At 61.9% G+C, this 55444-nt stretch carries 55 protein-coding genes (1 of these 55 running past the window's edge); 35 read left to right on the top strand and 20 right to left on the bottom strand.

Annotated features, from left to right (window positions below; all coding sequences use genetic code 11):
• Positions 1-299 precede the first annotated feature (299 nt).
• Positions 300-1775, bottom strand: coding sequence for an inorganic phosphate transporter (locus ACTJK7_RS09430; protein WP_011332813.1), 1476 nt, complete (start codon positions 1773-1775; stop codon positions 300-302).
• Positions 1776-2150: 375 nt separating this feature from the next.
• Complete coding sequence (locus tag ACTJK7_RS09425) at positions 2151-2351, bottom strand: hypothetical protein (RefSeq protein ID WP_007957826.1); 201 nt, start codon at positions 2349-2351, stop codon at positions 2151-2153.
• A gap of 210 nt (positions 2352-2561) precedes the next feature.
• Here ACTJK7_RS09425 and ACTJK7_RS09420 point away from each other — a divergent pair, with 210 nt between their 5' ends.
• The 12 genes from ACTJK7_RS09420 to pcaC all read left to right on the top strand — a co-directional run bounded on the left by ACTJK7_RS09420 (position 2562) and on the right by pcaC (position 14045).
• Positions 2562-2717, top strand: a complete 156-nt coding sequence (locus tag ACTJK7_RS09420) for a hypothetical protein (RefSeq protein WP_170929005.1) — start codon at positions 2562-2564, stop codon at positions 2715-2717.
• A 274-nt stretch (positions 2718-2991) separates the two neighbouring features.
• Entirely contained in the window at positions 2992-3834 is an 843-nt protein-coding gene (pcaR, locus tag ACTJK7_RS09415) for a pca regulon transcriptional regulator PcaR (protein WP_007917109.1), read from the top strand.
• A gap of 295 nt (positions 3835-4129) precedes the next feature.
• Entirely contained in the window at positions 4130-5476 is a 1347-nt protein-coding gene (locus tag ACTJK7_RS09410) for an MFS transporter (protein WP_323150784.1), read from the top strand.
• Positions 5477-5780: 304 nt separating this feature from the next.
• On the top strand, positions 5781-6638 hold the full coding sequence (locus tag ACTJK7_RS09405; RefSeq protein WP_003222404.1) for a CoA transferase subunit A: 858 nt from the start codon (positions 5781-5783) through the stop codon (positions 6636-6638).
• A complete protein-coding gene (locus ACTJK7_RS09400; RefSeq protein WP_236196120.1) occupies positions 6638-7417 on the top strand; it encodes a CoA-transferase subunit beta in 780 nt (259 codons plus the stop codon). The genes ACTJK7_RS09405 and ACTJK7_RS09400 overlap by 1 nt, the downstream gene beginning before the upstream one ends.
• The gene (gene pcaF, locus ACTJK7_RS09395; protein WP_323150785.1) at positions 7414-8619 is read left to right on the top strand and encodes a 3-oxoadipyl-CoA thiolase; all 1206 of its coding nucleotides are present in this window, start codon (positions 7414-7416) and stop codon (positions 8617-8619) included. The genes ACTJK7_RS09400 and pcaF overlap by 4 nt, the downstream gene beginning before the upstream one ends.
• A gap of 36 nt (positions 8620-8655) precedes the next feature.
• Positions 8656-9360, top strand: coding sequence for a protocatechuate 3,4-dioxygenase subunit beta (gene pcaH / locus ACTJK7_RS09390; RefSeq protein ID WP_011332820.1), 705 nt, complete (start codon positions 8656-8658; stop codon positions 9358-9360).
• Position 9361: 1 nt separating this feature from the next.
• Entirely contained in the window at positions 9362-9928 is a 567-nt protein-coding gene (pcaG, locus tag ACTJK7_RS09385) for a protocatechuate 3,4-dioxygenase subunit alpha (RefSeq protein WP_011332821.1), read from the top strand.
• Between the two features lie 204 nt (positions 9929-10132).
• Complete coding sequence (locus ACTJK7_RS09380; RefSeq protein WP_064382958.1) at positions 10133-11428, top strand: MFS family transporter; 1296 nt, start codon at positions 10133-10135, stop codon at positions 11426-11428.
• A 45-nt stretch (positions 11429-11473) separates the two neighbouring features.
• Positions 11474-12838: a 3-carboxy-cis,cis-muconate cycloisomerase gene (locus tag ACTJK7_RS09375; RefSeq protein ID WP_323150786.1), complete on the top strand. Its 1365-nt coding sequence runs from the start codon at positions 11474-11476 to the stop codon at positions 12836-12838.
• Between the two features lie 12 nt (positions 12839-12850).
• Positions 12851-13642, top strand: coding sequence for a 3-oxoadipate enol-lactonase (gene pcaD, locus ACTJK7_RS09370; protein ID WP_323150787.1), 792 nt, complete (start codon positions 12851-12853; stop codon positions 13640-13642).
• Between the two features lie 10 nt (positions 13643-13652).
• Positions 13653-14045 carry a 4-carboxymuconolactone decarboxylase gene (gene pcaC, locus ACTJK7_RS09365; protein ID WP_236196116.1) on the top strand — a complete coding sequence of 131 codons (393 nt, stop codon included), beginning with the start codon at positions 13653-13655 and terminating at the stop codon, positions 14043-14045.
• Positions 14046-14096: 51 nt separating this feature from the next.
• Here the strand turns inward: pcaC and ACTJK7_RS09360 are convergent, their stop codons facing one another.
• The 7 genes from ACTJK7_RS09360 to emhA all read right to left on the bottom strand — a co-directional run bounded on the left by ACTJK7_RS09360 (position 14097) and on the right by emhA (position 24026).
• Positions 14097-14915, bottom strand: a complete 819-nt coding sequence (locus ACTJK7_RS09360; RefSeq protein WP_323150788.1) for a methyltransferase domain-containing protein — start codon at positions 14913-14915, stop codon at positions 14097-14099.
• Positions 14916-14936: 21 nt separating this feature from the next.
• Positions 14937-15293 carry a DUF1641 domain-containing protein gene (locus tag ACTJK7_RS09355; RefSeq protein ID WP_064382962.1) on the bottom strand — a complete coding sequence of 119 codons (357 nt, stop codon included), beginning with the start codon at positions 15291-15293 and terminating at the stop codon, positions 14937-14939.
• 26 nt (positions 15294-15319) lie between these two features.
• Positions 15320-16510: an NAD(P)/FAD-dependent oxidoreductase gene (locus tag ACTJK7_RS09350; RefSeq protein ID WP_440780747.1), complete on the bottom strand. Its 1191-nt coding sequence runs from the start codon at positions 16508-16510 to the stop codon at positions 15320-15322.
• A gap of 184 nt (positions 16511-16694) precedes the next feature.
• A complete protein-coding gene (locus ACTJK7_RS09345) occupies positions 16695-17954 on the bottom strand; it encodes an OprD family porin (protein WP_108559947.1) in 1260 nt (419 codons plus the stop codon).
• Positions 17955-18243: 289 nt separating this feature from the next.
• The gene (gene emhC / locus ACTJK7_RS09340; RefSeq protein WP_064382967.1) at positions 18244-19704 is read right to left on the bottom strand and encodes an efflux RND transporter outer membrane subunit EmhC; all 1461 of its coding nucleotides are present in this window, start codon (positions 19702-19704) and stop codon (positions 18244-18246) included.
• On the bottom strand, positions 19701-22865 hold the full coding sequence (gene emhB, locus ACTJK7_RS09335; protein ID WP_085748206.1) for an efflux RND transporter permease subunit EmhB: 3165 nt from the start codon (positions 22863-22865) through the stop codon (positions 19701-19703). Before emhB ends, emhC begins: the two co-directional genes overlap by 4 nt.
• Before the next feature lie 3 nt (positions 22866-22868).
• On the bottom strand, positions 22869-24026 hold the full coding sequence (gene emhA / locus ACTJK7_RS09330) for an efflux RND transporter periplasmic adaptor subunit EmhA (RefSeq protein WP_108559949.1): 1158 nt from the start codon (positions 24024-24026) through the stop codon (positions 22869-22871).
• Positions 24027-24292: 266 nt separating this feature from the next.
• Between emhA and ACTJK7_RS09325 the strand changes: the two genes are divergently transcribed.
• Positions 24293-24925 (top strand): TetR family transcriptional regulator, encoded by a 633-nt coding sequence (locus tag ACTJK7_RS09325; protein WP_064382974.1) that lies wholly within the window; start codon positions 24293-24295, stop codon positions 24923-24925.
• Between the two features lie 249 nt (positions 24926-25174).
• Here ACTJK7_RS09325 and ACTJK7_RS09320 read toward each other — a convergent pair whose 3' ends face one another.
• From ACTJK7_RS09320 to ACTJK7_RS09310, 3 genes are read right to left on the bottom strand one after another with little or no spacing between them, the layout of a single operon-like run.
• On the bottom strand, positions 25175-26224 hold the full coding sequence (locus ACTJK7_RS09320; protein ID WP_011332832.1) for an alkene reductase: 1050 nt from the start codon (positions 26222-26224) through the stop codon (positions 25175-25177).
• A 32-nt stretch (positions 26225-26256) separates the two neighbouring features.
• On the bottom strand, positions 26257-27420 hold the full coding sequence (locus ACTJK7_RS09315) for an MFS transporter (RefSeq protein WP_011332833.1): 1164 nt from the start codon (positions 27418-27420) through the stop codon (positions 26257-26259).
• 33 nt (positions 27421-27453) lie between these two features.
• The gene (locus ACTJK7_RS09310; protein ID WP_007957866.1) at positions 27454-27756 is read right to left on the bottom strand and encodes an ArsR/SmtB family transcription factor; all 303 of its coding nucleotides are present in this window, start codon (positions 27754-27756) and stop codon (positions 27454-27456) included.
• 171 nt (positions 27757-27927) lie between these two features.
• On the opposite strand from ACTJK7_RS09310, the gene ACTJK7_RS09305 reads away from it, so the two are divergent.
• Complete coding sequence (locus ACTJK7_RS09305) at positions 27928-28500, top strand: ACP phosphodiesterase (protein ID WP_064382979.1); 573 nt, start codon at positions 27928-27930, stop codon at positions 28498-28500.
• Positions 28501-28514: 14 nt separating this feature from the next.
• On the opposite strand, the gene ACTJK7_RS09300 is transcribed toward ACTJK7_RS09305, so the two are convergent.
• Both ACTJK7_RS09300 and olsB read right to left on the bottom strand, forming a co-directional pair.
• Complete coding sequence (locus tag ACTJK7_RS09300) at positions 28515-29309, bottom strand: lysophospholipid acyltransferase family protein (RefSeq protein WP_108559951.1); 795 nt, start codon at positions 29307-29309, stop codon at positions 28515-28517.
• Complete coding sequence (olsB, locus tag ACTJK7_RS09295) at positions 29309-30064, bottom strand: L-ornithine N(alpha)-acyltransferase (protein WP_007957877.1); 756 nt, start codon at positions 30062-30064, stop codon at positions 29309-29311. Before olsB ends, ACTJK7_RS09300 begins: the two co-directional genes overlap by 1 nt.
• A gap of 153 nt (positions 30065-30217) precedes the next feature.
• On the opposite strand from olsB, the gene ACTJK7_RS09290 reads away from it, so the two are divergent.
• The 9 genes from ACTJK7_RS09290 (at position 30218) to ACTJK7_RS09250 (ending at position 39615) form a co-directional block, all read left to right on the top strand.
• Positions 30218-31096, top strand: a complete 879-nt coding sequence (locus tag ACTJK7_RS09290; protein WP_440780748.1) for an acyl-CoA dehydrogenase — start codon at positions 30218-30220, stop codon at positions 31094-31096.
• Between the two features lie 179 nt (positions 31097-31275).
• Positions 31276-32355: a serine hydrolase domain-containing protein gene (locus ACTJK7_RS09285; protein ID WP_440780642.1), complete on the top strand. Its 1080-nt coding sequence runs from the start codon at positions 31276-31278 to the stop codon at positions 32353-32355.
• A complete protein-coding gene (locus ACTJK7_RS09280; protein ID WP_064382984.1) occupies positions 32352-32654 on the top strand; it encodes a hypothetical protein in 303 nt (100 codons plus the stop codon). Before ACTJK7_RS09285 ends, ACTJK7_RS09280 begins: the two co-directional genes overlap by 4 nt.
• A 280-nt stretch (positions 32655-32934) precedes the next feature.
• On the top strand, positions 32935-34110 hold the full coding sequence (locus tag ACTJK7_RS09275) for a M20 aminoacylase family protein (protein ID WP_108559956.1): 1176 nt from the start codon (positions 32935-32937) through the stop codon (positions 34108-34110).
• Positions 34111-34189: 79 nt separating this feature from the next.
• On the top strand, positions 34190-35500 hold the full coding sequence (locus tag ACTJK7_RS09270) for a citrate-proton symporter (RefSeq protein WP_064382988.1): 1311 nt from the start codon (positions 34190-34192) through the stop codon (positions 35498-35500).
• Positions 35497-36954 (top strand): amidase, encoded by a 1458-nt coding sequence (locus tag ACTJK7_RS09265; RefSeq protein ID WP_108559958.1) that lies wholly within the window; start codon positions 35497-35499, stop codon positions 36952-36954. Before ACTJK7_RS09270 ends, ACTJK7_RS09265 begins: the two co-directional genes overlap by 4 nt.
• 59 nt (positions 36955-37013) lie before the next feature.
• A complete protein-coding gene (locus tag ACTJK7_RS09260; RefSeq protein WP_108559960.1) occupies positions 37014-37784 on the top strand; it encodes an IclR family transcriptional regulator in 771 nt (256 codons plus the stop codon).
• A gap of 81 nt (positions 37785-37865) precedes the next feature.
• On the top strand, positions 37866-38456 hold the full coding sequence (locus tag ACTJK7_RS09255) for a YceI family protein (protein ID WP_108559961.1): 591 nt from the start codon (positions 37866-37868) through the stop codon (positions 38454-38456).
• A gap of 1 nt (position 38457) precedes the next feature.
• Complete coding sequence (locus ACTJK7_RS09250; RefSeq protein WP_323150793.1) at positions 38458-39615, top strand: phospholipase D-like domain-containing protein; 1158 nt, start codon at positions 38458-38460, stop codon at positions 39613-39615.
• A gap of 151 nt (positions 39616-39766) precedes the next feature.
• On the opposite strand, the gene bglX is transcribed toward ACTJK7_RS09250, so the two are convergent.
• Positions 39767-42058, bottom strand: a complete 2292-nt coding sequence (gene bglX, locus ACTJK7_RS09245; protein WP_108559965.1) for a beta-glucosidase BglX — start codon at positions 42056-42058, stop codon at positions 39767-39769.
• Here bglX and ACTJK7_RS09240 point away from each other — a divergent pair.
• From ACTJK7_RS09240 to ACTJK7_RS09220, 5 genes are all read left to right on the top strand, one after another.
• Positions 42057-42293, top strand: a complete 237-nt coding sequence (locus ACTJK7_RS09240; protein ID WP_139831639.1) for a hypothetical protein — start codon at positions 42057-42059, stop codon at positions 42291-42293. The two genes, bglX and ACTJK7_RS09240, sit on opposite strands and share 2 nt — an antisense overlap.
• Before the next feature lie 24 nt (positions 42294-42317).
• Positions 42318-42926: a LemA family protein gene (locus ACTJK7_RS09235; RefSeq protein ID WP_007957897.1), complete on the top strand. Its 609-nt coding sequence runs from the start codon at positions 42318-42320 to the stop codon at positions 42924-42926.
• Between the two features lie 13 nt (positions 42927-42939).
• On the top strand, positions 42940-43695 hold the full coding sequence (locus tag ACTJK7_RS09230; RefSeq protein WP_108559967.1) for a TPM domain-containing protein: 756 nt from the start codon (positions 42940-42942) through the stop codon (positions 43693-43695).
• 28 nt (positions 43696-43723) lie between these two features.
• Entirely contained in the window at positions 43724-44341 is a 618-nt protein-coding gene (locus ACTJK7_RS09225; RefSeq protein WP_064383003.1) for a TPM domain-containing protein, read from the top strand.
• 90 nt (positions 44342-44431) lie between these two features.
• Positions 44432-45664, top strand: a complete 1233-nt coding sequence (locus ACTJK7_RS09220; protein ID WP_440780641.1) for a class I SAM-dependent methyltransferase — start codon at positions 44432-44434, stop codon at positions 45662-45664.
• On the opposite strand, the gene ACTJK7_RS09215 is transcribed toward ACTJK7_RS09220, so the two are convergent.
• Entirely contained in the window at positions 45654-46568 is a 915-nt protein-coding gene (locus tag ACTJK7_RS09215) for a DMT family transporter (protein ID WP_064383007.1), read from the bottom strand. The two genes, ACTJK7_RS09220 and ACTJK7_RS09215, sit on opposite strands and share 11 nt — an antisense overlap.
• Positions 46569-46736: 168 nt before the next feature.
• On the opposite strand from ACTJK7_RS09215, the gene ACTJK7_RS09210 reads away from it, so the two are divergent.
• From ACTJK7_RS09210 to ACTJK7_RS09195, 4 genes are all read left to right on the top strand, one after another.
• Positions 46737-47318, top strand: coding sequence for a DJ-1/PfpI family protein (locus ACTJK7_RS09210; protein ID WP_007957909.1), 582 nt, complete (start codon positions 46737-46739; stop codon positions 47316-47318).
• A 22-nt stretch (positions 47319-47340) separates the two neighbouring features.
• Positions 47341-47685 carry a YegP family protein gene (locus ACTJK7_RS09205; protein ID WP_064383011.1) on the top strand — a complete coding sequence of 115 codons (345 nt, stop codon included), beginning with the start codon at positions 47341-47343 and terminating at the stop codon, positions 47683-47685.
• A gap of 155 nt (positions 47686-47840) precedes the next feature.
• Positions 47841-48485 carry a hypothetical protein gene (locus tag ACTJK7_RS09200; protein ID WP_064383013.1) on the top strand — a complete coding sequence of 215 codons (645 nt, stop codon included), beginning with the start codon at positions 47841-47843 and terminating at the stop codon, positions 48483-48485.
• On the top strand, positions 48485-49009 hold the full coding sequence (locus ACTJK7_RS09195; protein ID WP_064383015.1) for a hypothetical protein: 525 nt from the start codon (positions 48485-48487) through the stop codon (positions 49007-49009). Before ACTJK7_RS09200 ends, ACTJK7_RS09195 begins: the two co-directional genes overlap by 1 nt.
• A gap of 54 nt (positions 49010-49063) precedes the next feature.
• On the opposite strand, the gene ACTJK7_RS09190 is transcribed toward ACTJK7_RS09195, so the two are convergent.
• Complete coding sequence (locus tag ACTJK7_RS09190; RefSeq protein ID WP_108559973.1) at positions 49064-49945, bottom strand: dihydrodipicolinate synthase family protein; 882 nt, start codon at positions 49943-49945, stop codon at positions 49064-49066.
• Between the two features lie 26 nt (positions 49946-49971).
• Entirely contained in the window at positions 49972-50754 is a 783-nt protein-coding gene (locus ACTJK7_RS09185) for an aldolase (RefSeq protein ID WP_064594034.1), read from the bottom strand.
• 108 nt (positions 50755-50862) lie between these two features.
• Here ACTJK7_RS09185 and ACTJK7_RS09180 point away from each other — a divergent pair, with 108 nt between their 5' ends.
• Complete coding sequence (locus ACTJK7_RS09180; RefSeq protein WP_085747256.1) at positions 50863-51405, top strand: helix-turn-helix domain-containing protein; 543 nt, start codon at positions 50863-50865, stop codon at positions 51403-51405.
• On the opposite strand, the gene ACTJK7_RS09175 is transcribed toward ACTJK7_RS09180, so the two are convergent.
• Complete coding sequence (locus ACTJK7_RS09175; protein ID WP_108559975.1) at positions 51406-52425, bottom strand: DUF4917 family protein; 1020 nt, start codon at positions 52423-52425, stop codon at positions 51406-51408.
• A 155-nt stretch (positions 52426-52580) separates the two neighbouring features.
• On the opposite strand from ACTJK7_RS09175, the gene yiaY reads away from it, so the two are divergent.
• On the top strand, positions 52581-53729 hold the full coding sequence (gene yiaY / locus ACTJK7_RS09170) for an L-threonine dehydrogenase (RefSeq protein WP_236196753.1): 1149 nt from the start codon (positions 52581-52583) through the stop codon (positions 53727-53729).
• On the opposite strand, the gene ACTJK7_RS09165 is transcribed toward yiaY, so the two are convergent.
• Positions 53726-54892 carry an MFS transporter gene (locus ACTJK7_RS09165; RefSeq protein ID WP_440780640.1) on the bottom strand — a complete coding sequence of 389 codons (1167 nt, stop codon included), beginning with the start codon at positions 54890-54892 and terminating at the stop codon, positions 53726-53728. The two genes, yiaY and ACTJK7_RS09165, sit on opposite strands and share 4 nt — an antisense overlap.
• A 216-nt stretch (positions 54893-55108) precedes the next feature.
• Here ACTJK7_RS09165 and ACTJK7_RS09160 point away from each other — a divergent pair, with 216 nt between their 5' ends.
• Positions 55109-55444, top strand: partial view of a LysR family transcriptional regulator gene (locus tag ACTJK7_RS09160; protein WP_064383023.1) — the 5' end (the start) only. The gene runs 573 nt beyond the window's last position; only the first 336 of its 909 coding nucleotides appear in the window; its start codon is at positions 55109-55111; its stop codon lies off the right edge, out of view.

Here is a 55444-nt window from a genome sequence, read left to right as displayed (position 1 = left end):
GCTTCGCTGCACCTCCTCTCGATGTGTTTGGCTCCGCCAAACGGTCGCTGCGCTCCCACCCCCGGATCAATCCCTCCACTCAGCCTTCCGATGGGGCCGGCACGTCAAAAGCGGTACTCGAGCTAACGCTCATCGTGTTGAGTGGTGAGGAGCGGAAAGCGGAAAGCGACTGCTTTTGCTTTTGATCGTTCCCACGCTCCGCGTGGGAATGCAGCCCGGGACGCTCTGCGTCCCATTTCTGAAGGCAACAAAAAAGGCGTGATCCTTTCGAATCACGCCTTCTTCATTACAGCGGTCTATCAGCTCCCCAGCGCCTTCGACGCCAGCCAGAACAGGCCGGCCGACAGGGCCACGGTGGCCGGCAGGGTCAGGACCCAGGCCAGCAGGATGGTTTTCACCGTGCCGCCTTGCAGGCCGCTTTTGTTGGCGACCATGGTGCCGGCCACGCCCGAGGAGAGGACGTGGGTGGTGGACACCGGCAGGCTGAAGATGTTGGCCATGCCGATCAGGCTGGCGGTGGTGATCTGGGCCGACATGCCTTGGGAATAGGTCATGCCTTGCTTGCCGATCTTCTCACCGATGGTCAGTACCACGCGTTTCCAACCGACCATGGTGCCCAGGCCCAGGGCCAGCGCTACCGCCAGAATCACCCAGAACGGGGCGTATTCGGTGGTGGTGGTCAGGTCTTTGCGCAGTTTGTCCAGGTCGGCTTTTTCACGAGCGGCGAGGCCTGGCAGTTTGCTGACTTTCTTCGCGGTGTCGTCCAGGCAGAGCAGGTAGCGACGCACTTCGATGCGGCTTTCAGCGGACAGCGAGTGGTAGTCAGCTACACCTTTGAGCGTGTCGAGCAGGGCGGCGATGGTCGGTTCGGTCTGTTGCGGGTTGCAACGGAATTTCTCCGGCAGGTCGCCTTCCACGCTTTTGCCCAGGGCCAGGAATTCGCCCAGGGTATCGGCGTTGCGCTTGTAGAACTGGCTCAGGTGCAGGGTCGCGTCGCGAGTGCGTTCGATCTGGTAGGTAGTGCTGTTCAGGTCGAGTACGAACTGCGCAGGCACGATACCGATCAGTACCAGCATGATCAGGCCGATACCTTTCTGGCCGTCGTTGGAGCCGTGCACGAAGCTCACGGCCATGGCCGAGATCACCAGGACCAGACGGTTCCAGAACGGTGGGTGCTTCTTGTCGTCGATCTTGCGGCGCTGTTCCGGCGTCTTGTGCATCTTCGACAGCGGGCGCCACCATTTCAGGCCGATCAGCACCAGTGCGGCGATCAGGAAGCCGGCCATCGGCGAGAACACCAGCGAGGCGCCAATGTCGATCGCTTTCTGCCAGTTGACCCCGTCGGCCAATGGGATTTCGTTGATCAGGGCGTTGGCCAGGCCGACACCGAGGATCGAGCCGATCAGTGTGTGCGAACTGGAGGCCGGGATACCGAAGTACCAGGTGCCCAGGTTCCAGGCGATCGCGGCGGCGAGCAGCGAGAACACCATTGCCAGACCATGGCCGGTGTTCACGTTGATCAACAGTTCTACCGGCAGCAGGTGCACGATGGCATACGCCACGCCAACGCCGCCCAGCAATACGCCGAGGAAGTTGAACACGCCCGAGAAGAACACCGCCAGGTGAGGCGGCATCGCTTTGGTGTAGATAACAGTGGCTACCGCGTTAGCGGTGTCATGAAATCCATTGATGAACTCGAAGGCGAGGACAAATGTCAGGGCGAGCAGGAGGCTCACAAGCACCCAGGCATCCAGTCCGCTGAATAAATCGATCATGAAGGTTTTCTGACCCGGTCATAAGGGGGCGCGATTATGCCAGAAAAGACTGGAAATCGATCCCCTACCTGCTCATCGGTAACATTCTTCAACGAATTAATTTGTATCAGAGGGCATTACCCCAGCTTTTTACGCGGTTTTGCAAGTCATTGATTAAGTTAAGAAAAACGTGAAGAGCCGGTGGGTTGGCCGGTTGTCGGGAGGGGCCAGAAGCTTGTATGAAATATCTTGGAAACACGTCTGACATGCTCCAAACCTGTGCAATACAGGGGAGTTGGCCGCTGCCCGCGGGTAGCGGGCGCGCAAGGCATCGTCAGTCCACCGTGCTCGTAACCCGGTGAGTACGCTTACCCTCGAAAGATGGAAGGGACGGCTTCAAGGCTCTTCGGCTTTGAGTTCCTCTTCCATTTTTTTCAGTTCTTGCTGGAAGACCTGATCCTGAACGGTAGGGCGTTTACGCCAGGCTTTGCGTTCTGGTTCGGGCTGGGCGGCGTAGGTGGTGACTTCCCCGCCGTAAACTTCCTTGTAACGTTGTTCCTGGCGCTCAAGTTCCGCGCGCAGTTCGTCTTTCGTCACAGTGCTACCTGTATGAGTTGAGATAAATGTCTGGTGAACGCACTGCAACGGATCATTTAACCGGTTCGCCAACAAGCGCTTGCCTGTGCAGGCAGCGCTATTGTCGGGAAGCGGTCAGGACTTCCATGTTGCAGGCGGCTACGGCACCAGATTAAAACTGACGCAGCATCAGTTTCCTGTTTCAGCGAGCGCGCTGGCGGTGCATGAGTAATGAGCATCAGGCGCTGGCCGGGGCTGGCGGCGATGGACATCGCGCCAGCGAGCGACACCGTCTGCAAAAAAAGCGCGGTGTCGCTGAGGTGCATTATAGCGGCCGAATCGGGATTGACTATCTTTGCCAAACTAAAAACGGTTCCGGATGTGTGATTGTTTTGTGACGTACAACTTTCATCGATAGTTGCATCGTTGTTGCGCAGTGTTTGGTTTCTGGCGCCATTTAGTCGAACAACTAAGGCGCTTAAATTCCGCAGGCTTCCCTAGTTCAAATCCGCTCTGCACAGCCCCAGCCAAAGAGGAGAGGATGATTGCGATTATCGGTCGACGGTTCGATAATCGCCCGGTGTTGGCGGTCTGTCGCTTGTGTAACCGCCGGCGAGCCGTTTGTATAGCCGTTGATCCGAACAAGAAAAAAGGACCCGACATGAACGATCAAATGCGCAATTCCTTCACCTCGGTAGCGCCGCCGATCGTCGCTTCGCCGGCCAAGCGTATCCAGGCCCTGACCGGTGATCCGGATTTCATGACCTCCCTGGCCCGTGGCCTGGCGGTAGTACAGGCGTTCCAGGAGCGCAAGCGCCACCTGACCATCGCCCAGATCAGCCACCGTACGGAAATTCCCCGCGCCGCCGTGCGCCGTTGCCTGCACACACTGATCAAGCTCGGCTACGCCACCACCGACGGGCGTACGTATTCGCTTCTGCCGAAAGTGCTGACCCTCGGCCACGCCTATCTGTCTTCGACGCCGTTGGCGGTCTCTGCCCAGCCGTACCTCGACCGCATGAGCGAGCAACTGCATGAGGCCTGCAATATGGCCACGCTGGAAGGCGACGACATTCTCTACATCGCCCGTTCGGCCACCACTCAGCGTCTGATTTCGGTTGACCTCTCGGTGGGCGGGCGCTTGCCGGCGTATTGCACGTCCATGGGGCGGATTCTGCTGGCGGCGCTCGACGACACCTCGCTGCGCGAATATCTCGACCACGCCGAACTGGTGGCCAAGACCAGCCGCACGATTCACACCCCTGACGCCCTGCTCGAATGTCTGCAGGAAGTCCGGCAGCAAGGCTGGTGCATTGTCGATCAGGAACTGGAGCAGGGCCTGCGTTCGATCGCCGTGCCGGTGTACGACGCTTCCGGCCAGGTGGTGGCCGCGCTCAACGTCAGCACCCACGCCGGTCGCGTCAGCCGCACCGAGCTGGAGCAGCGCTTTCTGCCCGGCCTGTTGAGCGCCAGCCGCGACCTCAGTGCGCAGTTGTTCGCCTGATGAAGCTGTTCGATAAACGCACAGAGTTGCGTTTATCGAATTGACGCTAAAACCCCCGGATCATTAATGTCGCGGCAGCGTCATCCGGCGCGAATGTGAATGAGCCCGCCGGATTGTCGACTCCCATAATAATGACAAGAGGCAACTTCCCATGCGCACGTTCCCCGACTGTCGCCGCTCCCGTTCCTGTTGCCGGTATTAGCGCAACGCCTGATTTCTTCCTTATATAGTTGTGACCGTGCCGCTCTCTGGCCGGCCGCCGTTCGACTGCGTTTTCTTGCGTGGAATAAAAATAATGAACCAGCCTCAGTCCGCTGTAGGTCACTGCCTCGACGTGCAGTCCTTCATCAATGCCCAACCGATCTCGCGCTATCAATGGCGCGTGGTGATTCTGTGTTTCCTGATTGTGTTCCTCGATGGCCTCGACACCGCGGCCATGGGTTTTATCGCGCCGGCCCTGTCCCAGGACTGGGGCATCGACCGCGCCAGCCTCGGCCCGGTGATGAGTGCCGCGCTGATCGGCATGGTCTTCGGCGCGCTGGGCTCCGGTCCGCTGGCTGACCGCTTCGGGCGAAAAGTCGTACTGGTCGGCGCGGTATTTCTGTTCGGCGCCTTCAGCCTGGCTTCGGCCTACGCCACCAACGTCGATCAACTGCTGGTACTGCGTTTCCTCACCGGTCTGGGACTGGGCGCGGGGATGCCGAACGCCACCACGCTGTTGTCGGAATACACCCCGGAGCGCAAGAAGTCATTGCTGGTGACCAGCATGTTCTGCGGCTTCAACCTGGGCATGGCCGGCGGTGGATTCATCTCGGCCAAGCTGATTCCTGCGTTTGGCTGGCACAGTCTGTTGCTGATCGGCGGGATCCTGCCGCTGATCCTCACCGTGGTGCTGCTGCTCTGGCTGCCGGAATCGGCACGTTATCTGGTGGTGCGCAATCGCGGCACCGACAAAGTGCGCCAGACCCTCGCCCCCATTGACCCGGCCATAGTCGCTCAGGCTGCGAGTTTCAGTGTGCCGGAACAGAAAACCGTCAAAGCGCGCAATGTGTTCGCGGTGATTTTCTCCGGTACCTACAGCGTCGGCACGTTGCTGCTGTGGCTGACCTACTTCATGGGCCTGGTGATTGTTTACCTGCTGACCAGCTGGCTGCCGACCCTGATGCGCGACAGCGGCGCGAGCATGGAGCAGGCCGCTTTCATCGGCGCGTTGTTCCAGTTCGGCGGGGTGTTGAGTGCGGTCGGCGTAGGCTGGGCGATGGACCGCTTCAATCCGCACAAGGTCATCGGCATTTTCTACCTGCTGGCCGGGGTGTTCGCCTACGCCGTGGGGCAGAGCCTGGGCAATATCACGCTGCTGGCGACGCTGGTGCTGGTGGCGGGCATGTGCGTCAACGGTGCTCAATCAGCGATGCCGTCGCTGGCGGCGCGGTTTTATCCGACTCAGGGCCGGGCGACGGGTGTGTCGTGGATGCTCGGGATCGGCCGTTTCGGCGCGATTCTTGGGGCGTGGATGGGCGCGACCCTGCTGGGTTTGGGCTGGAATTTCGAACAGGTGCTGACGGCGCTGGTGATTCCGGCGGGCCTGGCCACGGCAGCAGTGGTGATCAAGGGTCTGGTCAGTCACGCGGACGCGACCTGAGTTTCATTGCAGGATCGTTCCCGCGTCGAACTGGCCGCAGAGGTTGCTCCGCGTTCGGTTTCGGAAGGGACGCGGAGCGTCCCGGGCTGCATTCCCACGCAGAGCGTGGGAACGATCAGCGGCTCTCCCGCACGCGGTGCGGGAGTGATCATTAGGCAGATAACAATCTGTTCGATAAACGAACACTCAGTCGATTATCGGATTGTTTGGCGAAAATCAGCGGCTTAATCTTCAGTGACTCCGGCGCAGAACCTCGCGCCTTTTTATTCACTGGCGATTCATTACAAAAACGGGAGCCCGCTCCATGGCTGAGATCCTTTCGCTGCACGACGCGGTGAAGCAATTCGTCAACGACGGCGATACCGTCGCGCTCGAAGGCTTCACTCACCTGATCCCTACGGCGGCGGGTCATGAAATCATTCGTCAGGGCAAGAAAGATCTGACCCTGGTGCGGATGACGCCTGACCTGATCTACGACCAACTGATCGGCGCCGGCTGTGCACGCAAGCTGATCTTCTCCTGGGGCGGCAACCCTGGCGTGGGTTCGCTGCACCGTCTGCGCGACGCGGTCGAGAAGCAATGGCCGCACGCGCTGGAAATCGAAGAACACAGCCACGCCGACCTGGCCAACGCCTACGTCGCCGGCGCTTCCGGCCTGCCATTCGCGGTGCTTCGAGCCTACGCCGGTTCCGACCTGCCGAAGGTCAACCCGCTGATCAAGTCCGTGACTTGCCCGTTCACCGGTGAAGTGCTGGCGGCGGTGCCGTCGGTGCGCCCGGACGTGACCGTGATCCACGCCCAGAAAGCCGACCGTCAGGGCAACGTGCTGCTGTGGGGCATTCTCGGTGTGCAGAAAGAAGCCGCACTGGCCGCCAAACGCTGCATCGTCACCGTCGAAGAAATCGTCGACAACCTCAACGCGCCGATGAACGCCTGCGTGCTGCCGACCTGGGCATTGAGCGCGGTCTGCCATGTACCCGGTGGCGCGCATCCGTCGTACGCCCACGGTTACACCGAACGTGACAACCGCTTCTATCAGGCGTGGGATCCGATCGCCCGCGACCGTGAGACGTTTACCGCGTGGATCAACGAATACATCCATGGCTGCGCTGACTTCAGCGAGTTCCAGGCCAAGTTGGCCGCTGCTTCGGAGGCCAAGTAATGACTTACACCACCAATGAAATGATGACCGTTGCCGCGGCCCGTCGCCTGCAGAACGGCTCGGTGTGCTTCGTCGGCATCGGCCTGCCGTCGAAAGCCGCCAACCTGGCGCGCCTGACCTCGTCGCCGGACGTAGTGCTGATCTACGAATCCGGCCCGATCGGCGCCAAACCCAGCGTATTGCCACTGTCGATCGGTGACGGTGAACTGGCAGAAACCGCGGACACTGTTGTGCCGACCGGTGAGATTTTTCGCTACTGGCTGCAGGGCGGGCGCATCGACGTCGGTTTCCTCGGCGCAGCCCAGGTCGACCGTTTTGGCAACATCAACACCACTGTGGTCGGCGACTATCACCAGCCGAAAGTACGCCTGCCGGGTGCCGGTGGCGCGCCGGAAATTGCCGGCTCCGCCAAAAGCGTGCTGATCATCCTTAAACAGTCGGCGCGTTCGTTTGTCGACAAACTCGATTTCATTACCTCGGTCGGCCATGGCGAGGGCGGCGATTCGCGCAAACGTCTGGGCCTGCCGGGTGCCGGCCCGGTCGGGATCATTACCGACCTGTGCATCATGGAGCCGGAAGAGGGCACCCACGAGTTCGTGGTCACCGCACTGCACCCGGGCGTGACTCGCGAGCAAGTGGTCGCCGCCACCGGTTGGGCGATCCGTTTTGCCGACAGCGTTGCAACCACCGCTGAACCGACAGAAGTCGAACTGACTGCGCTGCGCGATCTCGAAGCGCGCACGGCCGCTGCCCACGGCCAGGCACCGGGAGAAGCATGATGCGTGACGTTTATATCTGCGATGCGATTCGTACCCCCATCGGTCGTTTCGGTGGCGGTCTGGCGGCGGTTCGCGCCGACGACCTGGCCGCCGTGCCGATCAAGGCCCTGATGGAACGCAATCCGTCGGTGGACTGGAGCGCCATCGACGAGGTATTCCTCGGCTGCGCCAACCAGGCTGGCGAAGACAACCGTAACGTGGCGCGCATGGCGTTGCTGCTGGCCGGTCTGCCGGAGAGCGTGCCGGGCGTCACTCTCAATCGCCTCTGCGCGTCGGGCATGGATGCCATCGGCACCGCGTTCCGCGCCATCGCCAGCGGTGAAATGGAGCTGGCGATTGCCGGCGGCGTCGAGTCGATGTCCCGCGCACCGTTCGTGATGGGCAAGGCTGATGCGGCGTTCTCGCGCAACATGAAGCTGGAAGACACCACCATCGGCTGGCGTTTCATCAACCCGTTGATGAAGGCGCAGTACGGCGTCGATGCGATGCCGCAGACCGCTGACAATGTTGCCGACGATTACGAAATTTCCCGCGAGGATCAGGACGCTTTCGCCCTGCGCAGTCAGCAACGTACGGCCGCTGCCCAGGCTGCCGGCTACTTCGCCGAGGAAATCGTCGAAGTGCGGATCGCCCACAAGAAGGGTGAAACCGTGGTCAGCCAGGACGAACACCCACGCGCCGACACCACGCTTGAAGCGCTGAGCAGACTGAAACCGGTCAACGGCCCGGACAAGACCGTCACCGCAGGCAACGCGTCGGGCGTGAATGACGGTGCCGCCGCGCTGATTCTGGCCTCGGCGGAAGCGGTGAAAAAACACGGCCTGACCGCTCGCGCCAAAGTGCTCGGCATGGCCAGCGCCGGGGTCGCGCCACGGGTGATGGGCATCGGCCCGGTGCCGGCGGTGCGCAAACTCACCGAACGCCTCGGCGTTGCGGTCAGCGATTTCGATGTGATCGAACTCAACGAAGCGTTTGCCAGCCAGGGTCTGGCGGTATTACGCGAGTTGGGGCTGGCGGACGACGCGGCCCAGGTCAACCCGAACGGTGGCGCGATTGCCTTGGGCCACCCGTTGGGCATGAGCGGTGCGCGACTGGTGCTGACCGCGCTGCATCAGCTGGAAAAATCCGGTGGCAAGAAAGGTCTGGCGACCATGTGCGTCGGTGTCGGCCAGGGTCTGGCCCTGGCCATCGAACGCGTCTGACGCAAGCCGTGACGAAAAAGAACAGAGGAAAGCGAAATGACTGACAAGCCTGGTTACCGCCGCCCGCAGGAAGGCACCCAGCCGCCGTACCTGCATCCGACCTATCAATCCACCAATCTGCGCTCGCCGTCCAAGCCGCTGGTGTTTCTGCCGCATTCGCTGTCGGAAATCACCGGCCCGACCATCGGCGCCGAGCGTGTGGCCGACACCGATAACGATCTGACTGCCCAGCATCAGGGCGAACCGCTCGGCGAGCGGATCATCATTCACGGGCGTGTGCTCGACGAAGACGGTCTGCCGGTGCCGGGGATTCTGGTGGAGATCTGGCAGGCCAACGCCGCCGGTCGCTATAACCATGCCCGTGACCTGCACGATGCACCGCTGGATCCGAATTTCACCGGCACCGGTCGCACCGTGACCGACGCCGACGGCTGGTATCAGTTCCAGACCATCAAGCCCGGCGCCTATCCGTGGGGCAACCACCACAACGCCTGGCGCCCGGCGCATGTGCATTTCTCGCTGTTCGGGCCGAGCATCCTGACCCGTCTGGTCACGCAAATGTATTTCCCGGGCGACCCGCTGCTGGCCTACGACCCGATCTACAACTGCGTGCCGGACACCTCGGCCAAGGAACGCCTGATCGCCGCTTTCGATCTGGAAAAAACCATTCCGTCCTACGCCCTCGCTTATCGCTGGGACATCGTGCTGCGCGGCCGCGAAGCCACGCCGATGGAGAAATGAGATGACCCTGACTGCGACCACGTCCCACACCGTCGGGCCGTATTACCACATCGGCCTGACCTGGCTGAACCGTGAAAACCTGGCCAACGAACTGACCCTCGGTCAGCGCGTGGCGATCACCGGCCAAGTGGTGGACGGCAACGGCGACGTCGTCAACGACGCCATGCTCGAAGTCTGGCAGGCCAACGCCGCCGGCAAATACGATCACCCGGAAGACGAGCAGGCCAAACCGCTCGACCCGAATTTCGAAGGCTTCGGCCGGGTGCCGGTAGATGCCGATGGGCGCTTCCGTTTCACCACCATCAAGCCGGGCACGGTCGAAGGCCTGAAAGGCACGACCCAGGCGCCGCATCTGGTGGTGCTGGTGTTTGCGCGCGGGCTGGTGAAGCACTTGCTGACACGGATTTATTTCGAGGGCGATCCGGCGAACGTCAATGATCCGCTGCTCGAATGCGTACCGGCCGAGCGCCGCGATACGTTGCTGGCGAAGCCGGATGCGGCGGGTGTCTATCAGTGGAATGTGATCCTGCAGGGCACTGATGCCGAGACCGTGTTCTTCGATTATTGAACCGGATACTGATCGTTCCCACGCTCTGCGTGGGAATGCATACCGTGACGCTCCGCGTCACAGTGGACGCAGAGCGTCCATGGCGGCATTCCCACGCGGAGCGTGGGAACGATCAGAGATCGGGTCTGGTTGGTGATCCAATGTGGAACGGGACTGTTGCGAAGTGTGTCTAGACTCTCACTGTCCCTATCGAGTGAAAAAACAATGACAACCACCACCTCCCATTACACCGGCGAAGAGCGCAGCAAGCGCATCTTTGCCATTGTCGGTGCCTCGTCCGGCAACCTCGTCGAATGGTTCGACTTCTACGTCTACGCTTTCTGCGCGATCTACTTCGCCCCGGCGTTTTTCCCCTCCGACAACCCGACGGTGCAACTGGTCAACACGGCAGGCGTGTTCGCCGCCGGGTTCCTGATGCGACCGATCGGCGGCTGGATTTTCGGCCGGGTCGCGGACAAGCACGGGCGCAAGAACTCGATGCTGATCTCGATCCTGATGATGTGCTTCGGCTCGTTGCTGATTGCCTGCCTGCCGACCTACAAGGACATCGGCGTCTGGGCGCCGCTGTTGCTGTTGTTCGCGCGTCTGCTGCAAGGCCTGTCGGTGGGCGGTGAGTACGGCACCACCGCGACCTACATGAGCGAAGTCGCGCTCAAGGGCCAGCGCGGGTTCTTCGCCTCGTTCCAGTACGTGACCCTGATCGGCGGGCAACTGCTGGCGGTGCTGCTGGTGGTGATCCTGCAACAGTTCCTTTCTGAAGAAGAATTGCGTGCCTACGGCTGGCGGATTCCGTTCGTGGTCGGGGCGGTAGCGGCGCTGATTTCGCTGTTCCTGCGCCGTTCGCTGAAAGAAACCACCAACAAGGAAACGCGTGAGCACAAGGACGCCGGCAGCATCAGTGCGCTGTTCCGCGACCACAAGGCTGCGTTCATCACCGTGCTCGGCTACACCGCTGGTGGCTCGCTGATTTTCTACACCTTCACCACGTATATGCAGAAATACCTGGTGAACACCGCCGGCATGCACGCCAAGACCGCCAGCTACATCATGACCGGCGCGCTGTTCCTGTACATGTGCATGCAGCCGCTGTTCGGCATGCTCGCCGACAAGATCGGCCGGCGTAACTCGATGCTCTGGTTCGGCGGCCTCGGCACGTTGTTCACGGTGCCGATCCTGCTCAGCCTGAAAAGTGTCGGCAGCCCGTTCCTGGCTTTCGTGCTGATCACCCTGGCGCTGGCGATCGTCAGTTTCTACACCTCGATCAGCGGTCTGGTGAAAGCCGAGATGTTCCCGCCGGAAGTCCGCGCCCTCGGCGTCGGCCTGGCGTATGCGGTGGCCAACGCGATCTTCGGCGGTTCGGCAGAATACGTGGCCCTGAGCCTCAAGGCTGGTGGAATGGAAAACGCGTTCTACTGGTATGTCACGATCATGATGGCCGTGGCGTTCCTGTTCAGCCTGCGCCTGCCCAAAGAAGCGAAGTATTTGCACCACGACCTTTAAACCATGCGCGCGGGCCACACCGGCCCGCGCCGGCAAGGACTGTTTATGACTCAGCGACCGGGCAATCAATTGTTCGATGCCTACTTTACTGCCCGCAATATGCGCGACGTGTTCTGCGATCAGGGCCGGGTGCAGGCGATGCTCGACTTCGAAGCGGCACTGGCCCGGGCCGAAGCGCGGGTCGGGTTGATTCCGGCGGGTGCTGTCGCGTCGATTGAAAACGCCTGCCGCGCCGGGCTGTTTGATTTCGCCGCACTGGGCGAGGCGATTGCCACGGCCGGCAATTCGGCGATTCCGCTGGTCAAGGCCTTGGGCAAACAGATCGCCGCGACCGATGCCGAAGCCGAGCGCTACGTGCATCTGGGCGCCACCAGCCAGGACGTGATGGATTCCGGGCTGGTGCTGCAATTGCGTCAGGCGCTGGAGTTGATTGAAGAGGAGTTGGCGCAACTCGCCGATTCCCTCGCCATTCAGGCGCAGCGCCACGCCGCGACGCCGCTGGCCGGACGTACCTGGCTGCAACATGCGACGCCGGTGACCCTCGGCATGAAGATCGCCGGTTGGCTCGGTGCGATCACGCGCAGCCGTCAGCGTCTGCGCGAGCTCAAACCGCGACTGCTGGTGCTGCAATTCGGCGGCGCGTCCGGCACCCTCGCGGCGCTCGGCGAACAGGCGTTGCCGATCGCCCAGGCGCTGGCCGAAGAACTGAATCTGACCCTGCCGGAACAACCGTGGCACACCCAGCGTGATCGCATCGTCGAGTTCGGCGCGGTACTTGGTCTGATCGCCGGCAGCCTTGGCAAATTCGGCCGCGACATCAGCCTGTTGATGCAGACCGAAGCGGCGGAAGTGTTCGAACCGTCGGCGCCGGGCAAGGGCGGTTCCTCGACCATGCCGCACAAGCGCAACCCGGTGGGCGCGGCGGTACTGATCGGTGCGGCGACCCGCGTGCCGGGGCTGGTCTCGACACTGTTCAGCGCCATGCCTCAGGAACATGAACGCAGCCTCGGTTTGTGGCACGCCGAATGGGAAACCCTGCCGGAGATCTGCTGCCTGGTGTCGGGCGCGCTGCAACAGGCGCGGCTGCTGGCCGATGGTCTGGAAGTCGATGGCGCGCGCATGGCCCGCAACCTGGAACTGACCCAAGGCCTGGTGCTGGCCGAAGCAGTGAGCATCGTGCTGGCGCAACGGGTCGGTCGTGATACCGCGCATCATCTGCTCGAGCAATGCTGCAAACGAGCGGTGGCCGAACAGCGTCATCTGCGAGCGGTCCTCGGTGACGAGCCGCAGGTGACCGCCGAACTGAGCGCAACCGAACTGGATCATCTGCTCGATCCCGCCCATTACCTCGGTCAGGCACAGGTCTGGGTCGAGCGGGCAGTGGCCGAACACAACGCATTGTCTGACTGAAAGGAGAGGGCTGTGGCTTTCGTTCAACTCGCCGATGGCGAACTGCATTACACATTGGAAGGCCCGGCCGATGCGCCGGTGCTGGTGCTGTCCAACTCGCTGGGCACCGACCTGCACATGTGGGACGTGCAGATGCCGGCCTTCACCGAACATTTTCGCGTGCTGCGTTTTGATACGCGCGGGCACGGCCAGTCGCTGGTGACGCCGGGCCCTTACAGCATCGAGCAACTGGGCCGCGACGTGCTGGCGCTGCTGGATGCGCTGCACATCGAACGCGCGCATTTCTGCGGGCTGTCGATGGGCGGCCTGATCGGCCAGTGGCTGGGAATCAACGCCGGCCAGCGTCTGAACAAACTGATCGTCTGCAACACGGCGGCGAAAATCGGCGATCCGTCGGTGTGGAATCCGCGCATCGAAACCGTGCTGCGCGACGGCCCGGCGGCGATGGTTGCGTTGCGTGATGCATCGATTGCCCGCTGGTTTACCCCGGACTTTTCGGCCTCCAACCCGGCAGCCGCCAAGCAGATCACCGACATGCTGGCCGCGACCCATCCTGAAGGTTACGCCGCCAACTGCGCAGCGGTACGCGATGCGGATTTCCGCGAGCAGTTGGCGTCGATCACGGCGCCGCTGCTGGTGATCGCCGGTACCGAAGATGCGGTGACGCCACCGTCCGGCGGGCATTTCATTCAGGAACACGTGCGCGGCGCCGAGTACGCCGAGTTCTATGCGGCGCACCTTTCCAACGTTCAGGCCGGTGACGCGTTCAGCGACCGCGTGCTGACCTTTTTGCTGGCCGATTGAGGGGATTTCCGTGGACGAGAAACAACGTTACGACGACGGCATGCTAGTGCGCCGCGCGGTGCTCGGCGATGCTCACGTTGACCGCAGCCTGACCACGCTGACCGAGTTCAACTCGGAGTTCCAGGAGATGATCACCCGTCACGCCTGGGGCGACATCTGGACCCGCCCGGGCCTGCCACGCCACACCCGCAGCCTGATCACCATCGCCATGCTGATCGGCATGAACCGCGAAGGTGAACTGAAGTTGCACCTGCGGGCGGCGGCCAACAATGGCGTGAGCCGTGGCGAGATCAAGGAAGTGATCATGCAGAGCGCGATCTACTGCGGGATTCCGGCGGCGAATGCGACCTTTCATCTGGCCGAATCGGTGTGGGATGAGCTGGGTACCGAATCTCGCGAGTAATCGTTGAACTCAAGGGATCGCAGTCTTCAACTGGCTGCGATCCTTTGAAAATCACACCTTGGCAACAATGAAAATCCGCTTGAACGCAAACAACGTATGGCCATTTTCCTCCTGCGGATAATGCGCATGCACCCGCATCAGGTAGTGATAAATGAAGCGCGCCTGTTCCTCTGACGTCAGCCCCTGCATCACCGGCCGCAGCGCCGACACCTTCACCCAGTCATAAACCGGCGATTTACCGTCGACCACCTGCAACTGCTCGGTTTCCCAGATATCCAGTGACTGGGTCAGCGGGGCCAGCAACCGGTAGTAATCCTCCAGCGACAACAACGGCCGCGCGGCCATGCGCTGGCGCAATTGTGCAGTGCCGATGGGGCGACCGCAGGGTCCGGCATCGTTGAGGGTGTCGAGCATCAGCTGATACCACAGCGCATCGCGCCAGTCCGGCATGTGCGCGGCGAGGCACCCGCCGGGGTTGAGGTGGCGAAGCAGTCCCGGCAACAGCGTTTGATGGTCATCGATGAAATGCAGCACGGCCGCGGCGAACAACAGGTCGGCCGGCTTGCGGGGTTTCCAGTGCTGCAGTTCGGCGTGTTGCCAGCGCGCCTTGATCGGTAGGCAACGTGCGACCTCAAGCATGTCTTTCGAACTGTCGATGCCTTTGATATCTGCCTGCGGCCAGCGATCGGCCAGAACTTTGGTGGCAATGCCGGTGCCGCAACCGAGGTCGTAGATGAGTCGAGGATTGTCCAGGTCTACGCGGCCGAGCAATTCAACGACCGGTTGTTGCCTGAGACGGAAAAACTGCTGGTACGCCTTGGCGTCCCAGTCGGAGCAGGGCTTGCCCGGCGTTTCGAGTTTTACGCTCATGAGGTGATCCTCTCTGGCGAGTTAAAGTTGTCTTCCGATGACGTTGAGCGCTTTCAAGACAACGGCTACTCCTTTGCGTGTATCGCTGTCGTTCAACAGTTTGAGCAGTGCAACGACGCTTGGTGGCTGGTGTTGCGCGGCCACTTCAGCCTTCGCCAGACGCAGAGCATTGGCCATCTCCCAACTGCCGGCTGCCGCCTGTTCGACCAGCAAGGACAGCTTCTCCACCATGGCTTCATCCAACAGGTCGACCAGATCCGACAGCAGGGACAGCAGGTCGACAATGTTTTCCAGCCGTCCAGCGTCGATCAACGGTTGCAGTCTGGCCATCAGGGCGGTGTAGCCGGGTGTGGCCGACGGGGCTTCAGACTCTTTCATCAGCAATCACTCCTCCCTGTGCAGGGTCAAAGCATTCCTCGGGCCACCGCCCAGTACAGACCGCGATTGAAGCTGTTGCGCAGCAGGCCGCCGAGCTTGGTCGGTGGCGTCGGCAGTACATCGCTCCGATAGTTGTACCAAAGCGGCATTCCGGCATTCAGGCCCATTTGCGCAACGGCCTGAACGCGACCGTCATAGGCACTGATGGGGTGCCCCAGACGGATTTCGGCGGCGATGTTGTTGGCGATCACCGGTGCCTGGTTATGGCAGGCTCCACCGGCCTTGCTCACCGGCAGGTCAACGGTGTCGCCGATCACATAGACCCCGTCCAGGCCATAGACCTGCAGGGTTTCGTGGTTGGTCGGCAACCAGCCTTCGTTGTTGGGCGCCTGGGAAATTCCGGATTCCAGCACCGCATCCACGGCGCGGATCGGCGGGGTTGCCATCAGGATGTCGAACTGTTCGTCCGCGCCTTCATGGGAGTAGGCGATTTTTGCGTCGGGATCGACCTGGCTCAGGGTGAAACCGCGCCGATACTGGATGCCCGCTTTGTCGAAAATGCCCGGCAGGATCTCTCCGGTCGGGCGTTGCAGGAACAGACAGTTGCGCAACAGCTGGGCGGTAGTCGGGTAGGTGTAGATGATCTCCACGTTCTTGCGAACACCACGACGGCACAGAAAATCATGCAGCATGAGTGTCGTTTCTACCGGAGCAATACCGCATTGGTGCGGCACATTGGGAGTCTGCGGGAAAGACACGGTAATGAAAATCCGACCTTTTTCAATCGTGCTCAAACGTTGCGCCAGTTGGCGCGCCGGTTCGTATTGATAGAAATGGTCGCCGGCCTCTTTCAACCCCTGGATGCGTTCCGGAGCGGGCACACAACCGGTGGCGATGACCAGAAAGTCGTAGACAAAAAACTTGCCGCTATGGGTTTTGAGGCGCTGGTTGTTGAAGTCGAACCGTATGACCTTTTCAACCTGAAAGTCGATTTCAGGGCGCAACAATGAGCGTTCCGGGCGTTTGAGTTCTTTCTTGAAAAACAGGTTGAACGCCACGTACATGAACGCAGGTTTGTAGTAATGATCGGGGGATTCCGACAGCAGGATGATCGAGACTTCGCCACGCAGGATTTCGGGATACAGCTTGCCGACCAGTTGATTGGCCAGCATGGTTCCGCCTACGCCGCCACCGACGATCACTATTCGCTTTTTCATACCTGACCTCCATGGTCAAGGTGTGCTTCGCGTACAGCATCCGGAGATAACGGAAGGTAAATGGCTCCTACAGCAGGCTGGAGAATAAAAAGTACCGCTTAAATGTAACCGGGTCTTGGTGGCTTGCCAGACTCAAATGACCAGTGGTCAAAGACGGCGCTCGCCGGGAGCGCCGTTGTCACAGTCACAGCAAACTGATCGGATAGCTGACGATCAGGCGGTTCTCGTCGAACTCGTTGTTGCTGAAGTCGCGGCGCATGGTCGAGTTGCGCCATCTGACGTTCAGGTTTTTCAGTGCGCCGCTCTGCACGGTGTAGCCCAGTTCCGATTCGCGGCCCCATTCCTTGCCGTCGGTGATGGTGCCTGTGTGTACGTTGTCGCCGCTGATGTAACGGTTCATCAGGGTCAGGCCGGGGATCCCCAGGGCAACGAAGTTGTAGTCGTGGCGCACCTGCCAGGAGCGTTCCTGCGCGTTGTCGTAACTGGCGTTGTAGCTGTCGTTGGCCAGGGTGCCGCCGCTGGTGCCGTTGACGCGCATCCAGGCGCTGTCGCCGGTGAGTTTTTGCAGGCCGACGTAGAAGGTGTGGCCACCGTATTTTGCGGAGAACAGGCCTGACCAGGTCTTGTTGTCGAGGTCGCCGGCGCGGGCACTGCCGTCGTCCTTGCCGTAGAAGAAGCCGAGGTTGGCGCCGAGGGTCCAGTCGCCGATTGGCTGGCTGTGGATCAGGTTGACGTATTGCTGGCTGTAGATGTCCTTGAGCTCGGCGTTCCACAGACCGATCTGGGTACGCTTGTCGTTGAATACGTATTCGCCGCCCTGGAAGTTGAAGCGGTCGGAGGTGAAGGCGGCTTTGCCGGTCATCGACATGTCGCTCATGCTGCTGTCGTCGCGCGGGCTGTTGGCGCGGAACTGGCCGCCGTAAAGGGTCAGGCCATCGATTTCCTTCGAGGTGATCTGGCCGCCGCGAAAGGTCTGCGGCAGCGAGCGGCCGTCGTCCGAGCGCAGGATCGGCAGCACCGGCATCCACTCGCCGACCTTCACTTCGGTTTGCGACAGCTTCGCCTTGAACGCGACGTTGGTGCGGCCGAAGTTGTCCGCCGGGCGTCCGTCATGATCCAGTGGCAGCAGTTGCGTGCCGCCGGTGCCTTTGCCGCCATCGAGCTTCACCGAGTACAACCCCAGCACATCCAGGCCGAACCCGACGGTGCCCTGGGTGAAACCGGACTTGGCGTCGAGGATGAAGTTCTGCGTCCACTCTTCAGCCTTGCCCTGAGCCTTGGTCGGGTTGGTGAAGTTGCGGTTGATGTAGAAGTTGCGCAGGTTCAGGTTGACCTTGGCCCCTTCGATGAAACCGGCTTCTTCAGCCGCAGCGGGCAGCGCGATGCCGGCCAGGGCGAGGGCGATCAGGCCGGGAAGTGCGTAGGGCGCAGGGGAGGTTGTCATGGGCTCGGGTCTCTCTTGTTTTTTTGGGCGAACGGGAGCGCTGCGGCCGTTTTCTGAGGCGCAGGAATTCAATGGAATCAGGGGGCGAAGCGGCGGCGATCAGCCGGGAGGAGCAGGGCGCGGGAGCATGGTGTCGAACCTGTTGTTATTGGTTTTGTGGCTCGAATGGTGCGGGGCGCGGGCGAGGCGATTCAATTGGCGAAAGTGGAATTTGGGCGATTATCGAACGCAAGATTTGCGGGCAACAAAAAGCCCACCAAACGGTGGGCTTCTTGTATTCAGCAGGTGATCAGAACAACTTCATCTTCGGCGCTTCTTCTTTGAGCGGCTCGTTCTGCGCGGTCTGCGCATTCCAGCCACCGCCCAGGGCCTTGTACAGGTTGACCGCACTGGTCAGCTGCGCGAGGCGGTCGGTGATCAGCGATTGTTGTGCGCTGAACAGCTGACGCTGGGCATCGAGGAAGGTCAGGTTGCTATCGACGCCAATGCGATAGCGACGCTCGGCCAGGCGGTAGTAGTCCTGGTTGGCCTGAACGAAATCACGCTGGGCCTGCAACTGCTCGGTGTAGGTCTGGCGCGCGGCCAGGCCGTCGGCGACTTCCTGGAAGGCCGTTTGAATGGACTTCTCGTAGTTCGCCACGCCAATGTCCTTCTGGATCTTGGCGTAGTCGAGGCTGGCGCGCAGGCTGCCGGCGTTGAAGATCGGCAGGTTGATCTGCGGCTGGAACAGCCACGTGCCCGAACCGCCCTTGAACAGGCCGGACAGGTCCGGGCTCAGGCTGCCCGCGTTGGCGGTCAGGCTGATGCTCGGGAAGAACGCTGCACGGGCCGCGCCGATGTTGGCGTTGGCGGCCTTCAGGTTGTACTCGGCCTGCAGGATGTCCGGACGACGTTGCAGCAGATCCGACGGCAGACCGGCCGGTACGTCGGCCAGCAGGTCATCCGACAGCGGCTTGGCCGCTTGCAGGTTGGCCGGTATGCCGGTGCCGAGCAGCAGGGTCAGGCTGTTTTCGTCCTGGGCGACCTGGCGGGTGTAACGCGCCAGTTGTGCCCGGGCGTTTTCCACCGAAGTGCGCGACTGCGCCAGGTCCAGGGCCGAGGCCACACCGACTTCGTTGCTGCGACTGGTCAGCTTGTAGCTTTCCTCGAAGGCACCGAGGGTGTCTTGCGTCAGCTTGAGCAGTTCCTTGTCGGCCTGCCAGGTCAGGTAGGCGTTGGCCACGCTGGCCACCAGGCTGATCTGGGTGCTGCGGCGCGCTTCTTCGGTGGCGAAGTATTGTTGCAGCGCTTGTTCGCTCAGGCTGCGAACCCGACCGAACAGGTCGAGTTCGTAGGCGCTGATGCCGACGGTGGCGGAGTAGGAGCTGGTGATGCTCGACTCGCCGGTCTGCGACGCACGGGCCGGAACCCGCTGACGGCTGCCGCTGGCATTGGCCGACACGGCCGGGAACAGATCAGCACGCTGGATGCGGTATTGAGCCGCATAGGCGTCGATGTTCAGCGCCGCGACGCGCAGGTCGCGGTTGTTTTCCAGGGCGACCTGGATCAGCTGCTGCAGGGCCGGGTCATGGAAAAACTGCTTCCAGCCCTGTTCGGCAGCGGCCTGTGCCGGTGCCTGGGCCGGCGAGTACGCCGGGCCCTGCGGGAATTGCGCGGCCACCGGTGCTTCCGGCTGCTGATAATCCGGTATCAGCGAGCAACCGCTCAGCACGAAGGCGGCGACTGCGATGGAGAGTAGCGACTTGCTCATTGGCCAGCCTCTTTAGGAGTTTCTATGGCGTCATCCTTGCCGGCGTTTTTGCGCTGACCCATGGACGACACAGTGACGAAGAACAGTGGAACCCAGAAAATCGCCAGGATCGTTGCGGTGAGCATACCGCCAATCACGCCGGTACCGATCGCGTGTTGACTGCCCGAGCCTGCGCCGGTGGAGATAGCCAACGGTACAACACCGAGGACGAAGGCCAGCGACGTCATGATGATCGGTCGCAGACGCATGCGGCAGGCTTCGATGGCCGCATCGCGCAGACTGCGTCCCTGCTCGTGCAATTCCTTGGCGAACTCGACGATCAGAATGGCGTTTTTAGCCGCAAGACCAATGGTCGTCAACAGACCCACCTGGAAGTACACATCGTTCGACAGACCGCGCAGGCTGGTAGCCATCAGTGCACCGATGATCCCCAGCGGTACCACAAGCATGACCGCGATCGGAATCGACCAGCTTTCATACAGCGCCGCCAGACACAGGAACACCATCAGCAGCGACAGGGCGTACAGCGCCGGAGCCTGCGAGCCGGACAGGCGTTCTTCATACGACAGACCGGTCCACGAAATACCCACACCGGCCGGCAGTTTCTTGGCAATCGCCTCGACTTCGGCCATCGCTTCACCGGTGGAGTAACCCGGCGCCGGGGCACCAAGGATCTCGACCGCTTCAACGCCGTTGTAACGCGCCAGCTTTGGCGAGCCGTAGATCCACTCGCCCTTGGCGAACGCGGAGAACGGAACCATGGTGCCGGAGGCGTTACGCACGTACCACTTCTTGAGGTCTTCCGGGCTCATGCGCGAATCTGGCCGGCCCTGCACGTACACCTTCTTCACCCGACCGCGGTCGATGAAGTCGTTGACGTAGCTACTGCCCAATGCAATCGACAGGGTGTTGTTGATGTCGGAGATGGTGATGCCCAGGGCACTGGCCTTCTCGTCATCGATTTCCAGCTGGAATTGCGGTTCGTCGTTCAGACCGTTCGGACGGACCTGCGTGAGCACCTTGCTCTGCGCGGCCATGCCGAGGAACTGGTTGCGTGCAGCCATCAACTTCTCGTGACCGATACCGGCGCGGTCCTGCAGGAACACGTCGAAACCGGTGGCGTTACCCAGCTCCAGTACGGCGGGCGGGGCGAAGGCGAACACCATCGCATCGCGGAAGCTGAAGAAGTGCTGCTGGGCGCGGGCGGCGAGTTTGAACACGCTGTTGTCGGCGTTACGTTCGTCCCACGGCTTGAGCATGATGAACGCCATACCCGAGCTCTGGCCACGGCCGGCGAAGTTGAAGCCGGTCACGGTGAACACCGAGGCGACTGCGTCGCCTTCACCGCCATCCTTGGTTGGACGCAGCAGGAATTCACGCATTTCATCCACCACCACCTGAGTGCGCTGGGCACTGGAACCGGCTGGCGTCTGCACCTGGGCGAACAGAACGCCCTGGTCTTCTTCCGGCAGGAACGCGGTCGGGATGCGGGTGAACAGCCAGATCATGCCGACCACGATCAGCAGGTAGGCCAGCAGATACGGCGCCTTGCGCGACAACATGTTGCCGACACCGCGCTCGTAGCTGTTGACGCCACGGTCGAAATTGCGGTTGAACCAGCCGAAGAAACCTTTTTTCGGCGTGCCGTGCTCACCGTGCGGAATCGCCTTGAGCATGGTGGCACACAGCGCCGGGGTGAAGATCAGCGCGACCAGTACCGACAAGGCCATGGCCGACACGATGGTGATCGAGAACTGCTTGTAGATCACACCGGTGGAGCCGCTGAAGAACGCCATCGGCAGCAATACCGCCGACAGCACCAGGGCGATACCGACCAGGGCGCCCTGGATCTGGCCCATGGATTTCTTGGTCGCTTCCTTCGGTGACAAGCCTTCTTCGCTCATCACCCGCTCGACGTTTTCCACCACAACGATGGCGTCGTCCACCAGCAAACCGATGGCCAGCACCATGCCGAACATGGTCAGAGTGTTGATGCTGAAGCCGGCCGCCGCGAGGATGCCGAACGTGCCGAGCAATACCACCGGCACGGTCATCGTGGTGATGACGGTGGCGCGGAAGTTCTGCAGGAACAGGAACATCACCAGGAACACCAGCGCGATCGCTTCGACCAGGGTGTGAACCACGCCTTTGATCGACTCGGTCACCACCGGGGTGGTGTCGTACGGGAACACCACTTCCATGCCTTGCGGGAAGAACGGCTTGAGGTCGTCAATCGTCTTGCGCAGTGCCTTGGCGGTGTCGAGAGCGTTGGCGCCGTTGGCCAGTTTCACCGCGAGACCGGAAGCCGGGCTGCCGTTGAACTGGGCGCTGATCGCATAGTTCTCGCCACCCAGGCCGACGTCGGCGACGTCTTTCAAGCGAACCTGCGAGCCGTCCTTGTTGACCTTGAGCAGAATTTCTTTGAACTGCTCGGCAGTCTGCAGACGGGTCTTGCCGATGATCGTGGCGTTCAGCTGCTGGCCCTGCACGGCAGGCAAGCCACCGAGCTGACCGGACGACACCTGGACGTTCTGCGCCGCAATCGCGGTTTTCACGTCGACCGGGGTCAGGTTGAAGTTGTTCAACTTGGCCGGGTCGAGCCAGATGCGCATTGCGTACTGGGCACCGAAGACCTGGAAGTCACCGACACCGGCGGTCCGCGAGATCGGGTCCTGCATGTTCGACACGATGTAGTTGGACAGGTCGTCCTTGGTCATGCTGCCGTCACGCGACACCACGCCGATCACCAGCAGGAAGTTCTTCACTGCCTTGGTCACGCGGATACCCTGTTGCTGCACTTCCTGCGGCAGCAGCGGGGTGGCCAGGTTCAGCTTGTTCTGGACCTGAACCTGCGCGGTGTCGGAGTTGGTGCCTTGCTCGAAGGTCGCGGTGATGGTCATGCTGCCGTCGGAGTTACTTTCCGAGGACACATAACGCAGGTTGTCGATACCGTTGAGCTGCTGCTCGATCACTTGCACCACGGTGTCCTGAACCGTCTGTGCCGAAGCACCCGGGTAGGTCACGGAGATTGCAATGGCCGGTGGCGCAATGCTCGGGTACTGGTTGATCGGCAGTTTCAGGATCGAAAGTGCCCCGACCAGCATGATCACCAGGGCAATTACCCAGGCGAAAATCGGACGGTCGATGAAAAATTTTGACATGGATTACTCCCCTTTGCCGCCGGCGGCTTTGTCAGCTGCCTGAGCGGGGGCCGGGTTCTTGTTGCCGACGTTGGTCGCTTCGGTCGGTTTGACCTCAACACCCGGTTTGACGAACTGCAGCCCTTCGGTGATCAGACGATCGCCGGCCTTCAGGCCGTCTTCGATCAGCCACTGGCTGCCGACGGTGCGGCTGGCCTTGAGCTGACGCAGTTCGACCTTGTTGTCCGGACCGACGACCAGTGCGGTCGGGGTGCCTTTGAGGTCGCGGGTCACGCCTTGCTGCGGTGCGAGGATCGCGGCGCTGTTCACACCGGCCTGCAACTGTGCGTGGACGAACATGCCCGGCAGGAGGGTGTGATCCGGGTTCGGGAACACGGCGCGCAGGGTCACGGAACCGGTGGTCTGATCGACCGACACTTCGGAGAATTCCAGCTTACCGTCGAGCTTGTACTGGCTGCCGTCTTCCAGGGTCAGCTTGACCGCAGCGGCGTTGTCGCCAGCCTTTTGCAGGCGGCCACTTTCCAGTTCGCGGCGCAGTTCCAGCAATTCGACCGAGGACTGGGTGACGTCGACGTAGATCGGGTCCAGTTGCTGGATCACGGCCATCGCGTCGGCCTGTCCGTTGCTGACCAGCGCGCCTTCGGTCACCGAAGAGCGGCCGATACGACCGGAGATCGGTGCGTAGACCTTGGTGTAGCGCACGTTGATCTGTGCGCTCTGCAACGACGCTTCCGATTGCAGGCGGTTGGCCACGGCGGTGTCGTATTCCTGACGGCTGACGGCCTGCTCGTCGACCAGTTGCTTGTAGCGGTCGGAGATCGACTTGGTCGAACGCAGGTTGGCTTCGGCGCTTTTCAGGGTCGCTTCATAGACCGACGGATCGATCTGATACAGCTGCTGGCCGGCTTTGACATCGCCGCCTTCCTTGAACAGACGCTTGAGAATGATGCCGTTGACCTGCGGACGAACTTCGGCAATGCGGAACGCGCTGGTGCGGCCCGGCAATTCGGAAGTCAGGGTAAAGGCTTGTGGTTGCAGGGTGACGACGCCGACCTGAGGAGGTGGTGCGGCGGGAGCCGCCTCTTCCTTTTTACATCCGCTGAGCAGCGATGCCAGGGCGACGGCAGTGACCAGAGCGGTAACAGCTGGCTTGAATTGCATGAAGATCCTCGGGTCAGGCGCGCGAAAAGCGCACAAGAAGTGTGGAAGGGTAAAAAAGGGTTACCGGGTGGATAAGTAGCTTGCTAATGAATATACTTACGTTCATGGTTGTTTGTAAACACCTTGGCGTCGTATCCACCCTGTTACAAAAGTCGTCGCAAGGTCTGAAATTGTAGGCCGGGGAGCCGATCCGCGAGAGATCGACCCTTTTTTATTCAGCGGATATTCAGCCATCCCTGAAACATCCTGTTTGAGGTTTTACTGCCATGGTTCGTCGTACCAAAGAGGAAGCTCAGGAAACGCGCAGCCAGATTCTCGAAGCGGCCGAAAAAGCCTTCTATGAGCGGGGCGTGGCTCGCACGACCCTGTCGGATATCGCGACTCTGGCCGGGGTGACGCGCGGTGCGATCTATTGGCACTTCAGCAACAAGGCCGATCTGTTGCAAGCCATGCTCGATACCCTGCATGAGCCGCTGGACGAACTGGCCAAGGCCAGCGAAAGCGAGGACGAACCCGATCCGCTGGGCTGCATGCGCCAATTGCTGATTCATTTGTTTCATCAAGTTGCGCTGGACCCGAAGACCCGGCGTATCAAAGAAATTCTGTTTCATAAGTGCGAGTTCACCGATGAAATGTGCGACCTGCGCCAGCAGCGCCGGACCGCCAGCCTGGATTGCAATGTGCGGATCGCGCTGACATTGAGTAATGCAGTCAATCGTGGGCAGTTGCCGGCAGACCTCGACACCGCCCGGGCAGCCATCAGCATTCACGCCTATATCGACGGCCTCCTTTATGGATGGCTCCTGGCGCCGGACAGCTTCGAGCTGTACGCCGAGGCCGAGCGCTGGGTCGATACCGGGCTGGACATGCTGCGCTGGAGCCCCAGCCTGCGCAAATGAAACAAAATTCGTTGTTGGATCAGTTTGTGTCAATGACGGAGGAGGGTGAAGATCCCTGTTCACTCGCCTCGCTGCAATGGGATGCTTTTATATACCTCTGCGGTGCGGGTTGATATGTAGCGAGCTACGTATTTTGTAGGGATTTTGTGTCGAGCCTGTGAACGAATGTGAGCGAGTCACCCGTCCGGCGACCAATAAAAAGCCCCCGATTCTCACGAGTCGGGGGCTTTTGTGTTTCTGCGGTGTGGCTTACAGGGTCGGGTAGTCGAGGTAGCCGACCGCGCCTTTACCGTAGAAGGTTTCCGGGTGCGGTTCGTTCAGCGGCGCATCGGCCTTCAGACGGGCCGGCAGGTCCGGGTTGGCAATGAACGGGATGCCGAATGCCACGGCGTCAGCCTTGCCTTCGGCCAGCCACGCGTTGGCGCTGTCCTTGGTGAAACGCTCGTTGGCGATGTAGGCGCCGCCGAAGGCTTCTTTCAGCTGTGGGCCGAGGCTGTCGGCGCCTTCTTTCTCGCGGGAGCAGATGAAGGCAATGCCACGCTTGCCCAGTTCGCGGGCGACGTAGGTGAAGGTCTCGGCCAGGTTGTCGTCGCCCATGTCATGGGAGTCGGCGCGCGGAGCCAGGTGCACGCCTACGCGGCCGGCGCCCCAGACTTCGATCGCAGCGTCAGTCACTTCCAGCAGCAGGCGGGCACGGTTTTCCAGGGAGCCGCCGTAGTTGTCGGTGCGCTGGTTGGTGCTGCTTTGCAGGAACTGGTCGAGCAGGTAACCGTTGGCGCCGTGGATTTCCACGCCGTCGAAACCGGCCGCCTTGGCGTTTTCCGCACCCACGCGGTAGGCGTCGACGATGTCGGCGATTTCAGCGGTTTCCAGCGCACGCGGGGTTGGATAGTCGGCCAGCGGGCGAACCAGGCTGACATGGCCTTTTGGCTGGATGGCGCTCGGTGCAACCGGCGTTTCGCCGTTCAGGTACGACGGGTGGGAGATCCGGCCGACGTGCCACAGTTGCAGGACGATCTTGCCGCCGGCGGCGTGAACGGCCTTGGTCACGTTGGTCCAGCCGCGCACCTGGTCATTGGACCAGATGCCCGGAGTGTCCGGGTAGCCGACACCCATCGGGGTCACCGACGTGGCTTCGCTGAGGATCAGGCCGGCCGAGGCGCGTTGTACGTAATACTCGGCCATCAGCGCGTTGGGTACGCGGCCTTCGTCGGCGCGGCAGCGGGTCAGCGGCGCCATGATGATGCGGTTGGACAGCTCAAGGTCGCCCAGTTTGATCGGATCGAAAATTGTTGCCATGAGATACAACCCTCGTGAGGTAAGTGAGTGAATCAGTTAGCGGTGGCCAGCTCGGGATTGCCGTTCTGGCGGAATGTGATCAGGGTCACCAGCAGCGCGAGGACCGCAAGCGCTGCAGCGGCGAGAGGCACGCTGGTCAGGCCGTAGCCGTGGGCGATGACGCTGCCGCCGACCCAGGCGCCGAGGGCGTTGCCGACGTTGAAGGCGCCGATGTTCAGGGTCGACACCAGGTTCGGTGCGGCCTGGCCGTAGGTCACGACGTTCACTTGCAGGGCCGGCACGGCGGCGAAGCACGCGGTGGCCCAGAGGAACAGGGTGATCTCGGTCGGGATCAGCGCGATGCTGGTCCAGGTCAGGACGGTGGAGGTCACGGCCATGGCGATGAACACACCGATCAGCGTTGCGGCCAGGCCCTTGTCGGCCAGTTTGCCGCCGATGATGTTGCCGACAGTCAGGCCCAGGCCGATGAGCATCAGGGTCCAGGTCACGCCACGGGGCGAAACACCGGTGACATCGCCCAGCAGCGGTGCGACGTAGGTGAACAACGTGAACACCGAGGCGGCGAACAGTGCGGTCATGCTCAGCGACAGCCAGATGCCGGCGCCTTTGAGCGCGGCCAGTTCGGCGCGCATGTCGAGTTTTTCTTCGTCACGCTTGGCCGGCAGGAAGCGGATCAGGCCGATCAGCGCGATCACACCGATCACGGTCACTGCCCAGAAGGTCGAGCGCCAGCCGGCTTCCTGACCGAGGGCGGTGCCCAGCGGTACGCCCAGCACGTTGGCCAGGGTCAGGCCGGTGAACATCAGGGCTACGGCCGAAGCGCGTTTGTTCGGTGCCACCAGGTTGGCCGCGACCACCGAACCGATGCCGAAGAACGCGCCGTGACACAGGGCGGTAACCACTCGGGCGAACATCAGCACGTTGTAGTCAGTGGCGATGGCGCAGAGCAGGTTGCCGATAATGAAAATGCCCATCAGCGTTACCAGTGCAGCCTTGCGCGGCAGTTTTGCAGTGGCCATTGCCATGAACGGTGCACCAATCGCCACGCCCAGGGCGTAGCCGGTCACCAGCCAGCCGGCACCGGGAATCGACACACCGAGGTCAGCCGCCACATTGGGCAGCAGGCCCATGATGACGAACTCGGTGGTGCCGATGGCGAAGGCGCTCAAGGCGAGTATGAGAAGCGAGAGGGGCATCGTTGGATCCTTTTGGCTGGCTGACGTTAAGGGTCAGAGCTCTTTGCTGAGGGTGCTGAGGAACGCCTGGATCACGTCCTCGTTGCGTTTGAAAAAGTGCCACTGGCCGGCTTTCTGACTGCTGATCAGCCCGGCCCGTTGCAGGGTGGCCAGGTGGGCGGAGACGGTCGATTGCGACAGGCCGCAGCGTTGATCGATCTGCCCGGCGCAGATGCCGTACTCGTGGTTGTGGATCTGTTCCGGAAACTGGGCTTTCGGGTCTTTCAGCCAGTTGAGGATGTCTCGCCGTACTGGGTGTGCCAGGGCTTTTATTATTTCGTCGAGGTCAATGTTCATGGCTGGGTGCTCGTGATGTGTGTAGCGCTATATCGCGATGAGGCGAACTTTAAATCGGTACTTCGCGATATACCAATATGAATTTGATCTGATGACCGCATAAATCGGTATATCGGGTTATAACGATATGTTAGGTGTAAACAAACGCGGGCGCGGTGCTAAGCTGCGCCCATGAACTATCTCGCACATTTACACCTCGGTGGCCAGCGCCCCGGTCAACTGCTCGGCAGTCTGTATGGCGACTTCGTCAAAGGGCGGCTGCAAGGGCAGTTCGACCCGGAGATCGAAGCGGCGATTGCCCTGCATCGGCAAATCGACGTGTTCACCGATCGCCACCCGCTGGTGGATGCCTCACTGGCGCGGTTTTCCACGACCCGCCGCCGTTACGCGGGCATCGTCCTCGACGTGTTTTTCGACCATTGTCTGGCGCGGGACTGGACGCAGTACGCCGACCGGCCGCTGGGCCAATTCACCACCGACGTTTACCGCGTGCTGTCCAGCGAGCGGCAATTGCCCGAGCGCCTGGCGAGGATCGCCCCGCACATGGTGGCCAATGACTGGTTGGGCTCGTATCAGGAGTTCGAAGTGCTGGAGCAGGTGTTGCGCGGGATCTCCCGACGCCTGACCCGGCCTGAAGAACTGGCGGGGGCGATGGAGGAATTGCGCCGGTTGTATGAACCGTTGAGCGAGGACTTTCGTTTGTTCTACCCACAGCTGCAGGACTTTGCCGGCCGGCAGCTGTAGATAGATGTCGCCGATCAGGCGGCGATCAGATCGCGGGCGTGTTGCGCTTCGACCGGTTTGAGCACATCGCCGAACAAGGCTTTCTGCACCGCCTGTTGTGCCTCGAACGCCAGCGCCGCGCGCTCCCGGCCCTGGCAGGCAATCGGTTTGAGCAGATGAATCTCGACATCGCCGCAATCGTTGCAGAACAGGCGCATCAGGTGCGACAGCAGATCATCGTCACCAATGAACGGTGCCAGCGAATCGATCTTGCCGTCGCGCAGATAACGGATCGCCACCGGTTGCAGCTTCACCTCGGAATCAATTGCCGCCGACAGCAGGCGACCATGAAAGGTACGCAGCGAACGGCCATCGGTGGTGGTGCCTTCCGGGAACATCAGCAGCGGATGATCGGTTTGCAGGTGACGGGTCATCTGCTTGCGGATCAACTGGCTGTCGCCCGAACCGCGACGGATGAACAGGCTGCCGGCCTTCGCTGCCAGCCAACCGGCCACCGGCCAGGTGCGCACTTCAGCCTTGGACAGAAACGACAGCGGCGTGAGCATGCCGAGCAGCGGAATGTCGGTCCACGACACATGGTTGCTGACCCACAGCATCGGCTGTTTCGGCAGCTCGCCATGCACGGTCACGCGAAAGGGCAGGGCATTGCTCAACCGCGCCATGAAAAAACGCGACCAGCGCTGCCGACGCTCCATCGAATGGGCCAGCCCCAGACGTTCGAAAACCCCGAAGACACTGGCCATGCTCAAGCCCAGCGTCACCACCAGCAGCACTCGCGCGATCCGCGCATACACCCGCAGCCGGCCCATCACACGGCCGCCTTGAAGTGCTTGGCGTAGCGCGGGCAGAGTTCGTCGCGCTTGAGCAGGATGAACACGTCGGCGACCTGGAAATCTTCGTCCCAGCACGGCTCGCCGCAGATCTTCGCGCCCAGGCGCATGTAGGCCTTGAGCAGCGGCGGCATTTCGGCGATCACGTTCGACGGAATGTCGAGGCTCGGCAGCGGGTTCTTCGGCTCGGCGCGCAGGTGTTCGGTGCACAGATAGCGTTCGCGCAGGCGCTGCATGATCGCGTGGGCCTGTACACCGCCGTCCTGCATCGGGATGCTCGCGCAACCCATCAGGTAGCTGTAGCCGCCCTGATTCAGGACTTCGGCCAGTTCGCCCCAGAGCACGGCGATGGTGCCGCCGTTGCGGTAGGCCGGGTCGACGCAGGTGCGGCCGATTTCCAGGATCGGGCCTTGCAGACCGGCGAGGCCGTGCAGGCTGAATTCTTCTTCGCTGTAGAACTTGCCCAGGCTGCTGGCGGCGGTGTGATCGAGCAAACGGGTGGTCGCCACCAGGCGGCCGGTGTTCAGGTCACGCACGCCGATGTGGCTGCAGTGAACATCATAGTCATCCATGTCCAGACCCAGCTCCGCGCCGTTCAGCTTGGCGTTGAACTCGCCGCTGAACACGTTGAAGCGCAAGGCCTGGGCTTGCTGCAGGGCCTCGGCGCCGATCAGGCGTTCGGCTTGCAGGCGGCGTTCATTGCCGGTGTCGCTGATGCGGGCGATCTGAGTCATGTGAATCTCCGTACGGGCCTTGAACCCGTCATGGGTTGCAGCCGATCGACTTTCTTTATGCAGCCGTGTTGTGCAAAGTCAGGCTATGTAGCCCCGGTGTCATCGCCATGAATGTTTGGTGATGCTTATATGACAGCCCACGAGGAGCCTCTGATGACCTGGTCGACCCTGCTTGAATGCCGCGAACGCCTGCCTGCTGTTGCCGACCTGGCCGAGGGCTTCGCCACGTTGCTGCAGCAACTGGGCAGCGTGACGCCGTTCGAACTGGCGGTGGCGGGAGGGCGGCGGATGGCGACGCCGGGGCTGGCGTTTCTGGTGGGCTATCAGGCGGCGCTGCGCATGCTCTGGCCGAGCGCGCCGCCAAGCCTCGGGGCGATGTGTGCGACCGAGCAGCGCAGCCTGCGCCCGGCGGACATGCAGACCCGGCTCACGGATCTGCGCCTCACCGGGCAAAAGGATTTCGTCACTGCCGGCGATGCGGCGGACTGGCTGCTGATCGCTGCCCGCAGTGAGCAACCCGGCGAATCACCGCGCCTGAGTCTGGCGGTGGTGTATCCCGGCGAACCCGGCGTGCGGGTGGAAAAACTCCCGGCGCTGCCGTTGATGCCGGACATCAGCCATGGTCGGTTGCATCTCGACGATGCGTTGTGTGAATTGCTCGCCGGCGATGGCTGGGATGCTTACGTCAAACCGTTCCGAACCCTTGAAGACATTTATGTGTTGAGTGCAATGACCGCGTGGTTGTACGGCGTCGGTCAGGACAGCGGCTGGCCGCAGCCGCTGCAATTGCGCCTGCTGGCGCTGTTGGCCGGTTGCGCGGAAGTCAGTCGCCAGCCGCCGAACAATCCCGCCGGGCATGTATTGCTCGGTGGTTTGTTTGCGCAGTTCGACGGGCTTAAAACGGAAGTCGATCAGGCCCTGCGCAACGGCGATCCTGAGTGGGCGGCGATGTGGCAGCGCGATCAGTCGGTCATGCAACTGGCGGCGGGCGCGCGGGCCAAACGCCTGGCCAAGGCGTTGGCGGTGGACTGACCAGCCTCATCGCTGGCAAGCCAGCTCCCACACAGTCGCTGGTGTACAGGCTATCAATGGCAATCCTCTACCCCTGTGGGAGCTGGCTTGCCAGCGATGGCGATCTCATGGCAGCCGAAATCTCAAATTTGTCATCAACCCTGACTACCCTCAGCAGGTTCTCCCCAAGAGCCCTCACCATGTTCAAAGGCCTGTCCCTGTTTCTGCTGCTGATCAGCTTCACCGTTCAGGCCGAACAATGGCCGGGCGAGCAATGGCCGACCGGCCCGAAACTCACCAGCCCGGCCGTCGATGCATTGGAGGCCTACGCCTTCCCGACCCGCGATGACAGCACCCGCCAGGGCATCCGCACTGACGCCTTGCTGGTGATCCGTGACGGCCAGCTCATCTACGAACGCTACGCCGCCGCGACCACCGCCGACACCCCGCACCTGACCTGGTCGATCAGCAAAAGCCTGATGGCCACGGTGCTCGGCGTGGCGTACGGTGAAGGCCTGGTCAAGCTCGATGACCCGGCCGCGAAATATTACCCGGTGCTGGAAAAACACCCGGCCATCACGATCCAGGATCTGCTGCACTGGGCCTCGGGCATCGACTGGCAGGAAGACTACGAATACGCCCCATTGAAATCCTCGGTGGTGGCGATGCTCTACACCCGTGGCCACCGCGACATGGCCGCCTTCACCGCCGATCACGACAGCTACGCGCCGGCGGGTCAGGCGTTCCGCTATTCCAGCGGCGACAGCAATCTGTTGGCCGCCGCGCTGAAAACCATCGTCGGTCCGCAACGTTATCCGGACTATCCGTGGACTGCGCTTTTCGAACCCTTGGGCATCCGCCATGCCACGTGGGAAACCGACGCCACCGGCACGTTCGTCGCCTCTTCCTATGCCTATATGACGGCCCGGGATCTGGCGCGAATCGGCCTGCTGATGGAACGTGACGGACGCTGGAACGACCGGCAGTTGTTGCCCAAAGACTGGGTCGCCTTCAACCGCCAACCCTTTGCCGGCTACAAGGCCCATCAGGACGAAGCCGTGCCCGGCGGCCACTGGTGGCTCAATCGCCCGGCAGACGGCGCGCCCTCACCTTGGCCCGACGCACCGCCCGACACCTTCGCCGCCCTCGGCCACTGGGGCCAGGCGCTGTACGTGATCCCGAGCGAAAAACTGGTGATCGTGCGCTACGCCGATGACCGCGACGGCAGCTATCGCCACAACGAATTGCTCAAGCGTGTGCTCGGGGCGGTGCGGCCATGAAACTGTTCAGACGCATCCTGCTGGTGCTGTTGGTCGTGCTGCTGGGCTGGGGCTGGCACGAGCGCGAAAACCTGTGGGCCTTCCCGGACATCATCAGCGCTTACACCGCCAAGGAATATTGTTCGTGCCGCTACGTCATGAACAACGACGCCGAATATTGCCGGGGCTACGTGAAGCAGTGGCTGCCCAGCGAACTGACCGATGACCGCACGCAAAAAATCGTCACTGCCAGCGGCCTCGGACGCAGCAACAGCGCCCAATGGCAGGGCGAACGCCAGGGCTGTCGCCTCAATCCATGATTCAGACCCGATTGGCAAACCACTGATAAACACTGTGGGAGCGGGCTTGCCCGCGATTGCGGTGTGTCAGGCGCCGAAAATGTCACTTGTGCCGGCGCTATCGCTGGCAAGCCAGCTCCCACAGGATGGGTAAAGCTTGCGGTTCCACCCTGTGGAACCACATTCGATTGTCCTCTCGCGTGTCTCGCGGTTATCTGGCGGTGAGCACGACCTGCCGTTCACGTGTCGTGAAACAACACCGAACAAAAAGACCGGGAACACCCGCGCGAGGAGATCCGTCATGCCCCGACATCAGCACATTCTGGCTTGGCTCAACGATGTGGCCAGCGACCTGCACGCCACCCGCCAGGACATTCACGCCCACCCTGAACTCGGTTTCGAAGAAAGCCGCACCTCGGCGCTGGTCGCCCGGTCGCTCGAAGACTGGGGTTATGAAGTCCACACCGGCGTCGGCAAGACCGGCGTGGTCGGCGTGCTGCGCAACGGCAGCAGCACACGCAGACTCGGGCTGCGGGCCGACATGGATGCGCTGCCGATCATCGAGAACACCGGTGTCGCCTACAGCAGCCGGCATCAAGGCTGCATGCACGCCTGCGGGCATGACGGGCACACTGCGATGCTGCTCGGCGCAGCGCGTTATCTGGCGGCGACCCGCCAGTTCGACGGCACCCTGACGCTGATTTTCCAGCCCGCCGAAGAGGGCCAGGGCGGGGCGGAAGCGATGCTCGCCGATGGCCTGCTCGAACGCTTCCCGTGCGATGCGCTGTTCGGCATGCACAACATGCCGGGCCTGCCAGCGGGGCATCTGGGCTTTCGCGAAGGGCCGATGATGGCTTCGCAGGATCTGCTCACGGTGACCATCGAAGGCGTCGGCGGCCACGGCTCGATGCCGCATCTGGCGGTGGATCCGCTGGTCGCTGCGGCCAGTGTGGTGATGGCTTTGCAAACCGTGGTCGCGCGCAATATCGATGCGCAGCAGGCGGCGGTGGTAACGGTCGGCGCATTGCAGGCCGGCGAAGCGGCGAACGTGATTCCGCAACAGGCGATCCTGCGCCTGAGCTTGCGTGCGTTGAATGCCGAAGTCCGTGTTCAGACACTGGACCGCGTACGCTCGATCATCGAAGCCCAGGCCGAGAGCTTCGGCTGCACCTCGACCATCGAACACCGTCCGGCCTATCCGGTGCTGGTCAACCACGCCGCCGAAACCGAGTTCGCCCGTCAGGTCGGTGTCGAACTGGTCGGTGCCGACGCCGTCGATGGCAACACACCCAAACTGATGGGCAGCGAAGACTTTGCCTGGATGCTCCAGCGCTGCCCCGGCGCGTACCTGTTCATCGGCAACGGCGTGGCGCGGCCGATGGTGCATAACCCTGCCTACGATTTTAACGACGACATCCTGCTGACCGGCGCGGCGTATTGGGGCGCGCTCACCGAGAGCTGGCTCAAGCCGGCCTGATTTCTTCACTTTTTGCTGCCGCTGGAACGCAGGTGCGCACGCGCCTGCGTGGTCAACCCACAGCTTCTGGAGAATCCCCATGCAGACTTCGAACGCAGGCGTTTCGCGCACCCGGCAAGTGGTCGCCGCCGTCATTGGCAACGCCCTGGAATGGTACGACTTCATCGTTTATGGCTTTCTGGCGAGCATCATCGCCCGGCAATTTTTCCCGTCCGACGACGACTACGCTTCGCTGCTGATGGCGCTGGCGACCTTCGGCGTCGGCTTTTTCATGCGGCCGGTGGGCGGCATCCTGCTCGGCATCTACTCCGACCGCAAAGGTCGCAAAGCCGCGATGCAGATGATCATCCGCCTGATGACCGTGTCCATCGCCCTGATCGCGTTCGCGCCGAACCACGCCGCCATCGGCATGGGCGCGCCGTTGCTGATCGTGGTGGCGCGGATGCTTCAGGGTTTTGCCACGGGCGGTGAATACGCCAGCGCCACGGCGTTTCTGGTGGAGAGCGCGCCGGCCCATCGCAAGGGCCTGTACGGTTCCTGGCAACTGGTCGGGCAATGCCTGGCGGTGTTCAGCGGCGCGGCGATGGTGGCGCTGGTCACGCACCTGTTTTCCCCCGAGGCGCTGGACAGTTGGGGCTGGCGGATTCCGTTTGTGCTCGGCCTGTTGATCGGCCCGGTGGGCTTGTGGATTCGAAAGCACATGGAGGAACCGGAAGAGTTTCTCGAAGCGCGCAAGAAAGCCAAAGGCGCAGCCCCCGGCCTGTGGCAGGTGTTGCGCGAACATCGCCGCAGCCTGTTGGTGTCGATGGGCCTGGCGTGCGGGGCGACGGTGTCGTTTTACGTGGTGCTGGTGAACATGCCGACCTTCGCCCACAAGAACCTCGGTCTGCCGCTGGACCAGGTGTTGCTGGTGCAGATGCTTGCGGTGGGGTTGATGACCGTGGTGATTCCGTTCTCCGGCGCCCTGTCGGATCGCCTCGGTCGGCGGCCGGTGCTGATGGCCTTCACCCTGGCGTTTTTCGTCATGGTCTATCCGCTTTACGTGTGGGTGGCGGCGGCGCCTTCGATCGAGCGTTTGCTGGTGATGCAACTGCTGCTGTGCGCGGCGATTGGCGGATTCTTCGGCCCGGCCCCGACGGCATTGGCCGAGCAGTTCCCGATCGAAGTGCGCTCCACCGGCGTGTCCGTGGCCTACAACGTGGCGGTGATGGTGTTCGGTGGTTTTGCGCCGCTGATCGTCACCTGGCTGAGTAAAGTTCTGAACACCCCGGTGGCGCCGTCGTTCTATGTCTTGTTCGCTTGCCTGCTGACCCTGCTCGGTACTTACTGTTTGCAGGAGGCACCACGCGCGAAGAAATCCGTTGCGCTCAACCTGGGAGTGAAACCGTGAGTCCGTTAGCCATTGATCCGATTGTCGCCCTCGACGCCGATGCGCTGTCCCGGGCGATCCATGCCCGCAAGATGTCGTGCCGTGAGGTGATGCAGGCCTACCTGACGCACATTGATCGCTTCAATCCGGCGGTCAATGCGCTGGTTTCGCTGCGCCCGCAAGACGTGCTGCTGCGCGAGGCCGATGAATGCGATCGGCAACTGGATCGCGGCGAGTCCCGAGGCTGGATGCACGGCATGCCCCAGGCGATCAAGGACCTGGCGGCCACCGCCGGGTTGCGCACGACCCTCGGCTCGCCACTGTTCGCCAATCAAGTGCCGCAGCACGACGCGATCAGCGTGGCGCGGGTTCGCGACTGCGGCGCGATCATCATCGGCAAAAGCAACGTCCCGGAATTCGGCCTCGGTTCGCAGACCTACAACAGCGTGTTCGGCACCACTACCAACGCCTACGATCCGAGCCTGATCGCCGGCGGCAGCAGCGGCGGGGCCGCGGTGGCACTGGCCCTGCGCCTGCTGCCGGTGGCCGACGGCAGTGACATGATGGGCTCGCTGCGCAACCCGGCGGCGTTCAACAACGTGTTCGGTTTCCGCCCGTCCCAGGGCCGCGTGCCCCACGGGCCGATGCCGGAAGTGTTCGTCCAGCAACTGGCCACCGAAGGACCGATGGGGCGCACGGTCACCGACGTCGCGCGATTGCTCTCGACCCAGGCCGGCTACGATCCGCGCGTGCCGCTGTCGCTGGCTGATGAACCACGGGATTTCGGGCTGGATCTGCAACAGGACTGCAGCGGCCTGCGCCTCGGCTGGCTCGGCGATTACAACGGCTATCTGCCGATGGAAGACGGCGTGTTGAGCCTGTGCGAATCGGCGCTGGCGGATTTCAGTGCGCTGGGTTGCCACGTCGAGGCCTGTCAGCCGGACTTTTCCATGGAACGCCTGTGGCAGACCTGGCTCACCCACCGGCATTTTCTGGTGCAGGGCAGCCTCGGCGCGGCGTATGCCGATCCGCAAAAGCGGGCGTTGCTCAAACCCGAAGCGCAATGGGAAATCGAAGGCGGTTTGCGTCTGACTGCTGCCGAGGTTTATCAGGCGTCGGTCGCGCGCAGTGAGTGGTATCGCGCGTTGAGCGAGTTATTCGAGCGTTACGATTTCCTGCTGTTGCCCACCGCCCAAGTGTTCCCTTTTGATGCACAGCAAGCGTGGCCGCGAGTCGTCGGCGGGCAGACCATGGACACCTATCACCGCTGGATGGAGGTGGTGATCGGCCCGACGCTGGCGGGGCTGCCGAGCATCAGCGTGCCGGTCGGTTTCAACCTGGCCGGGCTGCCGATGGGCCTGCAAATCATCGGCCCCGCCCAGGCGGATCGGGCGGTGCTGCAACTGGCCTACGCCCATGAACAGCTGACCCGCTGGGTCGAACGGCGACCGCCGGCATGCCTGCAATCAGCCTGAGCGGCCCGCATCTTGCTGCACGAAGTGATCTTTCATCCGTATCCATGGAGGTCGAACACATGGGCAGCAAGGCAGACACTGGTAGCGTGCGCTCGGTCGAACGGGCGCTGGCCATCGTCGAGTTGCTCGGCGAGCATCAGGCGTTGGGGCTGGAAGAGTTGCACTACCTGACGACTCTGCCCAAGGCCACGGTGTCGCGGATGCTCGCGACCTTGCAGGAGCAGGGCTGGATCTATCGCGGCCTCAGCGATCGCCGCTACCGGTTGTGCGCCAAGCGACTGTTCGGTGACCGTCAGCAACGTTTCAAACGCCACCTGGTGGAAAGCGCCGCGCCGATGCTGCTGGAGCTGAGCGAGCGCACCGGGCTGGTGGCGGATCTGTCGTGCTTCGACGGCGAGCGGGTCGAAGTGATGGAAAGCGCGATTCCGCAAGTGCTGCGCAAGCGCTATCCGAACAACTGTCAGATCGTCGGCCATCACGCCAGCCTGTTTCATTCGGCCATGGGCCGCGCGTGCCTTGGCGAACTTGATAGCCGGGACGTGAAACGTCTGGCCGAACGCGAACAGTTGGCGGATGACGGTGTATTGCAGGCCACCGAACAAGCCTTGCATCAGGGCTTCGGCCAGCGCACCGAAGGTTATTGGGAATACCCGGTGCGCCTGCCGTTCCTGATTCGCGCGGTGGCCTTGCCGATTCGTGCGCAAGGGCGTCTGGTCGGCAGCATGGCGCTGCACTGGCCAATGGATCAGGCGCCGGTGGAACGGGTGCTGAGCCTGCACCTCAACAGCCTCGCGTCGACCATCGGCGAGGTGCAGCAGGCATTGGCCTGAGTGTTTGCACAGACTGACAGTTTGCAATAACGCCAAGGCCAGTTAAGGTTCGTGCACGTTTATCGTCCCCACGAGTCTTCAATGTTCAACCGTTCTCTGTGCAACGCCTTCGCCGGCCTGCTGCTGGGCGCCGCTGCGCTGCCGGTCCAGGCCAACTGGTATCTGGACGGCGAATCGTCGCGGCTGTCGTTCGTCAGCACGAAAAACGCCAACGTGTCCGAAGTACAGCGCTTTCTGGTGCTGCACGGCAAGGTCGATCCCGATGGCCGCGCCGAAGTCGAAGTCGAGCTGGACTCGATCAACAGCGGCATCCCGCTGCGCGACGAGCGCATGCGCAAGGAGCTGTTCCAGATCGAGCAATTCCCCGAAGCGACCATCACCACCCAGATCGACCTGCGCCCGATCAACGATCTGGCCCCCGGCGCGCAGCTTGAATTGCGCCTGCCGCTGACCGTCAACCTGCACGGCAAACAGCACGAATACCCCGCCGAACTGCTTGCCACGCGCCTTGATGACCGACGCTTTCAAGTGGTGACGCTGGAGCCGCTGGTGATCAGCGCCGAGGATTTCGATCTGCTGCCGGGCCTGGAAAGCCTGCGCAACCTGGCCGGCCTGTCGGCCATCAGTCTGTCGGTGCCGGTGGGTGCGGTGCTGATCTTCACGGCGCGCTGACATGCGCGGCGCGGTGTTTCCGTGGCGTGATGGCAACCGCTTCGAGCTGTTGATCGACGGCCCGCAATTCTTCCCGCGCATGCTCGACGAGATTGCCCGCGCCCGTGAGCAGATCGAACTGGAGCTGTATCTGGTGGAAGCCGGTGCCTGTGCCGAAACCATCGTGCAGGCACTGGTGCTGGCGGCGGAGCGGGGCGTGCGGGTGCGTTGCCTGTTCGATGATTACGGCAGCCTCGCGTTTACCCTCACGCTGCGCCGGCGGCTGACTGGTGCCGGGGTCGAGCTGCGTTTTTACAACCGGCTGAACTGGCGGCGCTGGGTCGGCAATTTCTATCGCGATCATCGCAAGCTGTTGCTGGTCGACCAGCGTCTGGCGGTGGTCGGCGGCACCGGGGTCACCGATGAGTTCTGGACGCCGGGCCACGACACCAGCGAATGGCATGAGGTCATGGTGCAGATCACCGGCCCGCTGGTGCTCGACTGGCAGTTGTTGTTCGACCGCCAATGGATCGCCAACCGCCATCGCCGGGCGTGGCGGCCCAATGCGCATTTCGGCCTGCCACGACTGCCGCGCGTGCCGGACACGGGCGAGGGCATGGGCCGTGTGGCCTACGCCGACGCCCGCCAGCATCGGGACATTCTGCAATCGCTGTTCCGCGCCTTGAACAGTGGCCAAAAGCGTATCTGGCTGGCCACGCCGTACTTTCTGCCGACCTGGAAAATCCGCCGCTCCCTGCGCAAGGCTGCCGCTCGGGGGCTCGATGTGCGTCTGCTGCTGACCGGACCGCGCACCGATCACCCGTCGGTGCGTTATGCCGGGCACCGCTACTACCCGCGCCTGCTCAAGGCCGGGGTGAAAATCTACGAATACCAGCCGTGTTTCCTGCACCTGAAAATGGTGCTGGTGGACGACTGGGTGAGCATCGGCTCGTGCAATTTCGATCACTGGAATCTGCGCTTCAATCTTGAAGCGAATCTGGAAGCGCTGGATCCGTCACTGACGGCAGCGGTGGCGGCGAGTTTCGAGAAGGACTTCGGCCTGAGTCAGCAGGTGAGTCTGGAGGAATGGCGAAAACGGCCACTGTGGCGGCGGGTGAAGCAGCGGATCTGGGGCTGGGTGGATCGGGTGGTGGTCAACTTGCTCGACAGACGCGGCTAGTCGCAGTTGATCGTTCCCACGCAGAGCGTTGATCGTTCCCACGCTCCGCGTGGGAATGCAGCCCGGGACGCTCCGCGTCCCAAAGCGGACGCAGAGCGTCCATTGAGGCATTCCCACGCGGAGCGTGGGAACGATCGGTTAGCTTTAACAGTTACAGCAGTTCAAAGCTCTGCTGCGTCACGTCCTGGGAGTCCAGGCCGATCTGCACGTTGAACTTGCCAGGCTCGGCCGCGTACTTGAGCTGGGCGTTGTAGAACTTCAGGTCATCCTCGGTGATGGTGAAGTGCACAACCTTCTGCTCGCCGGCCTTGAGCATGATTTTCTGGAAGTTCTTCAGCTCCTTGACCGGACGGATCATCGAACCGGTGACGTCCTGGATGTACAGCTGCACCACGGTTTCGCCGTCACGCTTGCCGGTGTTCTTGACCGTGACACTGGCGTCGAGCTTGCCGGTGGCGTTCAGGGTGGTCGAGGACAGCGCCATGTCGCTCAGGCTGAAATCGGTGTAGCTCAGACCGAAACCGAACGGGAACAGGGGACCGGTGGTGTCATCGAAATACTGCGAGGTGTAGTTGCCCGGTTTGCCCGGCGTGAACGGCCGGCCAATGCTCAAGTGGTTGTAGTAGGTCGGGATCTGGCCCACGGAACGCGGGAAGGTCACCGGCAGCTTGCCCGACGGGTTGTAGTCGCCGAACAGCACGTCGGCGATGGCGTTGCCGCCTTCGGTGCCGCTGAACCAGGTTTCCAGAATCGCGTCAGCCTGTTCTTTCTCTTCGAGGATCGTCAGCGGACGGCCGTTCATCAGCACCAGCACCAACGGCTTGCCGGTGGCTTTCAGGGCACGGATCAGCTCACGCTGGTTTTCCGGGATGTTCAGGTCGGTGCGGCTCGACGATTCGTGAGACATGCCACGGGACTCGCCCACGGCCGCGACGACCACGTCAGCGTCTTTGGCGGCTTTCACCGCTTCGTCGATCAGCACGTTGGCCGGGCGCGGGTCATCGACCACTTCCGGGGCGTCGAAGTTGAGGAAATTCAGGTAATCGAGAACCTTCTTGTCGCTGGTGATGTTGGCGCCACGGGCGTAGATCAGGTTCGCCTTGTCGCCGATCACATTGCTCATGCCGTCGAACAGGGTCACCGATTGCGCCGGACGACCGGCGGCGGCCCAACTGCCCATCATGTCGATCGGGGCCTTGGCCAGCGGACCGACCAGCGCAACCTTCGCGGTTTTCTTCAGCGGCAGGGTTTCGTTCTGGTTCTTCAGCAACACCAGGCTGCGACGCGCCACTTCGCGGGCATCGGCGCGGTGCAGGCGACTGTCGGCGTAGGTGTCGGCCGGATCGTCTTCGGCCTTGCCGATGCGCAGGTACGGATCCTTGAACAGGCCCATGTCGTACTTGGCGGCGAGCACTTCACGCACCGCGTTGTCGATGTCTTTCTGCTCGATCTCGCCGGACTTGAGCAGCCCCGGCAGCTCTTTGCCGTACAGGGTGTCGTTCATGCTCATGTCGATGCCGGCCTTGATCGCCAGCTTCGCCGCTTCACGACCGTCGCGGGCCACGCCGTGCTTGATCAGTTCGAAAATCGCGCCGTGGTCGCTGACCGCCAGCCCCTTGAAGCCCCACTCCTTGCGCAGCAGGTCGTTCATCAGCCAGGTGTTGGCGGTGGCCGGGATGCCGTTGATCGAGTTCAGCGCCACCATCACGCCACCGGCGCCGGCATCAATTGCGGCGCGGTACGGTGGCAGGTAGTCCTGGTACATCTTTACCGGGCTCATGTCGACGGTGTTGTAGTCGCGACCGCCCTCGACCGCGCCGTACAGGGCGAAGTGCTTGACGCTGGCCATGATGCTGTCGGCCGCGCTCGGGGTCTCGCCCTGATAGGCCTTTACCATGACTTTGGCGATGCGTGAGGTCAGGTAGGTGTCTTCACCGAAACCTTCGGAGCTGCGGCCCCAGCGCGGGTCGCGGGAGATATCGACCATCGGCGCGAAGGTGATGTCGAGGCTGTCGGCGGCGGCTTCCTTGGCTGCAACGCGCCCGGACCGGCCAATGGCGTCCATGTCCCAGCTCGATGCCAGGGCCAGTGGAATCGGGAAAATCGTACGGTGACCGTGGATCACGTCGTACGCGAAAAACATCGGAATCTTCAGCCGGCTGCGCATGGCCGCGTCCTGCATCGGACGGTTTTCCGGGCGGGTGATCGAGTTGAAGGTGCCGCCGATGTTGCCGGCGGCAATCTCTTTGCGGATCAGCTCGCGGGGCATTTCCGGGCCGATGCTGATCAGGCGCAACTGGCCGATCTTCTCGTCGAGGGTCATTTGTTTCATCAGATGACTGATGAACGCGTCCTTGTTTTCCAGGGGGACCGGGGTCGTGGCGGCCAGTACTTGATGACTGGCCAGGCTGACGAACAGGCCCAGCAAACACAGCTTCTTCATGAATAGTTTTCTCAAGGGCCTAAACGGCGTTACAACACCGGCCAGCCAAAATGTAGGGAGCGACTATTGTTGTTCGGGTGCTGATTCAGAAAACGACAGCCGAATGTACGTCGAACGTCTCGGCGACATGATCGCGCAGGGCCTCTTTTTAGCCCATCGGCCCGCCGCAATCCAGTGGCGGGGCGATTATGCCGCAACCGCCGGCCAAGAATGTTTCGCGATTCATTATTCATGAAATATGTAAGGGAGCACCCGTCCGATGAATGTCAGTCCTGTCTACCGCTCGCGTTTGCAGGTCGCCACCCTGCTGGTGCTGGCCACGTTGTTGACCGCTTGCGGCATCAACAACATCCCGACCCTCGACGAACAGGCCAAGGCCGCCTGGGGCCAGGTGCAGAACCAGTACCAGCGGCGCGCCGACCTGATTCCCAATCTGGTGGAAACCGTGAAGGGCTACGCCAAGCATGAGGAAGAAACCCTGACCGCGGTGATCGAGGCCCGGGCCAAGGCAACGTCGATCCAGGTCGATGCCAGCACCCTCGACAACCCGGAAAAACTCAAGCAGTTCCAGCAGGCGCAGGATCAACTGACCGGTGCCTTGAGCCGGTTGATGGTGGTGTCCGAACGCTATCCGGACCTGAAGGCCAACCAGAACTTCCTCGCCCTGCAATCGCAACTCGAGGGCACGGAAAACCGCATCGCCGTGGCCCGTCGTGATTTCATTCTGGCGGTGCAGAAATACAACACCGAGATCCGCACCTTTCCTGGTCGCCTGTGGCACAGCGTGATGTACAGCGATCTGCCGATCCGTGAGACCTTCGAAGCCACCAGCCCCGGTGCGGACAAGGCCCCGGAAGTGAAGTTCTGAGCCGGGGATGCCCATGCGTGTGTTGAAGATGGGCCTGGTGCTGATGTTGTGGCTGTTCACCGTCAGCGCCCGGGCCGAAATGACCTTTCCGGCGCTGACCGGGCGGGTGGTAGACGACGCGCAGATGATCGAGCCGTCGGTGCGGGCGCAACTGAGCCAGCAGTTGCAGGCCCACGAACAGGCGACCGGCGAGCAGTTGGTGGTGGTGACGCTGCCGAACCTGCAAGGCGCCACCATCGAGGACTATGGCGTCGAACTCGGCCGGCACTGGGGCATCGGCCAGAAGGACAAAAACAACGGCGCGCTGTTGATCGTCGCCCGTGACGAGCGCAAATTGCGCATCGAAGTCGGCTACGGGCTGGAAGATCGCCTGACCGATGCCCAGAGTTCGGTGATCATCCATCAGGTGATCACGCCATCGTTCAAGGCCGGCAACTTCAGCAAGGGCATCAGCGACGGCGTGGCGGCGATGCTGGTGGTGCTGGGCGGCAATCCGCTGGACGAACCGTCCACGGTGTATGAGTCGGCTGGCGACCCCTCGGATGATTTCGTCTCGCGCCACCCGGCATTGTTCGTATTTCTGGTGATGTTGTTCATCCTGACTGTTTTTGTCTGCCAGATGCTCGGTATCCTTCCCGCCGGCCGGGGCGGCTCCGGAGGAGGGGGCGGCTTTGGTGGCGGAGGTTTTGGCGGCGGCGGCGGTGGAGGCGGGGGCTTCAGCGGCGGCGGTGGCAGTTTCGGCGGGGGCGGATCCTCCGGCGGCTGGTGATAACAATAATGAGCAGGCACTTCACGACATGGCATTACTGACTGAACACGAACAACGCAAGGTCGCCGAGGCCATCGCCCGGGTCGAGCGCGAGACCGACGCCGAACTGGTGACGGTGCTCGCGGCCCGCGCCGACGACTACGCGTACATCCCGCTGCTGTGGGCCAGCCTGCTGGCGCTGGTGGTGCCGGGGATCGTGCATTACCTGACGGGCTGGCTGACGATGCACAGCCTGTTGCTGGTGCAGTGGGTCAGTTTTGTCGTGCTGTGCCTGGTGTTTCGTCTGCCAAAGGTCACCACTCATCTGATCCCGCGCCACGTCCGCCACTGGCGTGCCTCGAACCTGGCGCGGCGGCAGTTTCTCGAACAGAACCTGCATCACACGGTGGGCAGCACTGGCATGCTGATTTTTGTCTGCGAGGCGGAGCGGTATGTGGAGATTCTGGTGGACGAAGGGATTTCCAGAAAGCTGGATAACAAGAGCTGGGATTCGATTGTCGCGGTGTTTACCGAGCAGGTGCGACAGGGGCAGACGTTGCAGGGCTTTGTCACCTGCATTGAAGCGTGCGGCGAGTTGCTCAAGGTGCATGTGCCGGTGACGCAGGTGAGGAATGAGTTGCCCAATCGCTTGGTGGTGTTGGGATAAGCCGTTCGGGAAATTAGCCGTGCCCTCGAACGCCATCCCCCCTAAACTAGCGGCCATTCCCGATTTGCCCGTCCGAGGCCGCTTTTTCCCATGTCCGTTACCGCTCCTTCCGCATCTGCCAGACCGGCGCCCGATCACCACGCCCGGTTCATCGAGCTGCTGCAAACCAGCCTCGAACAGAACGGCTTCATCAAACTGGTGCTGGCCAAGTACGTCGGCGAAGAAGCGGACCTGCAGCGGATCATCATCAAGCCGGTAACGGTCAAGGCGCAGCCGTGCCTGTCGTTCGTTTATCGCTACAAGACCCGCGACATTACCAAGAACCTGCCGTTGGACGAAGCGCTGGCGACGATTGCCGGGCTGCTGCCGGCGGCGTTCAAAAATGCGCATTTGCTGGCGCTGACTGATGAAGCCCAGCTCGAATACAGCAAAAAGGGCAAGAGCTCGCTGTTCATGAGCAAACCCCAGCAATTGCGCGAAGTGCCGTCCGCCGAGCACAACCGCGAGAAAAACCGCTTCCTCGATCTGAACCGACCGTTCCTCAAGGACCTGGGCGTGACCAACGCGCAACACGAGCTGATCCCGGCGATGTCGCGCAAGTGGAAGCAGATCAACAAGTTCATCGAGGTCTTCAGCCACGCGCTGACCTCGTCGCCGCTGGCTCTGGACAAACCGGTGCGGGTGGCGGATTTCGGTTCGGGCAAGGGTTACCTGACGTTCGCCATCCATGACTATTTGCGCAACACGTTGAAGGCTGAGGGCGAAGTCACCGGCGTCGAGCTGCGCGAAGAAATGGTCAATCTGTGCAACACCGCTGCCGCGAAACTGGAACATCCGGGGCTGGTGTTCAAATGCGGTGATGTGCGCAGCGTGGCGCCGAGCGAGCTGGACGTGATGATCGCCCTGCATGCCTGCGACATCGCCACCGATTACGCGATCCACACCGGCATCCGCTCCGGCGCCTCAATCATCATGTGCTCGCCGTGCTGCCACAAACAGATTCGCCTGCAGATCCAGAGCCCGGCGCTGCTCAAGCCGATGCTGCAATACGGCCTGCACCTGGGCCAGCAGGCGGAAATGGTCACCGACAGCTTGCGTGCGCTGTTCCTTGAAGCCTGCGGTTACGAGACCAAGGTGTTCGAGTTCATCTCGCTGGACCACACCAACAAGAACAAGATGATCCTCGCCGTAAAGCGCGCCGAGCCGGTGGACCCGACTCAGTTGCTGGTGAAGATTCAGGAGTTGAAGGCGTTCTACCAGATCAGCGAGCACTGCCTCGAAACCCTGCTGCTCGCTGACGGCCTGCTGAAGCTCAAGGCTTGAGCTGAACCCCCGCCGGTAACGTGCCCGGTTGAGCCGGGCGCACCGCGGTCTTGCGCCCGAGCATCACCGTCGCGATCACCCCGCAGGCGAACAGCCAGGTGATCGGCTCCACATGTTCCCCAAAGAACAGCGCGGAAAACGCGATGGTGAAGAAGATCTGCAACAGCTGGATCTGACTGACCCGGGCAATGCCCCCCATGGCCAGCCCGGCGTACCAGGCGAAGAAACCCAGGAACTGCGAAAACAGCGCGACGTAACCGAAGGCCCACCAGGTTTTCGCCGACACCGCGCCCTGATGCTGCAACGCCAGGTACAACACCGGACCGATCAGCAGCGGCGTCGACAGCACCAGCGCCCAGCAGATTACCTGCCAGCCGCCCATCTCCCGGGCCAGACGCCCGCCCTCGGCATAACCCAGACCGCCCACTGCAATCGCACCCAACATCAATAAATCCCCGGCCTGAATGCTGCCGGCGCCGGTGTACAACGCATAACCCAGCACCAGCGCACTGCCCAGCGCCGCACAGGCCCAGAAGGCTTTCGACGGACGTTCATGGGACAGCCACGCGGCATACAGCGCCACGCACAGCGGCTGCAAACCGTTGACCAGCGCACCGTGGGACGCCGGCAAGGTCTGCATGGCCCACGCCGACAGCACCGGGAAACCGAGAATCACCCCGGCAATCACCAGGCTCAGGCCTTTGACCTGCTTCCAGGTCGGCCACTTTTCCCGTCGCCACAACAACAGCGCCGCTGCCGGAATCGCCGCGAACAAGGCGCGGCCGAGGCCGTTGAGCAGCGGGTGCAGTTCCTGCACCACGATGCGGGTGAAAGGCAGGGTCAGACTGAAAATCACAACGCCGAGCAGGCCGAGGGCCATGCCGGTGTTTTCGCGCGAAGACATGAGGGCAAACCGATTCAAAGGTGGCAGGGAGGTGCCTTCATCTAGCCACAAACCACGGCAATCGGGCTGTTACAGCTGAGCGCAGAGTTATCCATACAGTTTGCGACGCCATCACGATCCTTGGACTACTGTGAATATTCCTGCGCATTCACCAGAGGAGTCCTGTCCATGGCCGCGAAAAAGATATTGATGCTGGTTGGCGATTACGTCGAAGACTACGAAGTGATGGTGCCGTTCCAGGCCCTGCAAATGGTCGGTCACACCGTGCATGCCGTGTGCCCGGACAAGGCCGCCGGCAAGACCGTGCGCACCGCGATCCATGACTTTGAAGGCGATCAGACCTACAGCGAGAAACCCGGTCACCAGTTCGCCCTGAACTTCGATTTCGCCAAGGTCGATGCCAAGGATTACGACGCACTGCTGGTGCCCGGCGGGCGTGCGCCGGAATACCTGCGGCTGAACGAAAAAGTCCTGGAACTGGTGCGTGCTTTCGACAAGGCTGGCAAGCCGATTGCCGCCGTCTGTCATGGCGCGCAACTGCTGGCGGCGGCGGGGATTCTTGAAGGTCGCGAGTGCAGTGCCTATCCGGCCTGTGCCCCGGAAGTGCGGCTGGCCGGCGGCACCTACATCGACATCCCGGTCACGGACGGCCATGTCCAGGGCAACCTGGCCACTGCGCCCGCCTGGCCGGCGCACCCGAAATGGCTGGCCGGTTTCCTGGGGTTGCTTGGAACCAAAATCACCCTGTGACACATCGATAAGGAGAAACACCATGTCCGGATGGTATGAGTTGAGCAAAAGCAGCAACGGCCAGTACAAGTTCGTGCTGAAAGCGGCGAATGCCGAAACCATTCTGACCAGCGAGCTGTACACCAGCCGCACGGCCGCCGAAAGCGGCATTGCCTCGGTGCAGACCAACAGCCCGCTGGACGAGCGCTACGAGAAAAAATCGACGAAGGACGGCCACCCCTACTTCAACCTCAAGGCAGCCAATCACCAGATCATCGGCAGCAGCGAATCCTATTCATCGGATGCGGCGTGTGCCAAAGGCATTGCAAGCGTCAAGGCCAACGGGCCGTCCAAGGTGATCAAGGACAAAACCCTGCCGGTGCTTTGAACCACCCATGACGTTCAGTCGCCAAATCCTTGGCGACTGAATTCTGGCTATGTGCCATCATTTCGCTTATCCTCCGCCGCCAATCCAAGGAAGGGGGTGTTGAGATGACTCTTTCGCGGAATTTTTGAACCACTGCCGCCAGAGTTTTCCCACTGATGATCCGCTTTTTCGTTGTCCTGACCCTGCTGCTTGGCTTGAGCGGCTGCTATAGCCTTTCCCCGACCCGAATCGATGATGAACTCGCACCGAGTGCCGATTCCGGCACAGCGTACCTGGTGGGTGTGGTCGGCATCTGGCCGAAAGCGGCCTATGCGGCCCAGGAACAGATGCTGCTGATCCGCAAGCGTGGCAGTGACGAATTCGCCAGCGCGCGCCTGCACAACGAGTTCTATGCCCGCACGGCACGGGACGTGCGCGAGACCGGCCGTGGTATCGGCACCCTGTTCGTGATGCCGCTCAAACCTGGACGCTACGAGATCTACAACGTGCGATTCGATCGCGGCAGATCGGTGTCCTGGAGCCGTGAAGACTTCACCATCGGCATGCAGCTCGAAGCGGGCAAGGCTTATTACATCGGTGACTTCCGCGCCGGCTGCGTGTCCCCCAGCGACAGCACCTGCCTGTTCCTGCACAGCGATCACCTCGAACGCGACGCCGCGCTGGTCCGCGCCGGGTATCCGCAAGTGCCCGGCCTGCAACGACTGGACATGCCGAACCTGTACACCGCCACACCGTTTATTCGTGAAGAGAACGGCACCAGCGCCTCCGTCTACAAAGCCATGCTCTCGGGGAAATTCTGATGCTCATCAAACGTCTGCTTCTGGGTTTGCTTCTGCTGCTCGGCGGTTGCCAGGCCACCCATTCGCTGAAGGCGCCGGACGTCGATTACAGCAGCCAGCAATTGCCGGCCATCAACGTCAGTGTGATCGGCATGCCAAGCTGGATGCTGCGTGACGAATTGCGTCGGCGTGGCACCTTTGAAGAAGTGAAGGCCGGTCGCAGCGAAGACGGCTACAACGTTTTAGTCATTGCCAACAGTGATGTCGGCGGGATTCAGCCGCAGATGCTTCTGAGCGCCTTCACTCTGTTTCTGGTGCCGGTGCCGGTGAGTTTCGACAGCACGGTGGTGTTCAGCCTCAGCCATGGCAAGCAGATACTGGGCGTGTACACCGTGAAGAACCACACCGAATCCTGGCGCGGCGCATTCAACGCCTCGGGCGGTCAGTTCGAACACATGCGCTTGATCAGCGACACGTTCATCGCGCAGATTCTCAAGGATCAGCCGTTCCACCGCGAAGCCATGAAACGCGCCGCCAGCCTCTGATCGACGGCCACAAACAATCCCGCCCGGGGTGAACCGGGCGGGATTTTTTTTCGTTTAGCGCAAGGTGTTCAGCAAGGCCTGCAATTGCGTACGCCCGGCCTCAGCCAGCGGGAACACCGGCAAACGCGGATCGCCGACTTCCAGATCGGTCAGGCGCAGACCGGCCTTGATCGTCGCCGGCAAGCCACCCTTGAGGATGAAGTCCAGCAGTGGCAACTGGCGGTAGAACAGCTCTCGCGCCTTGCCCAGATCCCCCGCCAGTGTGGCTTCGTACAAATCCAGATTGAGCTGCGGGATCAGGTTCGGTGCCGCCGTGCACCAACCTTTGGCCCCGGCAGCGAACGCCTCCAGCGCCAGTGGGTTGCAGCCGTTGTAGAACGGCACCCGGCCTTCGCCGAGCAGTTGCAGCTTGTGCATGCGCTGGATGTCGCCGGTGCTCTCCTTGACCATGGTCACGTTTTCCACGCCGTTGACGATGCGCAGGATCAGCTCCACCGACATGTCGGTGCCGCTGGTGGCCGGGTTGTTGTAGAGCATGATCGGCACGCCGATGCTGTCACCGATGGCGCGGTAGTGGGCGAGGATTTCCGCTTCGGTGAGCTTCCAGTAGGATGTCGGCAACACCATCACCACGTCGGCGCCGTGAGCTTCAGCGAAACGGGCGCGGCGTACCGCTTTGGCGGTGGTCAGGTCGGACACGCTGACCACGGTCGGTACGCGTTTGGCCACGTGCTTGATGCTGAACTCGGCGACCTGATCCCACTCCGCATCGCTCAGGTAGGCGCCTTCGCCGGTGCTGCCCAGTGGCGCAATGGCGTGGACGCCGCCGGCAATCAGACGGTCGATGGAGCGGCCGAGGGCCGGCAGGTCAACGCCTTCGCCGTTGGCGCCGAACGGGGTGATGGTGTAGCCGATGATGCCGTGAATATTGGACATGAGAGTGCTCCGCAAGGATGAAGTGTTCAGTTCAGGCAATCGGCGTGCTGACGCAGGTTCTGCCGGGCGTAGTAGTTGAAGGCCGCGGCGTGGCGTTTCGGTTTCGACACCCAGTCATGCGCCTCGCGACCCAGCTCGGGAATGATCGGCTTGATCGTCCCGGCGGCCATCGCCAGCAATTGCAGCTTGGCGGCGCGCTCGATCAATTGCGCGATGACACAGGCTTCCTCGATGGTCGTCCCGGTGGACAGCTGTCCGTGGTGGGAAAGCAGGATCGCCCGCTTGTCGCCCAACGCCCCGGCAATCAGTTCGCCTTCTTCGTTACCCACCGGCACACCCGGCCAGCCTTCGAGGAACGCACAATCGTCGTACAGCGGGCACAGGTCCATGTGGGAAATCTGCAGCGGCACTTCCAGCATCGACAGCGCGGCAATGTGCGTTGGGTGAGTGTGAATGATGCAGTTCACGTCCGGCCGGGCGCGGTACACCCAGCTGTGGAAACGGTTGGCCGGGTTGGCCATGCCGTGGCCTTCGAGCACTTCGAGGTCTTCGTTGACCAGCAGCAGATTACTCGCGGTGATTTCATCGAAACCCAGCCCCAGTTGCTGAGTGTAGTAAGTGCCCGGTTGCGGGCCACGGGCGGTGATCTGCCCGGCGAGGCCCGAATCGTGGCCGTTCTCGAAGAGGATCCGGCAGGTCAGGGCCAGCTTTTGCCGGTCTGTCCACGTATTATCCGCCAGGGTTTTTTGCATCTGGGTCAGCGCTTGCTTGACCAGTTCGTCTTTGGGTAGTGCTAATGTCTTCGCCATATCCGTGTCCTGTGGTGGTTGCCATGGATGACACTTAAGAGGCTATATGACACTTTGTGTCATTGGCAAGGACAAATCGTCTTTCCTTTGCTGGATTAATCGCTTCGCATGTCTATCCGTTTGAAATTATTGAGAAAAAAACTTGGCGTAACCCTTGAGGCGCTGGCCGAGAAATCCGGCATGACCAAGAGTTACCTGTCGAAGGTCGAGCGCGGGTTGAACACGCCGTCGATTGCCGCCGCGCTGAAACTGGCCAAGGCGCTGAATGTGAAAGTCGAGGAGCTGTTCTCCGAAGACAACGTCAGCCTCGACAGCTACAGCCTGGTGCGCAGCCACGAACGCCAGTCGCTGGCGGCCAACGACCACAGCCCCGGCTATGCGGTGCTGGCCCATCAGGTCAGCGAGCGCAGCCTGCTGCCGTTCATCATTTATCCGCCGAGCGAATTCACTGACAAGACCTTCAAGGAACATTTGGGCGAGGAGTTTCTGTTCGTCCACGAGGGCCGGGTCGAAGTCGACTTCGTGAACGAACGGGTGCTGCTGGAGCGGGGCGATGCGCTGCACTTCAATGCGCAGAAACCCCATCGCATCCGCTCAGTGGGCGAAGTGCAGGCGCAGTTGCTGGTGGTGGTGCACAGCAGCGAGGAGTGATCAGACCTCGACCGGTACCGACAGCTTCGGATGGCCCAGCGCATGGCTCTTGGAATCAAAGAACCGCAACTCGACGCCCGTGCCCTCGAACACCTTCGCGTAGTGGCGCTTCTGGTGCTGGATGAACGCCGCGCTGCGCGGGTAGATCGAGATCGCCACGGTCTTCGGTGTCGCCAGACGCAGAGCGCGCACGAGGTGGCTGTCCTGTTCGCCGAGGGCATGGCCGAAGATGCACAGGTTGTCGCCGTGTTCGAGTAACTGGTCGTAGCAGAACGACAGGTAATCGGAACTGCGGATGGTCTTGAGCTTGTCGGCGCTCGGCCCTTCGTTGACGAACAGCGGCACGTCGTCCAGCGTCTTGATCGTGTTGTTGATCGCGAAACTACCGAGCAGCGTGCCCTCGGTGGCGGTCAGTTTGCGCGCGGTGCCGTCTTGGTTGCGCACCAGATGCAGACCGCCGTGCAGGTACAGCAGACGCGGTTTTTCAGTGTGGCTTTCGCACAGATCGAAACTGGCGTCGGGGCCGTTGAACAGGTCGTCGATGACCTCGCCCTGATGTTGCAGGGCCCAGTAATTGAGCAGGTCGTAGTTGGTGGTGAACACCGTGCGATAACTTGCCAGCTCGCTGTTCAGGGTTGCCAGGGTCGACGCTTCGATCAGCCGCCACGGGATGTGTACCGCGTGCACGGTGTTGATCAGCGCTTCCTTGATCGCGTAGTAGCGGTTACGCGGCGCGGCCGAGCTGACGGCCAGCGCCTTGTTGACCCGACTGGTGGTTTTCAGCGCGCCGAGCACCTGCTCGAAACTGCGCGTCTGCAGCGCATCGAACACGCTCAGCTCCGACGGGCTCAGGGGCTTTTCTTCCGCTGTGCGGGCGTTTTCGAACAGCGAGTCGTAGCCGAAATCGTCCCACACCGCGCGACTGGCGCCGTTGCCCAGCAACAGACCGCTGAAGTCAGTGGTGGCGCGCAACGCGTTCCAGTCTTCGAGGGTGGCGTCGACATCCAGAAAATCGCTCATTGCAGGGCACGTCTCAAAACAAAGGGGCAGATGGACGGCGACTTTATCACGAGCGGGCATTGAGCCAGATCAACATCCGCCGTGACCGATCGGTCGATCCTTTGCGCACCCGCCGAATTGCAAGCATCGATTTGGCCCCAGCCAGGAGACGCGCCATGAGCAGCACCTTTTTCATTCCCGCGGTAAACATCATGGGCAGCGGCTGCCTCGATGAAGCCATGAATGCGATCCGCAACTACGGTTTTCGCAAGGCGCTGATTGTCACCGATGCCGGGCTGGCCAAGGCCGGCGTGGCGACGATGATCGCCGAGAAACTGGCGATGCAGGACATCGATTCGGTGGTCTTCGACGGCGCCAAACCCAATCCGAGCATCGCCAACGTTGAGTCAGGACTGGCGCTGCTCAAGGAGAGTCGCTGCGATTTCGTGGTGTCCCTCGGCGGCGGTTCGCCCCACGACTGCGCCAAGGGCATCGCCCTGTGCGCGACCAACGGCGGGCAGATCCGTGACTACGAAGGCGTCGATCAATCGACCAAGCCACAACTGCCGCTGATCGCTATCAACACCACCGCCGGCACCGCCAGCGAGATGACCCGGTTCTGCATCATCACCGACGAAACCCGCCACGTGAAAATGGCCATCGTCGACCGTAATGTCACGCCGCTGCTGTCGGTCAACGACCCGGCGCTGATGGTTGCCATGCCGAAAAGCCTGACTGCTGCCACCGGCATGGATGCGCTGACTCACGCGATCGAAGCCTACGTCTCTACCGCCGCCAACCCGATCACCGACGCCTGCGCACTCAAGGCCATGACGCTGATCAGCAACAACCTGCGCCTGGCCGTGCGCGACGGCAGCGACCTGGCGGCGCGGGAAAACATGGCGTATGCGCAGTTCCTCGCCGGCATGGCGTTCAACAATGCCTCCCTCGGTTACGTGCATGCGATGGCGCACCAGTTGGGCGGTTTCTATGACTTGCCCCACGGTGTTTGCAACGCGGTGCTGCTGCCCCATGTGCAGACGTTCAACGCACAGGTCTGTGCCGGTCGTCTGACCGATGTGGCCCACGCCATGGGCGCCGACATTCGTGGCTTCAGTCCGGAAGAGGGCGCCAAAGCCGCGATCGATGCGATTCGTTGCCTGGCCAGGGACGTGGAGATTCCCGGTGGCCTGCGTGATCTCGGCGCCAAATGCACCGACATCCCGGTGCTCGCCGCCAACGCCCTGAAAGACGCCTGCGGCTTCACCAATCCGCGAGTGGCGGATCAGCGGCAGATCGAGGAGATTTTTCGCAGCGCGTTTTAAGCGGGCAGGCGAACGGGCGTAAACCTCGTACAGAGCACCGCGCCAAATGCCAGAACGCAGCACAGCATCGATAGCGGCCACGCCTGCGGACCAGCGAGCAGGCTGGCCATCGCGCCGATCAGTGCAGCCATCAATTGGTGGATGAAACCGCTCAGGGCCATCGCGTAAGCGCCGGCAATCGGCGCTCCATCGTTGGCCCGTGACAGGCTGATGGGATAGTTCAGCGACTGACCGAACACGGCGACGCAGTAAGGAAACCAAAGCAGCCAGGCCATCGAGCTGGCCAACAGGCTGCCAGCCAGCATCACGCCAGTGCCTGCCATCACCAACCCGACCCCCAGTGTCATCAGCCGGTGCTGACCGGTACGCAGCACAAAGCGATTGACCGCCAGCGCCGCCAGAAAATACGCCGCACTGATCGGCCAGCCCAACAGCCCGTATTCGGTCGTCGACCAGTTGAACGGGCCTTGCAGAATCAACGGCGCAGCGCTGTTGAACGCGATGATCACGCCATAACCCAGACCGCCCGCAAGCGCCGGCAGCAGAAACGCCCGATGGATCAGGATCGTTCGATAGACCTCCCAGGGCGAAGCGGTTGTGGGCGCTTCGATGAGTTTCGGGAAACTAAGGCGCGAGACTATCGCGGCCATCAACAGGCTGACCGCGCCCAGCAGATAAAAGATCGCCTGCCAGCCCAGCGTCACCTGAATGAGCGAACCGGCGTATTGCCCGATCCCGAGCGCGACAACGAACGAAATCGAAATCCACGACAACGCCTTCGCCAGCAGATCCCCCCGAAAGCTGTCACGAATCAGCACCCGCGCCATCACCGAAATGCCGCTGGCGCCGATCCCCTGAAGCAGTCGCAGCAACAGGAACGATTCCAGCCTCGCACCCTGCGGCAGTGCCAGATTCGCCAGGCCATAAATTCCCAGCGCCGCGAGCAGCACCGGTTTGCGGCCGATGCGCTGCGCCAGACTGCCCCAGAGCAGCATCGGCAGCGCCATGCCGATCAGGTACAGCGACAACCCCCAGGCCACCTGTGTTGCATCGACGTGCAAGTGCCCGGCGATCTGCGGCAACGCCGGCAGGTAAATGCTCATGCCCAACTGGGCGAGGAACACGGTGGAGCAGGTGATGAGCAGGATAAGTCCGGGGTTCATGAGTCGTCCGTGGGGGCAGAGATGTTCGCTTTCGGTCAGTAAAAAACCAAGCGAATGATACGTCAGGCCATAATCGGCTGTGTCCGGTAGTGCTGTGTGCCTTTTCAATTTTTCCTGTAAGCGTTGCCAGTGTTGAATGCAAGGCAATTGAGTGTCTGCACGGGGCGCAACCCGGCTATCCTGCCGGATCAACGAACCCACGTTATCGAGCTTGCCATGCTGCAAAAAAGCCTGATCCGCCGCCTCGACCTGATCACCCTGCAATTGTTCGTCGCTGTCCACGAGGAAGGCACGTTGACCCGTGCCGCCTCCCGCGAGGCGATTGCCGTGTCGGCGGCGAGCAAGCGTTTGATGGAACTGGAGGAAGCGCTGGGCATCAGCCTGTTCGTGCGCCAGGCCAAGGGCATGACCCTGACCCCGGCCGGCGAAACCCTGTTGCACCACGCTCGGCAGATGTTGTTCAACGTCGAGAAAATGGGCCTCGAACTGGGCGAGCACAGCCACGGTGTGCGCGGCTATGTGCGGATGCTGGCGAACCTGTCGGCGATCATT

This window comes from Pseudomonas sp. 22085, assembly GCF_052045815.1.
GTDB lineage: Bacteria > Pseudomonadota > Gammaproteobacteria > Pseudomonadales > Pseudomonadaceae > Aquipseudomonas > Aquipseudomonas glycinae.
The sequence above is the reverse complement of the archived record's forward strand: the minus strand, read 5'-3'. Positions and strand labels throughout refer to the sequence as shown.

What these genes read in the sequence shown, in the direction of transcription:
- ACTJK7_RS09430 (WP_011332813.1), bottom strand. Translation starts at nt 1,775, where the DNA reads ATGATCGATTTATTCAGCGGACTGGATGCCTGGGTGCTTGTGAGCCTC.
- ACTJK7_RS09420 (WP_170929005.1), top strand. Translation starts at nt 2,562, where the DNA reads ATGAGCATCAGGCGCTGGCCGGGGCTGGCGGCGATGGACATCGCGCCA.
- pcaR (WP_007917109.1), top strand. Translation starts at nt 2,992, where the DNA reads ATGAACGATCAAATGCGCAATTCCTTCACCTCGGTAGCGCCGCCGATC.
- ACTJK7_RS09410 (WP_323150784.1), top strand. Translation starts at nt 4,130, where the DNA reads ATGAACCAGCCTCAGTCCGCTGTAGGTCACTGCCTCGACGTGCAGTCC.
- ACTJK7_RS09405 (WP_003222404.1), top strand. Translation starts at nt 5,781, where the DNA reads ATGGCTGAGATCCTTTCGCTGCACGACGCGGTGAAGCAATTCGTCAAC.
- ACTJK7_RS09400 (WP_236196120.1), top strand. Translation starts at nt 6,638, where the DNA reads ATGACTTACACCACCAATGAAATGATGACCGTTGCCGCGGCCCGTCGC.
- pcaF (WP_323150785.1), top strand. Translation starts at nt 7,414, where the DNA reads ATGATGCGTGACGTTTATATCTGCGATGCGATTCGTACCCCCATCGGT.
- pcaH (WP_011332820.1), top strand. Translation starts at nt 8,656, where the DNA reads ATGACTGACAAGCCTGGTTACCGCCGCCCGCAGGAAGGCACCCAGCCG.
- pcaG (WP_011332821.1), top strand. Translation starts at nt 9,362, where the DNA reads ATGACCCTGACTGCGACCACGTCCCACACCGTCGGGCCGTATTACCAC.
- ACTJK7_RS09380 (WP_064382958.1), top strand. Translation starts at nt 10,133, where the DNA reads ATGACAACCACCACCTCCCATTACACCGGCGAAGAGCGCAGCAAGCGC.
- ACTJK7_RS09375 (WP_323150786.1), top strand. Translation starts at nt 11,474, where the DNA reads ATGACTCAGCGACCGGGCAATCAATTGTTCGATGCCTACTTTACTGCC.
- ACTJK7_RS09360 (WP_323150788.1), bottom strand. Translation starts at nt 14,915, where the DNA reads ATGAGCGTAAAACTCGAAACGCCGGGCAAGCCCTGCTCCGACTGGGAC.
- ACTJK7_RS09355 (WP_064382962.1), bottom strand. Translation starts at nt 15,293, where the DNA reads ATGAAAGAGTCTGAAGCCCCGTCGGCCACACCCGGCTACACCGCCCTG.
- ACTJK7_RS09350 (WP_440780747.1), bottom strand. Translation starts at nt 16,510, where the DNA reads ATGAAAAAGCGAATAGTGATCGTCGGTGGCGGCGTAGGCGGAACCATG.
- ACTJK7_RS09345 (WP_108559947.1), bottom strand. Translation starts at nt 17,954, where the DNA reads ATGACAACCTCCCCTGCGCCCTACGCACTTCCCGGCCTGATCGCCCTC.
- emhC (WP_064382967.1), bottom strand. Translation starts at nt 19,704, where the DNA reads ATGAGCAAGTCGCTACTCTCCATCGCAGTCGCCGCCTTCGTGCTGAGC.
- emhB (WP_085748206.1), bottom strand. Translation starts at nt 22,865, where the DNA reads ATGTCAAAATTTTTCATCGACCGTCCGATTTTCGCCTGGGTAATTGCC.
- emhA (WP_108559949.1), bottom strand. Translation starts at nt 24,026, where the DNA reads ATGCAATTCAAGCCAGCTGTTACCGCTCTGGTCACTGCCGTCGCCCTG.
- ACTJK7_RS09325 (WP_064382974.1), top strand. Translation starts at nt 24,293, where the DNA reads ATGGTTCGTCGTACCAAAGAGGAAGCTCAGGAAACGCGCAGCCAGATT.
- ACTJK7_RS09320 (WP_011332832.1), bottom strand. Translation starts at nt 26,224, where the DNA reads ATGGCAACAATTTTCGATCCGATCAAACTGGGCGACCTTGAGCTGTCC.
- ACTJK7_RS09315 (WP_011332833.1), bottom strand. Translation starts at nt 27,420, where the DNA reads ATGCCCCTCTCGCTTCTCATACTCGCCTTGAGCGCCTTCGCCATCGGC.
- ACTJK7_RS09310 (WP_007957866.1), bottom strand. Translation starts at nt 27,756, where the DNA reads ATGAACATTGACCTCGACGAAATAATAAAAGCCCTGGCACACCCAGTA.
- ACTJK7_RS09305 (WP_064382979.1), top strand. Translation starts at nt 27,928, where the DNA reads ATGAACTATCTCGCACATTTACACCTCGGTGGCCAGCGCCCCGGTCAA.
- ACTJK7_RS09300 (WP_108559951.1), bottom strand. Translation starts at nt 29,309, where the DNA reads ATGGGCCGGCTGCGGGTGTATGCGCGGATCGCGCGAGTGCTGCTGGTG.
- olsB (WP_007957877.1), bottom strand. Translation starts at nt 30,064, where the DNA reads ATGACTCAGATCGCCCGCATCAGCGACACCGGCAATGAACGCCGCCTG.
- ACTJK7_RS09290 (WP_440780748.1), top strand. Translation starts at nt 30,218, where the DNA reads ATGACCTGGTCGACCCTGCTTGAATGCCGCGAACGCCTGCCTGCTGTT.
- ACTJK7_RS09285 (WP_440780642.1), top strand. Translation starts at nt 31,276, where the DNA reads ATGTTCAAAGGCCTGTCCCTGTTTCTGCTGCTGATCAGCTTCACCGTT.
- ACTJK7_RS09280 (WP_064382984.1), top strand. Translation starts at nt 32,352, where the DNA reads ATGAAACTGTTCAGACGCATCCTGCTGGTGCTGTTGGTCGTGCTGCTG.
- ACTJK7_RS09275 (WP_108559956.1), top strand. Translation starts at nt 32,935, where the DNA reads ATGCCCCGACATCAGCACATTCTGGCTTGGCTCAACGATGTGGCCAGC.
- ACTJK7_RS09270 (WP_064382988.1), top strand. Translation starts at nt 34,190, where the DNA reads ATGCAGACTTCGAACGCAGGCGTTTCGCGCACCCGGCAAGTGGTCGCC.
- ACTJK7_RS09260 (WP_108559960.1), top strand. Translation starts at nt 37,014, where the DNA reads ATGGGCAGCAAGGCAGACACTGGTAGCGTGCGCTCGGTCGAACGGGCG.
- ACTJK7_RS09255 (WP_108559961.1), top strand. Translation starts at nt 37,866, where the DNA reads ATGTTCAACCGTTCTCTGTGCAACGCCTTCGCCGGCCTGCTGCTGGGC.
- ACTJK7_RS09250 (WP_323150793.1), top strand. Translation starts at nt 38,458, where the DNA reads ATGCGCGGCGCGGTGTTTCCGTGGCGTGATGGCAACCGCTTCGAGCTG.
- ACTJK7_RS09240 (WP_139831639.1), top strand. Translation starts at nt 42,057, where the DNA reads ATGAATAGTTTTCTCAAGGGCCTAAACGGCGTTACAACACCGGCCAGC.
- bglX (WP_108559965.1), bottom strand. Translation starts at nt 42,058, where the DNA reads ATGAAGAAGCTGTGTTTGCTGGGCCTGTTCGTCAGCCTGGCCAGTCAT.
- ACTJK7_RS09235 (WP_007957897.1), top strand. Translation starts at nt 42,318, where the DNA reads ATGAATGTCAGTCCTGTCTACCGCTCGCGTTTGCAGGTCGCCACCCTG.
- ACTJK7_RS09230 (WP_108559967.1), top strand. Translation starts at nt 42,940, where the DNA reads ATGCGTGTGTTGAAGATGGGCCTGGTGCTGATGTTGTGGCTGTTCACC.
- ACTJK7_RS09225 (WP_064383003.1), top strand. Translation starts at nt 43,724, where the DNA reads ATGGCATTACTGACTGAACACGAACAACGCAAGGTCGCCGAGGCCATC.
- ACTJK7_RS09220 (WP_440780641.1), top strand. Translation starts at nt 44,432, where the DNA reads ATGTCCGTTACCGCTCCTTCCGCATCTGCCAGACCGGCGCCCGATCAC.
- ACTJK7_RS09215 (WP_064383007.1), bottom strand. Translation starts at nt 46,568, where the DNA reads ATGTCTTCGCGCGAAAACACCGGCATGGCCCTCGGCCTGCTCGGCGTT.
- ACTJK7_RS09210 (WP_007957909.1), top strand. Translation starts at nt 46,737, where the DNA reads ATGGCCGCGAAAAAGATATTGATGCTGGTTGGCGATTACGTCGAAGAC.
- ACTJK7_RS09205 (WP_064383011.1), top strand. Translation starts at nt 47,341, where the DNA reads ATGTCCGGATGGTATGAGTTGAGCAAAAGCAGCAACGGCCAGTACAAG.
- ACTJK7_RS09200 (WP_064383013.1), top strand. Translation starts at nt 47,841, where the DNA reads ATGATCCGCTTTTTCGTTGTCCTGACCCTGCTGCTTGGCTTGAGCGGC.
- ACTJK7_RS09195 (WP_064383015.1), top strand. Translation starts at nt 48,485, where the DNA reads ATGCTCATCAAACGTCTGCTTCTGGGTTTGCTTCTGCTGCTCGGCGGT.
- ACTJK7_RS09190 (WP_108559973.1), bottom strand. Translation starts at nt 49,945, where the DNA reads ATGTCCAATATTCACGGCATCATCGGCTACACCATCACCCCGTTCGGC.
- ACTJK7_RS09185 (WP_064594034.1), bottom strand. Translation starts at nt 50,754, where the DNA reads ATGGCGAAGACATTAGCACTACCCAAAGACGAACTGGTCAAGCAAGCG.
- ACTJK7_RS09180 (WP_085747256.1), top strand. Translation starts at nt 50,863, where the DNA reads ATGTCTATCCGTTTGAAATTATTGAGAAAAAAACTTGGCGTAACCCTT.
- ACTJK7_RS09175 (WP_108559975.1), bottom strand. Translation starts at nt 52,425, where the DNA reads ATGAGCGATTTTCTGGATGTCGACGCCACCCTCGAAGACTGGAACGCG.
- yiaY (WP_236196753.1), top strand. Translation starts at nt 52,581, where the DNA reads ATGAGCAGCACCTTTTTCATTCCCGCGGTAAACATCATGGGCAGCGGC.
- ACTJK7_RS09165 (WP_440780640.1), bottom strand. Translation starts at nt 54,892, where the DNA reads ATGAACCCCGGACTTATCCTGCTCATCACCTGCTCCACCGTGTTCCTC.